We start from the raw sequence: 57,671 nt of genomic DNA on the forward strand, positions 1-57,671 counted from the left end.
TCATCCGGATACGCTTGTTGAAGTAGTTCAGGAAGATCACGCAGATAATGGCGATCGTCAGGCCGCACGCAGTAGCCGTGAGCGCGTGGCCGATGCCGCCCGTCACGCCGTTCGGATTCGCGGTGCCGCTCGTGCCGAGCACGTTGAACGACTCGACCATGCCGATGATCGTGCCGAGCAGGCCGAGCAACGGCCCGAGCGTCACCGCGGTGTCGAGAATCCACAGATTGCGGTCGAGGCGCGGCATCTGGAACATGATGGTTTCCTCCAGTTCGCGCTCCACCACCGCTTCGGGTTTGCCCTGCACCTTCAGCGCACTTTTGACCAGTTCGCCCTGCACGGTTGCTTTGTAGTGCTCGGCGACTTTCTGTGCGTCGGACAGATTGGCCGGCTCGACCATCTTCAGATCATGTTCGAGCGTCTTGCCCGCCTTGACCGCTCGCGAGAAGAACATGAAGCGCTCGACGATGATCGAGATGCCCAGCAGGAAGATGAAGGCCAGAACGGGAATCAGGCCCATCGATTGAACTGAATAGTTGATAAGGGTATTGAGCACGGGGAACTCCAGTTGCGTCTCTAACAAAGTTGGGCCGCTTCGGTCCCGAAGACGGGAGCCGAAGCAGCCGACCGACTAAACAGACTGCTTTTCAAAAACAGACATCGAGGACTTAGAAGCGGTACGTCGCGCCGACCTGGAAGAAGCGGCCGATGTTGGTGTAAAGCGACTGGTCGTAGCCGGTGATATCCGGTGTGGCCTGCCACTCGACGTCGAACGGCGGCTTGCGATCGAAGATGTTGTTGATGCCGCCGTAGATGGTCCAGTGCTTGAAGCCGCGATACGTGGCCATCAGGTTGAACTGGCTGTACGACGCCACCGACAACGTGCCGCCGTCGCCGAATTCGGACGCCACCGCATTCGTGTAAGGGCCCGTGTACTGCCACGTGAGCGTGGTCGTGAGCTTGCGATAGTCCCAGCTCAGGCTAGTGTTGCCCTTCCAGCGCGGGTTGCTCGCGCCGAACGGTTGCAGCAGCGCAAGGTTGTTACCCGCGAAGTCCTGCGTCGGTGCGCCGGGGCTGTTCAGCTTGAAGTGCCACACATAGGCCCAGTCGCCGGCGAGCGTGAACGTGCCGTACTTCGTGCCGACCGACTTGCGGAAGTTCATGTCGAAGCCGTCGGTGTCGAGCGAGCCGAGATTGACGAACTGCTCCTTGATGTAGGCGACCGTGCCGTCCGCATTGCGAATCACCGTCGACGGGTCGTTCGCGTTCATCACCGCATTCGGATCGTTGGTGCCGATCACGCCGTCGATGTGAATCTTGTAGAACGCTGCGCCGATATCGGTCGACGAATCCGGCGAGAGCTGGAAGCCGATGTTGTAGTTCTTCGTATGCTCGGGCTGCAGGTTCGGGTTGCCATTGACCTGTTCAGTCGTAAAGCGCTTGGTCGACGAACCGCTCGGATCGTTCGGATCGACCAGGTTCTGGTGCGCAAGATAGGTTGCCTGCGAGTTTTCGACGAGCGTCGGCGCACGGAAACCGCGGCTATACGACGCAAATGCCGTGAGCGCCTGCACCGGCTGGAAGCGCAGCGCAAAGCTCGGCGAGAACGCGCCGCCGAAGTCGCTGTAGTGGTCGTAACGGCCCGCCTGCGTGAACGTCAGATTGCGGATGATCGGAATGTCGACCTGGTAGTAGACAGCGGCCACGTTGCGCTCGCCGTCGACCGTCTGCACGTTGGCCGGCGCGGTGATGCCCTGCACAGTGTACGTGCGCGAATTGATCAGCGAACTCTCGTGGCGGAATTCCGTACCGAAGCCGACGCCGACCGGGCCGCCCGGCAGATTGAACAGATTGCCGGTCGAGGTTTTCGCCGTCACGCTGTCGAGCTTCGAGATAGCCTGTTCGTAGTCGTTCTGGAACACGCCGTTCAGCCCGTTAGGCGTGGCCGACGGATTCGCGAAATCGTATACGCCGTTCTGCAGAATGTTCTCGACACCCGCCACGTTCAACATGTTTCTGTAGGTCGTGTCCACGGTGCTTTGCGAATGACCGTAGTCCGCAGACCAGTCCCAGTCGCCGAACTTCTGCGTGGTGAACGAGCCCTTCACGCCGGTCATCGCGCGCCAGAAGGTGGACACCGTATCCGCTGAAATAGTGTTGGGGAACGTGTAGTTGATCTGCGCCGGTGCGCCGAACGGGTTGTACGGATTGGTCCCCGGAACGGTGCGCGACAGCGGCAGCGCGGAACCGGTGGCCGGATTGTAGGCGTTGGTTATGCTCGAAAGTGCCGCGGGGCCTTCGTTCTGCACGGTTTCGTTGCGGCTCACCCATAGATCCGCGTAGGCCTGCACGTCGTCATTGATCTTGAAGGTGCCGCGCACCTTTGCGTTCAAACGCGTTGTAGACGGAACCAGCGAGGTCGTGCTCGCGGGATTCGATTTACACTCCGCGCCGCCGTCCGCCGACACGCTGCCGGGAGGGCATGGGTTGAGCGCGGTCTTGGTGCCGTCAGGAGCCGTCCAGTACGACTGCTGGTTCGGCCCGAGCGGGCCTGCAAGGCCGCCGGGGAACTGGCTGAAGTCCTGGTTGGCCGTCATCGAACGATCGGCGAGCGAGGAACCGGTGTCGCGGTAATAGCTCGCCGCAGCCGTTACGTTGAAGCGGTCCGAATTCAGATCGCCGAAGCCGCCGAGCACGCCGAAGTTGCCCTGCGCGTCGCCCGGATGCTGCGCCTTGCCCAGTTGGCCGTCGAACTGCAAGCCCTGGAAGTTCTTCTTCGTGATGATGTTGACCACGCCGGCAATCGCGTCCGAGCCGTACACCGACACGGCGCCCGTCTTCACGATGTCGATGTGATCCACCATATTGAGCGGGATCGAGTTCACGTCGAAGAACGTGTCGGTGAAGTTCACCGCCTTGCCGTAATTGGCGACGCGCTGTCCGTCCACCAGAACCAGCGTGTACTTTTCGCTCAAGCCGCGCAACGCGATGCCCCCACCGCCTTGCGCCGAGCTGTTCATGGTCGTTTGGCCCCAACTGCTGCCAGAGTTGGCGGACGTGCCGCGCAGAAAATCAGCCACGGTCGTGTAACCGCTCTGCTCGATTTCCTTCGGCGTGATGGTTTGCACCTCGGTATTGCCGACCTTATCCGACGTGCGGATCAGCGAGCCGGTAACTTCCACGCGCTGCATCTTCGTTACGTTGCCCGAGTCCGTCGCTGTCGGAGTGGCTTCCGACGTCGTAGTGGCCGCGGTATTGCCGGTCGTCGCCGGCTGGCTTTGTGCAAACGCCGGTGCGGCCATAGCCGCCGACAAGGCGAGTTCTGCCCAAAGCATCCTTTTAATGGCCAACGCCAATGCCCTTTGTTTCATTTTCCCCTTCTCACTTGTCAGTAAGACCACACCTGTTGTGCAAAGAAAAGCCTTATGAACTTCCCTGCCCTTTTTACGACGACGGCGCACCACGCTTTACCGAATATGCCCAGCGTTAGTGCAAATAAGTCCAAAACGATTAAATTGCGTTTAATCCAATCACTTTGCGAAAGGCGATACGAATCCAATTCAATCGATTGAATTGGACTACTAATTTACTAACAGAAATGAAAGCTTTTCTATTTCGTGCAATGTTCATGTCGAGGTGAACCAGCCCGCTTTCACGGCGCGCCATTTTCGGCGCGGCTCGGCACATTCACTGAGACATAAACACTTTGGATGCCTAACTTTTCATCAACCCGCCAGCGTTCTGCCGAGGGCACTTCCGGTGCGAGCTTGCTTCTACCCGGCTGATCTGTCAGCGAGTTGAAAGATTCACTGACTGGGGAACACTATTGCTACAGAACCGCCTGCGCGCAAGGCTCAGCTCAAATTGCGCTGCATGTCATGCGGTGGCAGAAACATAGCAAGTCAGAATCACGTAGTCAAAATTTGTTTGATATAAGCAAATATTGTTTCGCGCACCACACTCACTGCTCGTCCGGCTGCTATGTCGCAAAGCTGGACCATGCCTCAGACGGTCGTGGCAAGCGATTACGCATTTCCAGCGCGAGCGGAAGCGGCGGCCGAATTACGGACGCGTGACTTTCAACCAGGCTGGAAAAGCGTGAAGAAGAGCCCGGTGCGCGTGTCCCGCCAACGCACCAAGCGTTATGAAACACTCAATGGACAGGGACAATAACAAATCAAAATCGGTCGTCAAACTTTTTTTGATGGCATTGTTTCAATCTGGCACTGCCCGGCCTTTAGACGGGACGTTCTAAAGTTTTTCGAATTTGCTCGTGTGCCAACCCGGCTTGCGATATACGACGATGTGACAGTGCACTAAACAAAACATTGTCTCGAACTAAACACGCTCTAGGGGAATGGAAAGGGCCCGCATCGCCTGGTCGGCAATGCGGGCCCTCTCTTTTGCTACGCGACTCGAAGTTTCCGCTACCCGTTGGTGCCTTCGCCCGCTTCGACTTGCGCAGCGCGAGCGCCGCCATGTGCAGTACGGTCGAGCACAGGCTTCAACGCTGCGCCGGTGTGGCTCGCGCGAATCTGCACGATTCCTTCGGGGTCCGTAGCAGCGACGACTGTCCCCCCACCCACACCGCCTTCGGGTCCGAGGTCGATGATCCAGTCTGCCTCGGCGATCACATCGAGGTCATGCTCGATCACCACGACGCTATGGCCGCCGTCGGCGAGACGATGCAGCACGCGAATCAACTTGGCGACGTCGGCCATATGCAGGCCAACCGTCGGCTCGTCGAGCACATACAACGTATGCGGCGATTTCTGACCGCGCCGCGTAATGTCGTCGCGCACCTTGCTCAACTCGGTGACGAGTTTGATGCGCTGCGCCTCGCCGCCCGACAAGGTAGGCGATGGCTGACCGAGCGTGAGGTAACCGAGCCCCACGTCTTTCATCAACTGCAGAGGATGGGCAATGTTCGAGATCGGCGCAAAGAACTCGACAGCCTCATCGATTTCCATGGTGAGCACGTCGCCGATATTCTTGCCCCGCCACGTCACTGCGAGCGTTTCAGGGTTGAAGCGCTGCCCGTGGCAGACATCGCACGGCACTTTCACATCCGGCAGGAAGCTCATGCCGATGGTGCGCACGCCTTGCCCTTCACAAGCTGGGCAGCGGCCCTCGCCTGTGTTGAACGAGAAGCGCGATGCCGTGTAGCCCCGCGCGCGAGCTTCGAGCGTGCCGGCAAACAGCTTGCGAATTGCGTCCCACACGCCGATGTACGTTGCGGGACACGAGCGCGGCGTCTTGCCGATTGGCGTCTGATCGACTTCCAGCACGCGGTCGATGCTTTCCCAACCCGTAATCGAGTCGCAGCCCTGCCACGCATGCGTGACGTTCAGCGGAGCACGCGGCGCGGTGCGCGCGAGCACGCTCGAACGGCGGTTCGCGGCGGGCTTCTCTTCTGCCGCCGCTCGCGCCCGACGCGTAGCCGGCGACGACAACACCGAGCGCCCAACTGCGTCGAGCAGGTTCGCCATGAGCACGTCACGCGCAAGCGTGGACTTGCCCGAGCCGCTGACACCCGTCACCGCGACGAGTCGCGACAGCGGAATGCCCACGGTGACGTTGCGCAGATTGTGCAGTTTGCCGCCGTGCACGGTCAGCCAGTTCTCGGGCACCGCCGCCGCGCGCTTACCCGGCGCGACGACTTTGCGACGCGGCTGCAGCGGATGCACGATGGGCGTTGCGAGAAACTGCCCCGTCAGCGATTCGGGCTGCGCGGACAGATCCGCCACGCTGCCCTGCGCGATCAGCGTGCCGCCGCGCTTGCCGGCGCCCGGCCCGATGTCGATGATGTGATCGGCCCGCCGGATCGTGTCTTCGTCGTGCTCGACGACCACGAGCGTATTGCCCTTGTCGCCAAGCTTGCGCAGCGCGTTCAGCAGGATCTGATTGTCGCGTGGATGCAGGCCGATGGTCGGCTCGTCCAGCACATAGCAGACGCCTTGCAGGTTGCTGCCCAGTTGCGCGGCGAGGCGAATGCGCTGCGCCTCGCCGCCCGACAGGCTCGGCGCTGCCCGGTCGAGGCTCAGATAACCGAGCCCAACCTCTTCGAGAAACTGCAAACGGCTGCCGATCTCGCTGACTACGTCGCGCGCAATCTCAGCGTCGCGGCCTGTCATGTGCAAACCGTCGATCCACGCGCGCGTGTCCGTCACGGTCCATTGCGCGACGTCGGTAATGGCTTGCGCGTCGAACGTGACGGCGCGCGCGGTGGGATTCAAACGCGTGCCCACGCAATCCGGACACGGTTCGTCGACGAGACCTTCGGGTTCCTGCTCTTCCGACGGCAAACTCTGTTCGCGGCCACGATTGTCGTCTACGACGATCGTGTCGTCGTACGCGGCGCGTTGCTCGCGTGTGAGCGCGAGCCCCGTGCCCACACAGGTCGTGCACCAGCCATGCTTGCTGTTATACGAGAACATGCGCGGATCGAGCTCGGGGTAGCTCGTGCCGCAAACCGGACACGCCCGCTTGGTGGAGAGCACCTTGACCGCGCCGAGCTTCGCAGTAGGCTGGCCACCGTTTATTGCGTCATGCAGACCGTCGAGCGGCGCGAGCAGATGCATCACACCCTTGCCGACTTCCAGCGTCTGATCGAGCGCGTGCCGCAGTTCCGCTTCGTTGTCCGCCGACACGATCAGGTCGGCGACCGGCAATTCAATAGTGTGCTCACGGAAGCGGTCGAGCTTCGGCCACGGGTCCACCGGCACGAATTCGCCGTCCACCCGCAGATGCGTATTGCCCCGAGCTTTTGCCCACTTCGCGAGATCGGTGTACACGCCTTTGCGGTTGACCACGAGCGGAGCGAGGAAGCCGACGTGCTGCCCCTTATGGTCACGCAGCAATTGCGCGGCGATGGACTCGACGCTTTGCGACGTAACCGGTGTGCCGTCATGAATGCAATGCTGCAAACCGAGCTTCACATACAGCAGGCGCAGGAAATGCCACACCTCGGACGTGGTCGCCACCGTACTCTTGCGGCCGCCGCGCGACAGACGCTGTTCGATCGCGACCGTCGGCGGGATGCCGTACACGGCGTCGACCTCAGGCCGGCCTGCGGGCTGCACGATGGAACGCGCGTACGCATTGAGCGATTCGAGGTAGCGGCGTTGCCCTTCGTGGAAAAGAATGTCGAACGCGAGCGTCGACTTGCCCGACCCCGACACACCGGTGATGACATTGAACTTGCCATGCGGGATGTCGACGTCCAGCGCTTTCAGATTGTGCTCGCGCGCGTTGACGATGCGTACCACGTCTTCACCTTCGATGGCACGGCGCGCGCGCGCCGCGCTCAGCGCCTTCTGCAACGGAATGCCTTGCGATGCCTCCTCGGCAGGCTGCGCAGCCGCGCTCATTGCGCGGTCGTAGTGCAACAGCGCTTCGCCGGTATGCGATTCGGGGCAGCCCTTGACGTCTTCCGGCGTGCCGGCGCACAGCACGCGGCCACCGCCGTCGCCGCCCTCGGGACCGAGGTCGATGATCCAGTCTGCCGCGCGAATCACGTCGAGATTGTGCTCGATCACGATCAGCGAATGACCGCTTGCCAGCAGCTTGCCGAACGCCTGCATCAGCTTGGCAATATCGTCGAAATGCAGGCCGGTGGTCGGCTCGTCGAACATGAAAAGGCGTTTGGCGACTGCCTGCTTCGCGCCGCGCGCGGTGCGCGCCTGCGCGGATTCAGCGAGAAAGCCCGCGAGTTTGAGCCGCTGCGCCTCGCCGCCCGATAAAGTGGGCACCGGCTGGCCGAGCTTCACGTATTCGAGGCCCACGTCGACGATAGGCTGCAGCACGCGCAATACTTCGGCGTCCTTCGAAAAATAGGCGGCGGCTTCGCTGACGGTCAGTTCGAGCACGTCTGCGATGCTCAACGCACGCGCGGGTTCGCCGCGCTCGATCTTCGCTTCGAGCAGTTCGGCGCGATAACGGCGGCCGTCGCAGTCCGGACAGCGCAAATACACGTCGCTCAAGAACTGCATTTCGATGTGTTCGAAGCCCGAACCGCCGCACGTCGGGCAGCGCCCGTCGCCGGAATTGAAGCTGAACATGCCCGGGCCATAGCCGCGTTGTTGCGCAAGCGGCGCCTTCGCGAACAGCTTGCGGATTTCGTCGAACGCGCCGACGTAGCTCGCGGGATTGGAGCGCGCGGTCTTGCCGATCGGCGACTGGTCGACGAACACGACGTCGGTGACCTGGTCCGCGCCGGTCAGGCTGCGAAATGCACCGGGTGACTCGGTGGCGAGACCGAAGTGCCGCGCCATGGCCGGGTACAGCACGTCTTGCAGCAACGTGGATTTGCCGGAGCCCGACACACCCGTTACGCAGACGAGCCGCTGCAGCGGAATCTCCACCGTCACGTCGCGCAAATTATGTTCGGTCGCGCCTTCGAGCACGATGCGAGGCGTGCTCGCGTCGACCGGGCGCTGCGACCAGTGCGCCGCGTCCGCCACGTGCCGGCGGCCGCCGAGATATTCGCCGGTGAGCGTGCCCGACGAGCGGATGGCCTCGGGCACACCGTCGTAAATGATCGAGCCGCCCCGCTCGCCCGGCCCCGGACCCATGTCGATCAGGCGATCGGCCGCCAGCATGACCGACGGATCGTGTTCGACAACCACCAGCGTATTGCCCGCGTCCCGCAGACGATGCATGGCTTCGACGATACGGTTCAAATCGCGCGGATGCAGGCCGATGCTCGGCTCGTCGAGCACGAACAGCGTTTTCGTGAGCGACGTGCCGAGCGCCGTGGTCAGATTGATCCGCTGCACTTCGCCGCCCGACAGCGTGCGGCTTTGGCGGTCGAGCGTCAGGTAGCCGAGCCCGACGTCGCACAGGTATTTGAGGCGTGTGCGCACTTCCGCGAGCAGCAGCTTGAGCGCGTCGTCGAGCAAAGCGCTCGGCAAACTGATTTCGTCGAAGAAGCGGCGGATGCGCTCGATCGGCATCAGCATCAGATCGTGCACGGTGAGACCGGGCAACGCTTCGAGCTGAGCGCGGTTCCATTCGACGCCGCGCGGCATGAAGCGCTGTGCGGGCGTCAGCACGTCGTCGGCGTTCTTCTTGCTGCCGAGGCGCCACAGCAGCGATTCCGTTTTCAGGCGCGCGCCGCCGCAGGTTTCGCATGGCGTGTAGCTGCGGTACTTCGACAGCAGCACGCGGATATGCATCTTGTACGCTTTCGATTCGAGATATTCGAAGAAGCGTTTGACGCCGTACCAATGGCTTTGCCACTTGCCGTTCCAGTCAGGCGAGCCGTTGATCACCCAGTCGCGCTCGGCGTCCGTGAGTTCGCCCCACGGCGTGCCGCGGCGTATGTCGGCCTTCGCCGCGTAGCGCATCAGATCGTCCTGACACTCCTTCCACGCCGGCGTTTGCATGGGCTTGATCGCGCCGTCGCGCAACGTCTTGCGCGCGTCTGGAATCACGAGACCCAGGTCGACGCCGATCACGCGGCCGAACCCACGGCAGACCTCGCACGCGCCGTACGCCGAGTTGAACGAGAACAGCGCCGGTTGCGGATCGGCGTAGCGCAGATCGCTCTCCGGGCTGTGCAGTCCCGTGGAGAAACGCCAGATTTGCGGCTCGGCTTGCTGTGCCTCAGGCGGCTGCTGGCCTTCGGAAGCCGGCGGCAGCACGTAGATATTCACGCGCCCGCCGCCGCGCTTGAGCGACGCCTCGATCGCCTCGACAACGCGCTGCTTGTCCGCCTGGCGCAGGCGGAAACGGTCCGCGACGACGTCCAGCAGTTTGCGTCTGCCGGTAGGCGACTCGACCTCGCGCTGCGCCTGCACGCGCGTGTAGCCGCTCGCCGACAGCCATTGCTCCACTTCCTGCTCGGACGCCGACTCCGGCAATTCGACCGGGAACGTGACGACCAGTCGCGGATCGTCCTTTTCCGTGCGTTCGAGCAGCTCGGCATAGATCGTTTCAGGCGTGTCGTGACGCACCTGATGCGCCGTCTTGCGGTCGAACAGTTCGGCCGCGCGCGCGTAGAGGAGCTTCAGATGGTCGTTGAGCTCCGTCATGGTGCCGACGGTGGAGCGCGAACTACGCACCGGATTGGTCTGGTCGATCGCGATGGCGGGCGGCACGCCGTCGACCCGGTCGACTTGCGGCCGGTCCATGCGATCAAGGAACTGCCGCGCGTACGCGCTAAACGTTTCGACGTAGCGCCGCTGCCCTTCCGCGTAAAGCGTGTCGAACACGAGGCTCGACTTGCCGGACCCGGACGGGCCGGTAACGACCGTCATTTCGCCGGTTTTCACGTCGAGATCGACGTTTTTGAGGTTGTGCTGGCGCGCGCCGCGAATCTTGATAATGCCGTTGGATGACAATTTTTCGACCGTCTGAATGAGTGGGCCACCTCTCACGGACGCCTCGCGACCGCGCAAGTTCAGTGCAAACGGGCGCTGAGGCGCTGAAGCCGCGCCCGCTTGCAGTTGAACACTATACTGTATATTTATACAGTTTTCCACGACGCGCACCGGCCAAGTTTGGCGCACTTCGTGTCATAACGCCCCGCTACACGGCCGGCGCCATCCCGCGCGCGGCGTCAGCCGTCAGGCGTCGCCGTCCTTGCGCCCTTCGTAGGCTGTCAGGAGCTTGTGAGCGACCATGTCGACGGCCGGTTTGACCAGGCCGTTCTTGTCGGTCCACACCTTGGGCGTGATTGCCCCGCTCAGCGCAACGCTGTCCGCGTCGCTCAACGCGAGCAGCGCCGTTTGCACGCCGTTATCGAACGCAATCACGTTGACGAAAATCGTGTCGCCGTCATTGGTGACCGCGCGCACCTTGCAGGTCACGAAGCGCGTACCGTTTTGCCCCGTGCGAAGCTGCGCCTCGCCATACAGGCGCCCGCTCACCAGTCCATCGATCATCTTGCTGCTCCCTTGATTGCAGGTTCCGCACCCGATGTGCGGCGCACATCATCCCACGATGACCTTACACGGCGGCGCTTACGCCGTGCCCGCCGCCTCGAAGATATCGCGCAGCCACGTTGCAAACACGCGCACCCGCGACGACAGTTGCCGATTCTGCGGATACAGCACGGACACCGACATCGGCGGCGGCGGAAAATTCGCGAGAATGATCTTAAGACGCCCGCTTGCCAGTTCATCCGACACGCGATAGCGCGGCACCTGAACCATGCCCAGCCCGGCCACCGCCGAACCCGTATAGAGTTCGACGCCCGTCACGGACACCGCGCCGGGCAACAGCATCGGCGTAATGCGGCCTTCGATGTCGAATTCGAGCGGCACCGGCTTGCCCGTTGCGCTAGACACATAGTTGACCGCGCGGTGCGATTCGAGCGCCGACGGATCGGCGGGCTCGCCATATTTCTCCAGATAAGCCGGGCTCGCCACCGTCACTTGCTGCAGTTGCGCGACACGCCGCCCGACCATCGACGAATCCTGCAGCGTGCCGGCCCGCAGCACGCAGTCGATGCCCTTGCGCACCAGGTCGACCAGACGGTCGTCTTCGCCGATTGTCAGTTCGATATCAGGGTAGCGTGCGAGGAACACCGGCAGCGTCGGCACGACGAAGTGCCGGGCAAGCGTGCCTTGCAGATTCACACGTAACAGGCCTTTGGGCGCCAGGTTAGAGAACGAGCCCTCCGCCTCTTCCATATCGGCGATCAACCGCACGCAGCGTCCGTAATACGCCTGCCCGTCTGGCGTCAGGCGAACCGTTCGCGTGGTGCGCTCCAGCAGCCGCGCGCCGAGCCGCTCCTCCAAACGTTTGATGAGGTTCGTGACCGTGGCGCGCGGTATCTGCAAGTCGTCGGACGCACGCGTGAAGCTTTGCCGCTCGGCGACCCGCACGAACACACGCATTTCTTCGAAACGGTCCATATGGGCGCTATTGTTAAAGAAGATCGAATGATGATGGCGAGTCTAACCTGATTATCTCGCAGCACAAAGCGTTCATCATTCACTCACCAACTTCATACCGAAAAGGAAACGCACCATGAACACGATCAGGAACGCACAAGTCGCTATCGTTACCGGCGCATCGCGAGGCATCGGCGCAGCCATTGCGCGACGCCTTTCGACCGACGGCTTTGCTGTCGTCGTCAACTACGCGTCCAGTTCCAGCGAGGCCGACGCGCTCGTCGCCGAACTCAACGGCGCGGGTGGCCGGGCGGTGGCGGTGAAGGCCGATGTGTCGAAGGCTGCCGACGTGCGCCGCATGTTCGAAACCGCCGAGCAGCAACTGGGCAAAGTGGACGTGCTGATCAACAACGCAGGCGTGATCAAGCCGACGCCGCTCGCCGACACGAGCGACGAGTTGTACGACCGCACATTCGACATCAACGTGCGCGGCACCTTCAATACGTTGCGCGAAGCGGCGGGCCGCATGAACGACGGTGGACGCATCATCAACTTTTCGAGCACGACCGTCGCGCTGAACATGCCTGGCTACGCGATCTACAGCGCGACCAAGGCCGCGGTGGAAACGTTCACGCACGTGTTCGCGAAGGAACTGCGCGGGCGCAACATCACGGTGAACGCGGTGGCGCCGGGCCCGGTCGCGACGGCGCTGTTCTTCGACGGCAAGACCGACGAGCAGATTCAACACTTTGCAAAGATGCCGCCGCTGGAGCGCCTCGGGCAACCGGAAGATATTGCGTCGGTGGTGGCCTTTCTTGCGAGCCCGGCGGCCGCGTGGGTCAACGGCCAAGTGCTGCGGGCAAACGGCGGATTGGCTTGAGGCGTGTCGGGCGCCGCTCCAGCAACCTGAAGCGGCTCAACGCAGTGGTCTAATCGAACTTGCAGCGCGCGTGAGTCCGGGCACTCGTGACAAGCCGCCCAACTCACGCGTTAGAACTCGCAGCGAACCGCCCGCTAAACCGCTTTGGGATTGCGCTCGGCGAATCCTTCCTGATGCCAGTACGGATAAGCCGGCCGCACGGCGCTTGCCGCATCGAGCCGCGCGACCTGCTCCGGCGTCAGGTTCCAGCCCACCGCGCCCAGGTTCTGCCGCAACTGCTCTTCATTGCGGGCGCCGATCAACACGGTCGACACCGTCGGACGTTGCAACAGCCAGTTCAGCGCGATCTGCGGCACGGTCTTGCCGGTTTCCATGGCGATCTCGTCGATCGCGTCGAGCACGCGGTACAAATACTCGTCCGGCACCGGCGGCCCCATGTCGGCGGTCTTGTGCAAACGGCTCGTATCGGGCAACGGCTGGCCGCGCTTGATCTTGCCGGTCAGACGTCCCCAGCCGAGCGGGCTCCACACCACCGCGCCCACGCCCTGATCGACGCCGAGCGGCATCAGTTCCCACTCGTAATCGCGCCCGACGAGCGAGTAGTACGTCTGGTTCGCGACATAACGCGGGTAGCCGTAGCGGTCCGCCGTGTCCAGCGACTTCATCAGATGCCAGCCGGAAAAGTTCGACACACCCGTGTAGCGGATCTTGCCTGCGCGCACCAGGTCGTCGAGCGTGGACAGCACTTCCGTGACCGGCGTTCTGGCGTCGAAACCATGCAACTGAAAAAGGTCGATGTAATCGGTTTGCAAGCGCTTGAGCGCTGCGTCCACTGCCTGAATCAGATGAAAGCGCGATGAGCCGACGTTGTTCGGACCGTCGTCGAAACGGAAGGTCGCCTTGGTCGAGATGATCACCTTATCGCGCTTGCCCTTCAGCGCTTCGCCGAGCACCGACTCCGACGCGCCGCGCGAATAGATGTCGGCAGTGTCGAACATCGTCACACCCGCATCGAGGCAAATGTCGATCAGACGCCGTGCTTCATCCACGTCCGTCGAGCCCCACGCCTGAAAAAAATCACCCTTGCCGCCGAACGTGCCCGTGCCGAAACTCAGCACCGGCACCTTGAAACCGGATGCACCCAGATGTCTGTATTCCATTGATGAATCTCCGTGGCATAGCCGTCATTTAAACGGACGTTCAGTCTACGCCGGTCCACGCGAGCGCGTGGTCGGCGAGCGCTGCGCGCACGGTTTCCATCACGCTGTCCCAATCGCCCAGCGACGGTTGCCTGAAGAGCCTTGCGCGTGGATACCAGGGCGTGTCGCTGCGCTCCAGCATCCAGCGCCAGCAGGTGTCGAAGCGGTTGAGAATCCATACCGGCCTGTTCAGCGCGCCGGCGAGATGCGCGGTGGATGTGTCGACGGAAATCACCAGATCCAGGTTCGCGACGAGCGCTGCAGTGTCGGCGAAATCGTGCAGTTCGCCGGTGTGGTCAACGATATGCGCGGCGCATTCGCCGACAGTCAATTGTTGCGCCGCCGGTCCTTTTTGCAGACTGAAGAACTGCACGTTGGGCACATCGAGAAGCGGCGCGAAGCGCGCGAATGTGAGCGAACGGCGCGCGTCGTTCTTGCGAAGCTCCGCCACGTGCGGACGGTTCCCACCGGCCCAGACGAGGCCGACCTTGAGGCGGCCTCGTGCGTCGGCGTCGATACGCTCGCCCCATGCGCGCGCCGCAGCGGGCTCGGCGGAAAGATAAGGCGTGGTCGACGGAATGCTGCCGGGCGACGTGCCGAGCGCGAGCGGCAAGCTCAACAGCGGACAGTGGCAATCGAACGGCGGCAGCGGTTCGCCCGCTTCGACGATCTGATCTGCGCCGTCGAGCGTGGACATCAGCCGCCGCAATTCAGGCTGCACTTCGAGTATGATCTTCGCGCCGAGCTTCGACACCATTGCCGCATAGCGGCAGAACTGCAGCGTGTCGCCCAGCCCTTGCTCGGCGTGCAACAGAATCGTCTTGCCGTCGAGCGAGAAGTCGCCGAGCCAAAGCGGTTGCGCGATGACGCGCCGGCTCGCCTTGATGCGGCTGCGCTCCCAGCGCCATTCATACTTCCGCCACCCCGCTTCGAGCTGTCCCAATTGCAGCAGACACAGCGCTTCGTTCCAGTGGGTCTCGGCGGCTTCGGGATTGAGCGCGAGCGCGCGCTGATAGCTGGCAAGCGCCTGCTCATGCCGGCCCTGATCGATCTGCGTAAGACCGAGGTTATTCCATGCGTCGACGAAGCCCGGCGCCAGTTCAAGCGCGCGCTGATAACTGCGCTCGGCTTCATGCGGCTCGTTCATATCGGAAAGCGCATTGCCGCGATTGCTCCATGCTTCGGCGTAACCCGGTTGCAGCGCGAGCGCGCGGTCGCAGCTGGCCAATGCGTCGGCGGGACGGCCCAGATCGCGCAGCACGCACGCGCGGTTGTTCCAGGCCTGCGCGAAATCCGGGGCGAGCGCGATCGCCCGGTCGAAGCTCGCCAGCGCGTCGAGCGGACGATCGAGGCCCGCCTGCGCGTTGCCGCGATTATTGAGCGCGTCGGGAAACTGCGGCTGCAAGGCGAGCGCGCGGTTCGCACTGGCCAACGCCTGATCGAAACGATGCAGCGCGTTCAACGCATACGCCAGGTTGGAATGAACCGCAGCCTGTTTCGGGTTGACCGCGAGCGCCCTCGCGAGCAGATCGACGCCCTCTTCGATGCGGCCGCTCTGCAACGCCAATGCGCCCAGCAGTTGCAGCGCGTCGAAATGGCGAGGCCTGAGCTCGAGAATCTCGCGATAAAGTTCCTGCGCCACGGCCAACGCGCCGTTCTGTTGAAGCGCGACCGCTTGCCTAAGCATATGGTCCAACTGTTGCGCCAGATTGGCAGGCTTCTTCATGCGATGAGTCCGGAAAAAACGCGCGCCGCGCCGCTTTGCTCCAGCGAGGCGGCACGCGTGCAGTGCTTTACTGCGCCGCCGTCAGATGCTTGCGTTTGGCCAGTTCCTGCGCCATCGCGTAATGCTCCTGAATGGTCGGCAGCGCCTTTTTCGCCGCATCCTTCAACTGCGGATCGCGGCCCGAAGCGATCTCGGCCTGGAACGCCGACAATGCCTTCTGCTCGCCGGCAAGCGCGACCTGCTCGATATATGCCTTGTCGAACTCGGCGCCACGCAGATTGTTGATGCTCGCGAGCACGGCAGTGTCAGGGTCGTTCTTCGGCACGTCGACGCCGCGCGGGCTCGCCGCGCGGAGCGCGTCCGAGATCTTAGCGTTATCAGTCGAGACGCGCTCGGCGAATGCCTTGACGTCGCGGTCCGTGGAACGCGAGGTGGCGATGCGCGCGGCATCGCGTTGAGTGGCGACGGCCTTGGTGCCGTCGGCAATGAACGTCTGGTCGGCAGCATGCAGACGGCCCGCGTCCGCTGCGGCGGGGGCCGGCGCCGTCTGGGCGCTGGCGGCCGTGGCGACGGTCAGCAGGCTCCCCATAGTGGCGCTGACGATAGTGGCGAGAGGCAAGCGGATCATACGTTCTCCTTGGATTGAAAGCGAAACGGCAACGGAGCACGGGGCGCCGCGCGGCACCGCCGTCCATCGCGGGAGATTCTAGAAGCGCGCCCCGGCGCGGTGTGATACGACGCTGTGGCTTGTGTAACGGCAGGTAACCTTCACACGAATGACGTTATCTCGTGAATGAGATCAGGTGGCTCACCCAGGGATTGCCAGCAGAAATCCGGCAAAGCGCTGAATTTTTCGGCAAGCGCGCCGATAACAGAAAGTAAGAGGCGCGACGGCATCAATCCATGCAAGCGCGCCACGCACCGCAATCCTGGAGAGATTCGATGGCAGCAGATAACCGCGCGCACGACGAACGCAGCAACCTGACGAGTTCCAACAAATTCGAACTGCTGCTGTATCGGCTGGGCTCCGTCCCCGGCAGTGACGCGCATGAGCTTTACGGCATCAACGTGTTCAAGGTCCGAGAAATTTCGACGATGCCGCCGGTCACGCCGATCGCCGGTTCGTCGCCGTTCGTGATGGGCGCCGTCGACATTCGCGGGCAGATCATTCCCGTGATCGACTTGCCGCGGCTCATGGGCTGCGAGCCCACGCGCGGCCTGAATATCCTGCTCGTCACGGAATTCGCGCGCTCCACCCAGGCGTTCGCGGTCGAGGAAGTGGACGACATCGTGCGACTCGAGTGGAATCAGGTGCTCTCCGCGGAAGGCGCGGCGGGCGGCAACCTGGTGACGAGCATTGCGCGGATCGACGGCAATACGGGCGATTCGCGGCTCGCGCAGGTGATCGACGTCGAGCAGGTGTTGCGCGACGTATTCCCTTCGCAGCACCCGAGCGTCGACCCGACGTCCGTGGGCGATGCACTCGGCATTCGCCCGGGCGCGAAGATTCTTGCCGCCGACGACTCCGGCTTCGCCCGCAAGCTGATCGAGCAGGCATTGACCGCGATTGGCGCCGAATACGTGATGACCAAGACCGGCGAAGAGGCGTGGCAGACATTGCAGCAAGTCGCCGACGAAGCACAGAGCAACGGCGCGCGCGTCAAGGACAGCATCGCGCTCGTTCTGACCGACCTCGAAATGCCCGAGATGGACGGCTTCATGCTGACTCGCCAGATCAAGGCCGACGAGCGCACCCGCGACATTCCGGTGATCATCCATTCGTCGTTGACCGGCGCGGCCAACGAGGCGCATGTGAAGAACGCCGGCGCGAACGGCTATGTCGCGAAGTTTCAGGCCAGTGAACTCGCCAGCGCGATACGCAGTGCACTGATGTCTGCCACAGAAGCCGCGGCCTGACGAAATCGCTTGAGTGCCGGGCGTTGCCCGGCACACGTCCTATCGGGACGCTTCGAGCGCAACCGAGAAGACCCGCCGGCCAGTGGCGACGCCCATGGTGTTGAGCATCCTGGGCGTATGGAAAGAGTCGAGCTTCGCGCGCTGTCCGGCGGTCCCGATGTCGAGTTGCGCCAGCACTTCGGCAACCACCGCGTACAGCACGCCGACATTGCCGTCCTCGATTTTTACGGCGATGCCGAGTGCACCTTGTGTGCCTTGTGCATCTTGTGCGCCCGCTTTCGACGTGTGCGCGGCAGTCCGATTCGATGCGCGCACGCCGATCCCGTAACTGCCGTCTGCACCGAGCTTGCCGACGAGCGCGCCGCCAAACGCGTTCATCAATATCGTGCAGAAGCGGCCCTCGCCCCCGACCAGTTCCGGATAAGCCGTCATCGCGCGATAGATGCGCGCGAGCGCCGCTGTCCGCGTGTTGGGCGCTGCACCGGACGACGAGACCTCGTCCTGCGCCGCGGCCAGCTTCGCAAAGAGACGTGCGAGACGATCAAGCGGAAAGGCCGGCGTGGGCAGATTGCAACCGTCAGTGGCCCATTGCACGCCGTCGTCCGGCAAGTCGCAAACGTCGGCCACCGTGTGCTTTACGCGGATCTGCAACGGATGCTCCGGCTGTTCGTAACCGCTCAGCGCCGCGCCGATCGAACGCGCGCCGGCCAGCATGCCCGCATGTTTGCCCGAACAATTGCTGCACACGGCACCCGGTTTGAAATCGCGCTTGATCCAGTCGACATATACCGCATCCGACAGCGGCGGATGACCGCCGCAGCGCAGGTCGGTTTCGCTCGCCTGCGCTTTGGCAAGCATCTGCCGCGCACGTTCGATATGACGCGGCTCGCTGCTGTGCGAGGCGCACATCAGCGCAAGGTCCGCATCGTCGAAACCGAAGCGCTCGAGCGCGCCCGTTTCCAGCACCGCCAGCGCTTGCGCGGGCTTGGCCGCGGAGCGGGCCAACGTCACGCGCGACGGGTCGCCGAACGAATACAGCAGGCGGCCATTCGAATCGACGACCGCAACATGCGCGCGGTGCGTGTTCTCTACCGAATCGCCGCGATAGACGGTCGCCGCAATCGGCCCGGCCGTGTGCAAAGTCATGCCCGTTCTCCTCGTGATCGCGCAAATCGTTGCGCTGGCAATCAAGCGTTGTGCGCCACGATTCTACGTAACGAGCGCACGGGCATCAATTGCACGCGATCAGTTCGGCATGACACGCTGTCTCAGCGCGAGACGACCGCGCCGCGCTCGCTCACAACTTCGCCGCGCTGAAACACATACGCGAGACGCTCGCCCTGCCCGGTCAGCGTGCCGATATCGTCGAGCGGATTGCCGTCGACCACCAGCACATCCGCCACCGCGCCCGCTTCGATTGCGCCCAGCTTGCCTTCTTGCGCAACGATCTCAGCGGCGATCGTGGTTGCTGAGCGCAGCGCTTCGAGATTGCCGAGCACTTCCGCGCGAATGCGCAGTTCGTCGCTCTGGAACGTGTGCATTTCGCCGAGCAGGTCGGAGCCGAAACCCATCGGCACGCCGGCGTTTGCGTAGATCTGCAGCGAATCGCGTCCTGCTTGCCGCACGGTTTCGACCTTCGCGATCGAATCGGGCGGCAACCCGTAGTCGGCGCCGTGCTTCGCAAGCGCGTCGTAGGTGACGAGCGTCGGCACGACGAACGCGCCATGTTCGCGCATCAGTTTCGCGGCGGCTTCGTCCACCAGATTGCCGTGCTCGATAGTGCGCACGCCGCAGCGAATCGCGCGCGAAATCGCGCGACCGGTGTATGCATGCGCCATCACATAGGTGTTTGCAGCTTGTGCTTCGGCGACGATCGCACGGATTTCGTCCTCGGAATACTGCGTGTTGCCGATTGGATCGGTTGGCGATGCCACGCCGCCCGATGCCATGATCTTGATCTGCGTTGCGCCCTTCTGGATTTCTTCGCGGACGGCGAGACGCACGGCATCCACGCCGTCCACTACGCGCGCAATCGCGCCAGCCCGAAAACAGCACGAACACGGCTCCAGCATATCGCCGCGCGGACGGAAATCGCCGTGGCCGCCCGTCTGCGAAAGCGCCTTGCCGGATGGGAAAATGCGCGGCCCCGGAACCAGGCCGTTTTCGAGCGCCTGCGTCAAACCCCAATCCGCGCCGCCCGCATCGCGCACGGTCGTGAAGCCGCGGCCGAGCATCGCCTTCAGGATCGGCAGCGCGCGGATCGCCGTCAGGATGTTGGGCTGCGTTGCGTTCGCTCCGAGGTTCGCGCGCGAAGCGAGCACATGTACGTGACAATCGATCAGACCGGGCATCACCGTCTTGCCGCGCGCGTCGATCACGCGTGCGTTCGGCAGATCGACGGGACGATCGGTGACTTCGACGATATGGCCGTCCTCGATCACGACATGATGATGTTCGAGCAGAATGCCCTGCTTGAGATCGAGTACATTGCCGCCATTGATTACCGTAATGCTCATGGGAATTGTCCTGACTTGCTGACTTGATGAGAAATCCGTGCGGCCGGAAGCGCGCCGCACGCGCTGCCCGATTCAGTGCCGCTGCGGATCGCGCACGAAGAACGTGCCCGTCAGGCTGATCGCGGCGGCGATCATCACGTAGAACGCGGGTGCCATGTTGCTGCCTGTCGACGCAATCAGCCACGTAATGAAGAACGGTGCGAAGCCGCCGAAGATCGTCACAGCGAAGTTGTAGGCGACCGACAGTCCCGTGGAGAGCACCTTGGTCGGAAACAGTTCGGAGAACGCCGCGAGAATGGGTCCGGTGTATGCAGCGATCAGCAGACCGAACACGCCTTGAAAAACCATCAGCGAAGCGAGGCCCGGCGCCCGGTTGATGTACGCGAACATCGGCCAGGCCAGCACGAGAATCAGCACGGCGGCTCCCGACAGGAAACGGCGGCGCCCGTAGCGGTCGGCGAGTTTGCCCACCACCGGAGCAAAACACATGATCATCGAGCCGCCGAACATGCCCGCGAGAAATCCCGTGGATTGCGGCAGATGCAACGTGCGGACCGAATACGTCGGCATGTAGAACAGCAGAACGTAGGTGCAAACGGTCCACAGAATCACCATCGAAAAGCTCGCGAAGGTTTCTCGCGGGAAGCGGCGGAACACTTCGGCGAGCGGCGAATCGTCTTTCGCTTCGTCGGCTACTGCGCTGAAGGCAGGCGTTTCGTCCATGCGGCTGCGAATGAAATAGCCGACGGGTCCGATCAGCATGCCGATCAGGAACGGCATTCTCCAACCCCACGAATGAAGCGCTTCGGTGCTCAGACTGCTGGTCACGAAGGTGCCGACCGCTGCGCCCAACAACACCGCAAAGCCGATGCTCGACTGAATCCAGCTCGAGTAGTACGCGCGCTTGTTAGCGGGCGCGTACTCGGTGAGAAACGCCGTCGCGCTGCCCATCTCGCCGCCCGCCGAAAACCCTTGCAGCAATCGCGCGATCACGATCAGCACCGGTGCCCACAGGCCGATCTGTTGATAAGTCGGCGCAATGCCGATGAGCGCCGTGCCGCCCGCCATCAGCAGAATGGTCAGCGACAGCGCGGCCTTGCGCCCGACCTTGTCCGCATACACGCCGAGCACGATGCCGCCCACCGGACGCATGAAAAAGCCCACGCCGAACGTGGCGACGGCAAGCAGAAGCGAGGTCAGGTCATTGCCGGTCGGAAAGAACAGCTTCGCGATAATGACCGCGAAAAAGCTGTAGACGGTGAAGTCGAACCATTCGAGCCCGTTGCCGAGCACGGTCGCGATAATGGCGTGCCGCCGCTGACGCGCGAGCGTATCCACCGAAAGCGGTACGTTGGATGAAAGCGTTCCTTGCATGGTCTCTTTCCTCATCTGGCTGCCTGTCAGGCAAAGTGTCGGCAACGCGCCACGCCGTCGTCGCGGCGCTTTTGCATGCATAACGCCGATCGTAGAGAGACCTGAATTGTTTTCGAAACGAAAGATTCGCATGCACGCATGCGTGCAGCGCATGCGAAGCCGTTCAGGCCGCCGCCCTGCCCGTCTGCGCTTCGGCCTGCTCGAAGAGCCACCGCGTGAACACGCGCGCGGCCTGGTTCTGTGAGCGGTCGTTCGGCGACACCACATAGTAGCCGCCGCCGTGACTTGCGGATGCGTGGGTGGCGCGCACCAGCAGCCCTTCTTCGAGACATCGGTCGATCATGTGCCGCCAGCCGAGCACGACGCCCTGACCGAGAATCGCCATTTGCACGAGTTGCGGATAGTGATTCACCATGACCGCCTGCGGCGCAACAGGCATTTGCACGCCGTTGATGCGAAACCATTCCGGCCACGACATCCATTGGCGCTGACCGTCTTCCTGAATCAGCAGCGTTTCCTGAGCTAGATCGGCGGGCTCGAGCACGCGGCCTGCGAGATAGGCGGGCGAACAGACCGGGTACACCTCCTCGTCGAAAATGCGGCGGGCGGTGTAATGCGGCTCGGCATGCTGGCGGATGTAGTAGAGACCCACATCGAATTCGGCGGGCGACATCGACGCGAGTCCGTCGCGCACGATCATTCTGATTTTCACGTTCGGGTAAGCGGCACGAAACGCGCCGAGCCGCGGCGTCAGCCACAACACGGCGACGCCCGACGAACACGCGATGGTCAGTTCCTGGTCGCCGTAACGCTTCATGACGTCGAGCGTCGCTTCGGAACAGTTCGCGAGCAGCCATTGCACGCGCTTTGCGTAACCCTCGCCGGCGATGGTCAGACGCAATGCGCGATGCTCACGGACGAACAGCGACCGGCCGAGGAATTCCTCGAGTTGCTGGATTTGCCGGCTGACCGCGCTTTGCGTCAGATGCAACTCCGCGGCGGCCTTGGTGAAGCTTGCGTGTCGCACGGCCGATTCGAACGCGACCAGACATTGGAGCGGTGGTAAGGGAGCAATGCGCATGATGAAAGGAGCCGAGTCGCGATCGCACCATGATAGCGGGTGCGGCTCAGGCTCAGATCACCGTCGGGCATCGTCTATCAAGCGCCAGAAGCAGCTGAAAGGCGCTTGAGTTCCGCTACTTGCGCTTCGAGATCCTTGATGCGCTCGTCACGCTCCTGCAACGCGGCGGCGACGTCCGCAGCCTCGAAACGCTGTGGAATGTGCTGAGGGCAATTGACGTCCCACGCATGCACGCTCATCACGATCACGCGTTCTCCGCGTGCCTTGTAACCTTGCGGCATGAGCTTCGCGAGCAGCGCGGGGTCGTCGTCGATCACACGCGCTTCGCCCCATACCTTGATGCGCCGGCGATGCGCATAGTCCACGAGAAAGAGATGCACTTTCGGGTTGTCGGCCAGATTGCCGGACGTAATGTACTGACGATTGCCGGCGAAGTCGGCGAACGCAATGGTGTGGTCGTCGAGCACGTGCAGAAAACCCGCAGGGCCGCCGCGATGCTGGATATAAGGTTGCCCTTCTGCGCTTGCAGTCGCGAAGAACACGCTGGTCTGCTGCTCGATGAAACGCGCGACGTCAGGCGTCAGCCGGGTTTGCCAGCCGTGCTCTTCTTCCATCCGCGCATACGCGTCGCGCGATCCGTTGCGGCTTTGCAATGCCTTGACGGTGGGCGTGAAAGCAATGTCGCTCGGATAGATGTTCGGTTGCGAGTCGAGGCGTGTCATGAAGCGGCTCCTTCGCGGGTCGTTCCGCAAGTAACACGTCAACCTTAACCGTTAAAGCTTTTCTGGAGAACCCGGCCGGATCGAGAACCGGGTTTCCATCAATTGAGAATAGCGCGCCGCTCAGTTGCTAGGCACCAGTTCTTCTTCGCGTTCGAGCGAACGCGTGTTCCTGAGTTCGGGGAAGAGCTTCATCCACAGCAAGGCAACCGTGATGGTTGCGATGCCGCCTACCAGTACAGCCGTTCGTGCGCCCCACCAGCCGGCCGTCACGCCGGACTCGAATTCGCCCAATTGATTCGACGTCCCGATGAAAAGCGAGTTGACGGCGCTCACGCGTCCGAGCATTTCATCCGGCGTGCGAAGCTGCACGAGCGACAGCCGCACGACCACGCTGATGGTGTCCGACGCGCCGAGCGCCATCAACGCAAGCAGCGAAACAATGAACTGATGCGACAGGCCGAACACGAGTGTCGCGATGCCGAACACGACCACGCCGCCGAACATGGCCGCGCCGGGCCGATTACGCAGCGGGAAATGTGCAAGCCAGATGGTTCCGGCGAGCGCGCCGATGGCCGTGCCCGAGCGCAACAGTCCGAGCCCGAGCGGCCCCGTATGCAGGAAGTCCCGCGCAAACACCGGAAGCAACGCCGTGGCACCGCCGAACAGCACCGCGAACAGATCGAGCGACAGCGCGCCCAATATGACCGGCTCCTTGCGAATGAACGCGATGCCGGAGAACACCGATTCGAGCGTGACAGGCGCGCGGCTTGCCGGCTTCGCGCGTAGCGGAATGCCCCACACGGCCGTCGCGGCGGCAGCGAACGACAGCATGCATGCGAGATAAGCGGCGCCCGGCCCGATGCCGTAAAGCAGACCGCCGAGCGCGGGACCGGCGATCTGCGCGGTCTGGTTCGCCGAAGTGGCCCATGCCGTCGCTTTCGGCAACTGCGGGCGCGGCACGACGCCCGGCAGCAGCGAAGCGACCGCCGGCGACTCGAACGCGCGCGCCGCGCCCACGCATGCGGCCAGCGCATAGATGACCGGCGCGCTGATCCATCCGCCAAAGGTGCCGCACGCGAACAGCAATGCGGCGACGCTTTCGAGACTCTGACAAATCGCCGCGATCCGCCGACGATCGTAGCGGTCCGCAAAATGGCCGACCACGAGCGTGAGCAGGAACATTGGCAGGAATTGCGCGAGACCGACGAGGCCGAGCGCGAACGCGCTGTGCGTCAGCGCATAGATGTGCCACCCCATCGCGACCGCGAGCATCTGGAACGACAGCGACGAAAGGATCCGCGTGCACCAGAAGCGTTGAAACGCCGGTTGCTTCGGCAGGCTGACACTCGAGAGATCGGTGGAGTCGTTGCGATCGTTGGAATCGGCGGGAACGGGAGGCATCGAGGTCGTCTTGTTTGATTGGGCTGGGCGCGGGCGGCAGCTAGTTTAGAGCGAGCATGCGGGTTCTGCTGACGCGGCGGTTACCGGCGCAACGCTAGCGAGGCCGAGCCAATGCGGCCGCCTCACCGCTCTCCGCCTACCTAAGATTTTCAATGTTTTCATTTGATAACAATTCTCATTTACATTATTCTCTCGCATCATTAATAAAAACTGACGCCGCCGGACATTCCCGACCGCTTTGGTGCGGGCGTGCCGCGTCGTCCGAACCATCCATGCGCTTCGTAAAAACTTCTGCACTACCCGGCCGCTATCGCCGGTTCGGCATCGGCTTGCCGCTTTCGATGATGATGTACATGGTGACCGCGCCAGCCGCGATGGCCGCCGCTTCCTCCGACGCCGCGAGCGCCCAGCCCGCCGCCTCAACGGAATTGCCGGCGGTCGCCGTGCAAGGCACAGCGCTCGCCGACCCGACCGTCGGTTATCGTCCGCGCACGAGCGAAACGGCGAGCGGCATCCCGACGAAGATCAGCGACATTCCGCAGTCCGTCGCGGTAGTGAGTTCGAGCGTGATGCAGGACCAGCAGGCGCGCACACTCGACGACGTACTGAGTAACGTAAGCGGGATCACGCAGACCAACACGCTTGGCGGCACGCGCGACGCGTTCATCAAACGCGGCTTCGGTTCGAACGACGACGGCTCGATCCTCGTCGACGGCATCCGCTCGCCGAGCTTGCACAACTATCTGGCGACGATCGACCGTGTCGAAGTTCTCAAAGGCCCCGCCTCGCTGCTCTATGGCATTCAGGAGCCGGGCGGCGTCATCAACCTGATCACGCGCAAACCGGAGGACACCTTCCACGGCTCCGTCTCGGCGAATTACACGAGCCATCGCGGCAGCGGTACGGGCTTCGACCTGACCGGGCCCATCGGCCAGCCGGGACAGGTCGCGGGCGGCACGCTCGCCTTTCGCCTGACCGGCGAATACAACACGGCGCGCTACTGGCGCAGCTTCGGACGTCAGCGCGATTCGTTGATCGCACCGTCGCTGTCATGGCATGACGCCAATACATCGATCGACGTGAGCTACCAGTACGTCGATTACACGACGCCCTTCGACCGGGGCACCGTGCTCGTCAACGGCCATCTCGACGATGCACTGCGCTACACGCGCTACGAGGAACCCTGGGCGCAAAGCTCGGGCGAGCAGGAAACGCTACGGGCGAAGATCGAACATCGCTTCTCGGACGAATGGCGCGTGCGCGCGACTTACGGATGGAGCCGCGACCGCTACGATCAGTACATCACGCGCGCGACGGCGTTCAACAGCAGGACCGGCATCATGAGCCGCACGTCGGATGCGAATCTGCAGCGCAACGACTCCGACGAGATCGCCACCGTGGGCGCGATCGGCAATCTGAATCTCGCAGGCATGCGTCACGAGGTCTATGTGGGCGGCGAATACGAACGGCAGCGCAGCTTTCGCGGCGACACGATTCGCGGCAAGGCAGTGTCCGGCTTCGATCTGTACGAGCCTGTCTATGGAAAGCTCGCTGCGGGCGGCACACCGAGCGCGGCGCAAAGCGATAGCTTGTCGAAAGTGCACACCTACTCGGTCGTCACGCAGGACACCGTTCATCTGACCGACAGGCTGATCGCGGTAGGCGGCGTGCGCTGGGAGAACTGGCAGCAACTGTCGGGCGTGGGCCGTCCGTTCGTGATCGCCGATCACTCGCATGGACAGGTTTGGTTGCCGCAATTCGGCCTCGTGTACCGGCTGACGCCGGCGCTTTCCGCGTATGCGAACTTCAGCAAGTCGTTCGTGCCGAACGTCGCCACACAAGTGAACGAGCCGCTCGCGCCGGAACATGGACGCGTGTTCGAAACCGGGCTGAAGTTCGACTCGCACGGTATCACCGGCACGCTCGCGGTCTATCAGATCGACAAGCAGAACGTCGCGGTAACCGTCGGCGATACGACTGAGACGGTGGGCAGCGCGAGGTCGCGCGGTGTCGAACTGGACGTTGCCGGACGGCTCACACAGCACGTCAGCGTGATCGGCAGCTATGCATATACGAACGCGACGGACCGCGACGACGGCACGCGTCTCGTGAATGCAGCACGTCACACGGGCAGTCTCTTCGCCGTCTACGACACGATGCTGCCCTGCCTGCCGGGACAATGGCGCTTTGGCGGCGGTGCGCGGCTCGTAAGCAAGCGGCCGGGCGATACGGCAAATAGCTTCACGCTGCCGGGCTATGTTGTCGCCGACCTGTTCGCCGCGTACGACACGAAGATCGGCAAGATTCCCACGCATGTGCAACTGAACGTGAAGAACGTGTTCGACAAAACTTACTATCCGTCGAGCAACAGCAATCTGATCATCGCCGTCGGCGAGTCGCGGCTCGTGATGCTCAATACGACGTTTTCGTTCTAAGGCGGCGTTCGACGCGATTCGCGAGGTCGCGCAGATCGCGCGCAGACGTCGCACAAAAAGTCAGGGGGCCATCGGCTCCCTGACTTCGTCCCCGCTTTCAGCAGGATCGGCCTAACTGGATCGATGCATCAACGACGCAACAGCCACATCAGATAAGGGCCGCCCAGAAGCGTCGCGATCACGCCCGCCGGCATCTGTTGCGGGAAGATCATGTTGCGCCCGAGCCAGTCCGACAGCACCATCAGCAAGCCGCCAATGAGCGCCGCGACGAGCATCTGCGAACGCGCGCGCGGAAAGCCGAGCAGCCGCGCGAGATGCGGCGCCATCAGGCCGACGAACGACATCGGGCCGATCACGACCGTTGCTCCCGCCGTGAGGATCGCGGCGACCGCGAGCAGCAGCAGCCGCGCGCGCTGTGCGCCGACGCCGAGCGCATCCGCCACGTTGGCGCCGAGCGGCAGGATTTCCAGCCAACGCGCGCCGAGATACGCGACGAGCACGGCGGCGACCGTACACACGCCAACGGCGATGGCCGTCGCGGGCACGATGAGATAGGTCGAACCGTACTGCAGCGGACGCAGCAGGTTCGCATAAGCACCGCCGCTCGCGGTCGCAAGCATGATGACTGCTTGCGCGAACGCGCTGATCGCGATGCCCGCGAGTAACACGTGCTCGGGCGCGAAACCGCTGCGGCGCCCAAGCGTGACGATCGTCAGCAGGCAAACGAGTGCACCGGCCGCCGATCCGGCGAGCAGCACAGGCGTCGACGGCTCCGTCGCGACGACCGCGGCCACCAGCATGCCGAGCATCGCGCCACCGCTGACGCCGAGCAAGTCGGGGCTCGCCATAGGATTGCCGGTCACGCGCTGCAGGATCGTGCCCGCGAGTGCGACCATCACGCCGGCCCCGAGCGAAGCGGTCAGCCGCGGCACGCGCCAGAACCAGACGTCGCTCCAATGTTGCGCGTCCGTCCACTGCCAGCCCTGCATCGTCACCGAAAAACACAGCGAGATGACAACCGCGGCAACGAGCAGCCCGCCAAGCAGCAGCACGGGCACGCGCAACGCGCGGCGCGGGGTTGCGTGTTCCGCCGACGCTGGACGCGGCGCCTCGACGTGCAGACGGCGCAGCATCCACAGCAGCAGCGGGCCGCCGCAGAGGGCCACCGCGGCGCCGGTCGGCAGCAATTCGCCGAGCACGCCTGGCAAGCTCTGCACGGCCTGGTCGGCGATTGCGAGCAACAGCGCGCCCACGAGCGGCGCCCACAGCAACTGGTCGCGCAGCCGACGCGCGCCCATCAGTCGCGCGAGCACCGGACCGCCGAGCCCGATGAAGCCGATCACGCCGACCGCGCTCGCGACGAACGCGCTCAGGATCACCGCGATGGCGAGCGCGACAGGCCGCGTCCATGCGAGCGACATACCGAGCTGACTCGCGCTGCCGTCGTCGAGAGAAAACAGCGTGAGCGGACGCACAAGTAGCGCCGCAGCCGCACCGCAGGCGAGCACGCGCGGCAGTAGCCAGACGACGCCCGCCCAGCCGTTCTGCACGAGCGAGCCGCCGCCCCAGATGAAAACGGACGTGAGCGAACGCTCGAAGACAATAGTTAGGAGGACGGACAGTGCACCGCAATACAGGTTCACGATCATTCCGGCCAGCACGATCGACACGGCGGCGAAACCTTTGCGCCAGGTCATCGCCATGGTTGCGAGCATTGCGAGTGCGGCGCCGGTCAGCGCGACCGTGAAACGCATGTCGGCGACGAGCGCGGGCGCGACGACCGCGGCGATCGTCAGGGCGAGATAGGCGCCCGCTGACACGCCGAGCGTGAGCGGTTCAGCAAGCGGATTGCGCAGTACCTGCTGGAACACGACACCGGCAAGCGACAACGCCGCACCGGCGATCAACGCAATGGCGACGCGCGGCAACCAGCCATAACGCACGACGAGTTGCTGCAGCGTTGCGTCGGCGCCGGACAGCACGACGCCTGGCCATTGCGCGACCGGCAGCCGCGCCGACAGCGTGTGATAAACGAGCCACGCGGCCAGCATCAGCAGCAACGCGGGCAGCCGCCAGGCGCGAGGGGCGGCGAAGGCGACGGTCGCCGTCGGGCGATTCATGTAGTGACTCCTTGCAGCGCGTTCGCGAGGCTATCGGCGAAACGCATCGATGCAACGACGCCGCCGAGTGCAGGCAACGGTCCGATGTGTTGCACGCGGTTTTGCCTCACGAACGGCAACGCGCTCCATAGCGGGCTTCGCGCAAGTTGCGCGGCAACGCCGGGCGGCACGCCGATCGTGACGACTTGCGCATCGGTGTGCGCCGCGAGCGCGCCGAGGTCCGCTTCGGTCATGCCTTGTGGATCGGCCATGCCCTGCCACGCATTGTCGATCCCGAGCGCGCCGAGCACGCCGCCGAACAGACTGTTCTTGCCGAATACGGTGATATGCCGGTCGTCGATCGGGCGTAGTAGATAGAGCGGGCGTCCGGTCGCGCGAAAGGCCGCGAGACGCGCGGACGCGTCGGCAAGCGCGGCGTCGGCGCGTGCGAACAGCGCATTGGCCGCGGCCTCGCGTCCTAGCGCGCCGGCCAGCTTGCGGGTCGCGGCATGAACCGCCGGATACACGTCGATGCCGGGTCCGAACAGTTGCACCGTCAACGTCGGCGCGATCCGTTCGAGCAACGCGCGCAGCGGCGCATGCCATGGCGTGATGACGATAAGCTCCGGTTTCAGCGACTCCAGCACCTCGAAATTGGGCTGATACAGCAAGCCCGTGTCGACGACGGATGACGGCAACGGTGGAACGCCGTCGAGCTTTGCATACCACGAGGGACGCGAAACGCCGGCCGGCACCACGCCGAGCGACAGCACGACTTCCGTCAGCGGCCAGTCGAGTACCACGACGCGCGGGTTCGAAGCGACAGCGGCGCCTGCAGTCGCATGCGCACCTGAACTCGCCGCATCCGGACGCGCGGCCGCCTCGCGGGCGAACGGAGCGCCCGATGCCGCGAGCGCCGCCGCGCCCAAACCAGCGAGCGCGAGGCGCCGCCTGCCGTTAAAGCGCAAGCGTTCCGTCATGACAACGCATGCGGTGAGCCATCGGCGCTACCCTTCGTCATGGCCATCACCATTGGTAGCGCGCCGTTCCGAGCACCGTACGGCTCGCGCCCCAGTAGCAAACCGACGCGGTCGTGCAGTACGAGATGTACTCGCGGTCGAACACGTTGTTAAGGTTCAGCGACAGACGCCAGTTCTGGATGTCGTAATGCGCACCCAGGTCGACGAGTACGCGCCCCGGCACCGTGAACGTGTTGGCTGCGTCGCCCGCCGAACTGCTCATATAGCGCACGCCCGAGCCGAGGCCGAAGTTGCGCAGCGGTCCACGGTGGAACGTGTAATCCGCCCACAGCGAAGCGGTGTTTCGAGGCGCGATCGTCGGGCGCTTGTTCAGGCTGCTAGCCGTCGTGGTGTTCGTCACTTCCTGATTCAGGTACGTGTACGACGCGATCACCTTCACGTCTGCGGTGACATTCGCGTGCGCTTCCAGTTCGACGCCGCGCGAGCGGATCTGACCGGTCTGTATCGCGCTGCCCAGATGGTTCGGGTCGCTTACCGACACGTTGTCCTGCGTGAGAGTGAACGCGGCGACCGAGAAGTAGCCGTCGAACCACTTCGGCTGATAACGCACGCCGGCTTCGACCTGCCGGCCCTTGGTCGGCGCGAACGGCGCGCCCGAGTAGGTCGCGCCGAGCACCGGCTGGAACGAACGCGAATAGCTGATGTACGGCGCAATGCCGTTTTCGAACTCGTACGCGAGACCGGCGCGCCAGGTGAACGCGTGATCGTTCGTGTGGTACGTCGTGCCGGTTCCGGTGGTAAGCAACGTGGTCTGCTGGTTGCCCCCTGTCCAGTCCTCACGAACGCCGAACGTCAGTACCCAGTTGCGCCAGCGCGCCTCGTCCTGCGCATAGACGCCGACCGTGCTCAACGAATAGTCGAGGCGCGTATTCGCTTGCTGTGTCGGCAGCGACGAGAAGTTCGGGTTGTACAGATCGACCGTGCCGAGGACGGAATTACCCTCGGTGTCGCCCAGCATCGAGCGCTGATAGTCGAGACCGAACAGCATCGTGTGCTGAACGGCGCCCGTCGTCACCTTGGCCTGCGCGTGCGTGTCGACCTCGAACTGCGTGTAGTGCTCGTTATCGACGTTGCCCCACATCGACACCGTACGCTGATTGCTTCCCAGCGCGCTCGTCACCGACGTCTGGTAGTAATGCTGGTCGATGTGCAGATAGCGCAGGCTCTGCGACACGCTGAGCTTGTCGTTGATCGCATGATCGAACTGATAACCGAACCAGTACTGCGTGCGGTGCATGCCGTCGCGATCCGGATCGCCGAAATATTTGTCCGGCCCAAGTTGACCGTTTGGATTACTGAACAATGTCGCGCCTGCCGGAACCGGATTGAACAGTCCACCGTTCGGGTCGCGCTGAAAACTGCCCTGCAGCGTGAACGTGGTGTCGCGGTTCGGGCGGATCGTGACCGACGGCGCGATGGCAAGCCGCTGGTCCTTGATCGCGCTGACTTGCGTCTCGGCGGTGCGGGCGACGCCTGTCAGCCGGTACAGCACGGTGCCATTCTTGTCGACGGGACCGCTAAAATTGAAACCCAACTGATAGTTGTTGTGGTTACCGATCTGCATCATGAGTTCGTGATACGGCTGCTCCGTCGGCAACTTGCTCACGTAGTTGACGAGACCACCCGGGCTGCCCTGCCCATAGAGCACTGAGGCCGGACCATGGAGCACGTCGATGCGCTCCATGAAATATGGGTCGATGCGCGGCGTCGCGAAGCGCGGCGACTGGTACAGATGCAGGCCGTCCAGATACGAGTCGAGCGCAAAACCCCGGCCGTAAAGCTGATCGGCACGAATATCGGTGCCGTCCTGCGAATACACGCCCGGTGTATAGCGCAACGCCTGATCGACGGTCTGCGCGCCCTGATCGTCCATCTGCTGACGCGTTACGACCGATACGCTCTGCGGATTCGTGAGCAACGCGGAATCCGTCTTGGTTCCCGTCATGGAACGTTTGGCCACGTAGCCGACGCCTGGCCCAAGCGGATCCTCAGCAGAACTGCGCACTTGGACCGCGGGCAATTCCTTCGAGGCCTCCGTGCCCGAGGCCGCGGCCGGCGACCCTTGCGCGTGCGCGCCGAACCCGGCAACGCCCAGCATCAGCGCCACGTATATCGGGCGCAGGTGCGGCAAGCCGCGCTCCCGTTTAGAACCGCTTTTCCCTGCCTGCTCTACCTTCATTCTTCTTGTTTCCCCATTCTTGTATCCCCGAGTCAGGGGCGGCGTCCCACGCCGCTCCTGGTGCCTGACGATTCTCTCAAGACAAGATGCTAATGTAAACAATAATCGTTCGCATTCAATGTGAATAAATCGTCGCGGCGAAGCGACAACAGCGCTTGTCGGAGAGTCCTGCAGGGCGTGCGGCGAGCCTTGCAGAACCCCTACTGCTCAGGCGCCGCCGTGTGAGGACGCTGATGGGTCTTCGTTTCGTGGAAGCGGCTGTCCGAACCACTGCGCAAGCTGCGCCGCGAGAAGCGGATGGTGGACGATGCTGGAATGAGTCGCGTCAATGTCGAACTCGTGCAGCCGGCCGCGCGTGCGGTCCGCCCATGCCATCCGGCGTCGCGGGTCGGCTACGCGCCGAGCGCGCCACACGTGCAGATCGCAAGCGACGCGCGGCAGCGCATGCCGGGACATCAAGTCCGCGTGCATGGAATCGACGGCAAGCGCTTTGCCGAGCAGCGACGGCTCCGCCCCGTCGAGCAACGCGAGTTCGGGCGCAGCCACGGAGCCTTCGTCGACGACGGGCGCAGCGCCGTCTACGCGATGCGTCGCCGTATCGACGATACCGACGAACGACACGCGCGCGCCGCGCCGCTCGAAGTGATCCGCGATGGCGATCGCAAGCCGCCCGCCGAACGACCATCCGAGCAACGCGTAGTCGCCGTGCGGCTGCAGCGTTTCGATGCGCTGTGCGTAGTGCGCGGCGAGCGCTTCGAAGCTGTCGCCTTCCCATGGCTCGCCACGCAGCGCCGGCGCCTGCATCGCGATCAGGGTCACGCGGCCATTGAGCGCTTGCGCAAGCGTGCGATATTCGCCGACCATGCCGTAGCCGGGATGCAGACAGAACAGCGTGGCCGGCGAACCGAGCGCGTTCAAGGGCACGGCCGGCGATGACACGGCGCGCGCCCGCGCGTTCGCGTCTTGCGGCCGACGTCGCGCGAACCAGCCAGCGAGCGCGTCGTCGGACGGCACCGGCAGACTGGCCTCATACACCGCACGCGCAGCCCAGCTCGCGGCGACGGCGTCGCGCCTTGCAAGCGCCTCGAGCGACTCGGGAACTGCTTTCAGGGAAGCGGACATCTGCGGCTGCGACGTGGCCGTGCGCAAATGAGCCAGCAGTTCGCCGAGAGCGGACTCGAACGACGCGAAGAGTTCTTCCGCAAGCTCATCGGACAAGAACTGCGGCGCGTAGCCCCAGTTGAACGTCAGCGAGTTGCCTGCAATCCAGCCATTGATATCGAGCGCGCGATCAGGAATCCGCGCATGCGGCGCGATGGCGTCGCCCGACGATTCAGGCGCGAAGCCAAAGCGGCTTTCGCCGTCGAACGTTTGATCGAAGCGGCCCAGGTAGTTAAAGCCGATTTCCGGTGATGGCAGCGCGCGCAGCGCTGACTGGCTGGCTGCGTCGGCGCAACAGGCCAGCAGGCCCCAGCCGAGGCCGCGCAGCGGTACCGCGGCAAGGCGCTCGCGCACGCGCAGCAGCGAGTCAGCGGAGTCCACGCCGCGCGGTAACGCGAGCGGGTATTGAGTGGTGAACCACCCAACCGTTCGGCTGAGGTCTGCGCCTTCAATCACGTCTTCGCGACCGTGGCCCTCCAGTTCGACCAGCACTTCGTCACGCGCAACGGTATCGCCGATAGCGCGAACGAGCGCGGCAAGCAGCACTTCATCGACACGCATTTTGTAGGCGCGCGGCGCTTCGCGCAGCAACTCGGCGGTCATGTCGGGCGATAGTTTTTTAAGCAGCGTCTTTTGCGGTTGGGGATGCGAAGAAAGCGGCGGGAACAGCGGGCCGGCGCGCAACGCCGGCGCGTCGAGTGACGTTTGCCACCACGCGAGTTCACTGACGCGCTCCGATGATTCGGCATACTGATTTATTGCGCGCACCCAGGCGCGCCATGACATCGACGGCGCCGGAAGTGCGATGGGTTCGTCGCGCTCGGCCTGTTCATAGGCGGTTTGCAGTTCTTCGAGGAGCACGCGCCAGGAGACGCCGTCCACCGCCAGGTGATGGATCGCGATCAGTACGCGCGTTTCGTCGGGCGTCTCGAAGTGGCCTATGCGCCAGACCGGACCGTGTTCGATGTTCAGGCTCGACTGGATGCGGTCGCAGGCCGCTGTCAGCCCGGCAAGCGAGGTGAGGTGGTCGTGGTGGACTACCGTTGTGCTAGCTGACTGTGATGGTTGTGAGGTCTGCAGCGGTTCTGATGTCCGCGATGCCTGTGCTTCCTCTGACGCGTCTGATGCGTTTGATACTTGCGAAGCATTCGGGGCTCGCTCTGCCTCTGACGTCCCCGCTGCTTTCACCGCCACCTGCTTCCACTCCCCCGCCTCCTTCACGAACCGCAGCCGCAACGCGTCATGCCGTGCCTCCAGCGCCGCCACCGCGCGCTCCAGCGCCGCCGGCACGAGTCGCCCTTTCACCTTCAGCAACACCGCCTGGTTCCAGTGCGATTCCCCTTGCGGATAGCGCTCGAAGAAGAGCCGCTGGATCGGCGTCAATGGCAGCGCGGCGCCGTCGTCGATCTCCTGTACTGCGCCCGCCTCCAGCCGCTGTGCGCGTTGCGCGAGGCCCGCGACCGTCGGATGCTCGAACACCTGCCGCGGCGTCAGCCGCCAGCCCGCCTCGCGTGCCCGCGCGATGATCTGCAGGCTCTGGATCGAGTCGCCGCCCGCTTCAAAGAAGTTGTCCGTCACGCCGAGATCATCGCGCCCGAGCACGGCCGCCCAGATCGACAGCAGCGCCGCTTCGACCTCGTTCGACGGCGCCACCCGTTCGATCGCCCCCGCCTGCGGCGCGGGCAGCGACGCCCGGTCGAGCTTGCCGTTGGGCATCCACGGCAACCGTGCGAGCACCGTTATCGACGACGGCACCATGTAGCCCGGCAACTTCCGCTCCAGTTCGCGTTGCAGACGTTGGGCGTCAACAGTCGGCAGGGACGCTGCGTCGGACTGCCCCGCCACATATGCCGCGAGCCGCTGCTTCTGCGCCGGGCCCACCACGATCACCGCGGCCTCGCGCACGCCCTCGCACTGGCGCAGCACCGCCTCGATCTCGCCCAGTTCGATGCGCTGCCCGCGCAGCTTCACCTGCTGGTCCAGCCGCCCGAGGAACTCCGCCGTGCCGTCCGCGCGCACCCGGCACAGGTCGCCGCTGCGATAGACGCGCGCCCCCGGCTCGCCGTATGGGTCCGGCACGAACCGCTCGGCCGTCAGCGCTGCCCTTCCCTGGTAGCCGCGCGCCACTGTCGGTCCGCCGATGCACAGCTCGCCGAGCCCGCCCACCGGCGCTTCATCGCCGAATGCGTCGAACACCCGCGCCGTACGCCCCGGATACGGATGCCCGATCGGCACCGTCACCTGCCGTGCGTCGTCGGCTCCGGTGCGGCGGTACAGCGCCGCCACCGTCGTCTCGGTCGGCCCGTACAGGTTGTCCAGCCGGATATCCGCGAGCGGCCCTTCGCGCCAGCGCGCGAGCGCGTCGCCCGGCAACGCCTCGCCGCCCACCGTCACCTGACGCAGCGCAAGTTGCGCGCGCGGCGGTGCATGACGCTGCCACTGCTGCCACAGCGCGGTCGGAATCCGCGCGAATGTCACGCGCCGCTTCACCAGCCGCTCGCTCAGGCTTTGCAGATCCCACGGCTGCGTCCCGCGCATCTCCACCGTCGCGCCGCGCAGCAGCGCCGGCAGCGTCTCGTGCAGCGCGACGTCGAAGTTGATCGTCGACGAGTGCAGCACGGTGTCCGTGCCGTCGATGCCGTAGGTCGCGAGAAAGTCCTGCAGGTGCGTCCACAGCGCGCCGTGGCTCACGCCGACGCCTTTGGGCCGGCCAGTCGAGCCCGATGTGTAGAGCACGTAGGCGAGCTGGTCGGGATGAAGGGGGGCGTCGAGGAAGTGAGGTGCAGCCGCTGTCGCTGTTTCCGCGCTTAAGACGGCATCGTGCTGAGTCGTCCTCACCTCAACCACCTCACACCCCGCCAGCACCGCCGCCACCTGCTTCGCGCTGGCGCTATCGGCCACCACCTCTACGATGCCCGCGTCGTCGATCATCTGCGCAAGGCGTGCCGGCGGATACTCAGGATCGAGCGGCACGAACGCCCCACCCGAGCGGATGATCCCAAGCAGTGCCGCAACCAACGCCGGGCCGCGCGCCACGCACAGCCCCACGCGCCGCTCGGCGCCAACGCCTCGCGCGACGAGCCGTGCAGCCAGCATCGCAGACCACGCATCCAGTTCCGCATAGGTGAGCGATTCATCCTCGCAGCGCAGCGCAATCGCATCCGGCGAGCGCTTCGCCTGCGCCGCGAGCGCCATCCCGAGCGACTCGAACGCATAACGCTGCAACGGCGCTGCTTCGTATCGCCCGGGCAGCGTCAACGATCCAACGCGCCGTGCGACGTCGTCGGTCATCTGATCCAAAATCGCTTCGTACTGCAATGCAATTCGTTCGACGGTCTCGCGATCGATCCGCTCGCCGTTCCACGCCCATTCGAGCGAAAGCGTCTTTCCGCGCGGAATGATCGCCAGCGCGAGCGGGTAATGCGTCGGATCGACGGAATCGATCGATTCCACCTTCAGGCTCGCGTCGCCATCGCGCGCGGCATCGACGGGATAGTTTTCGAACACCACTATGCTGTCAAACAGCGCGTCGCCGCTACGTCCGCTCCACTGCTGCACGCGCGCGAGCGGCGTGTGCTCGTAGTGGCGCAGTTCCATCAGTTCGCCTTGCAGCTTGTGCAGCCATGCGCCGAGGTCCGCGCTTGCGTCGACGTCGACCTGCACCGGCAGCGTATTGATGAACAGCCCCAACATGCGCTCGACGCCCGGCAGATGCGCCGGCCGTCCCGACAACGTAGTGCCGTATGAAACCTGTCGCCGATGTCCGTAGCGCGCGAGCAGCACCGCCCACGCGCCTTGCATCAGCGTATTGAGCGTGATTTCGTGGCGACGCGCCGTTGCATGCAAACGCGCGACGAGCGCTTCGTCCAGCGCGCAGCGCCGCGCATGGGCGCCCGGTTCTGCTGCGCGCGGCTCGCCGAGACTGGCGGTGAGCGTCGCAGGATCGTCGGCGCGCGCGGCCCATGCGCGCCACCATGCTTCGGTTGCGGGATCGTCGGCCGCTTCACGAATCCACTCGACGTACCCGCGATACGGCGGCGCCTGTTCGAACGTCGCGGCAGCGCCGCTCGTCCGCAGTCGATAGTCGCGCAAGATCTCCGCGAACAACAGCGAAACGCTCCAACCGTCGAGCAGAAGATGATGATGCGTCCACACGAGGTCTGCGGTGTGCGCGTCGCGAATGAAGAGCGCGATGCGCATGAGCGGCGCCTCATCTGGCGCGATGCCATCGGCGAGATCGCGCGCCCGCCAGTCGGCCAAGCGCGCGTCGTAATCGGGTGCGGCGGACCAGTCGTGCGTTTCGAACGGCAACGCGATGCTGCGATGGACAATCTGCATCACCGAGCCGCCGTGCTGCCACGCGAAACCCGTGCGCAAAATTGCGTGACGCGCGAGCGCGGCCTGCCACGCCGCGTGCATTGCGGCGACGTCGAGCGTGCCCGACAGAGTCGCTCGCATCTGGTTGAGATACGCGCCCTGTTGCGACTCCGCGAGCGTGTGATAAAGCAGACCGCTTTGCAGCGGCGTCGCCGGATAGACATCCTCGACGTGCTCAGGCGTGATGCCGAGCGCACGCCACAGATCGGACGACGCCGATGCACTAGTTACAGCCGATGGTTCTACGCCCGCGAGCGATGCGGATGCCGACGCCGGCACAGGTCCGGCCGCACGCGCAAGCTGTTGCACGGTCGGCGCTTCGAACACCATGCGCGGTGTCACGTGCAAGCCGGCATCGCGCGCTTTTGCCACGATTTGCAGGCTCAGGATCGAGTCGCCGCCTATCACGAAGAAATTGTCCGTCACGCCGATATCGTCGCGCCGCAACACAGCACGCCAGACGGCAAGCAACGCGGCCTCGGCGGGCGTCGATGCGGCGACGCCCTGCTTCGCGTTCGCCACCGCCTCCGGCGCGGGCAATGCACGGCGATCGAGTTTGCCGTTCGGCGTCAACGGAAAGCGCTCAAGCTCCACATACGACGACGGCACCATGTGGCCCGGCAGACGCGCGGCGAGCCACGTCTGCCAGCGTCCCGCATCGCCTGCATTGGGGCCGCCGCGCGGCACCACGTAGGCAATCAGGCGCCGGTTGTCGTTGGCGTTGTTGCCGTTGCCGTTGCCGTGGCCCGACGCCAGCACCGCGACATCGCGCACCTCCGGATGCGCCCGCAGCGCCGCCTGGATCTCACCCAGTTCTATCCGGAAGCCGCGAATCTTCACCTGGTCGTCGTTACGGCCCAGGTACTCGAGGTCGCCATCGGGCAAGCGTCGCGCGAGGTCGCCCGAACGGTACAGCCGCGCACCCGGCGCACCATACGGGTCCGGCACGAAGCGTTGCGCGCTCAGCGCGGCGCGGCCCAGATAGCCGCGCGCAAGACCCGCGCCGCCCACATACAGTTCGCCCACCGCCCCCAGCGGCACCCGGTTCAAATCCGCGTCGAGCACGTGCAGCGTGAGGTCATCGAGCGGTGCGCCAATCACGCTGCGCCCGTCGCGCAACGCCGCTTCGTCCAGTGTCCGGTGCGTCACGTGCACAGTCGTTTCCGTGATCCCGTACATGTTCACGAGCGCCGGCAATGTTCCCTTGCGGCGCGCGCCCTCCGCCCATCGCGCCAGCAAGGACGGCTCAAGACGCTCGCCGCCAAAGATCACCGCGCGCAGCGAGTCGAGCGTGTTGCCGTCATCGGTCTGGATCAGTTGCACGAAGGCCGACGGCGTCTGGTTCAGCACCGTCACCTGTTCCTTGCGCAAGAGCGCATGGAATGCCGCGGGTTCGCGAGCGCTCCAGTGCGGCACGATCACGAGCCGCGCGCCATGCACGAGCGCCCCGAACATCTCCCATACGGAGAAGTCGAATGCGTAGGAATGGAACAACGTCCACACGTCCTGTGCGTCGAATGCAAAGCGCGACTGCGTTGCATCGAACAGACGCGCGACGTTCTCATGCGTGACGCCAACGCCCTTCGGTACGCCCGTCGAGCCCGACGTATAGATCACGTAGGCCAGTTGTTGCGGATGCGGGTATGCACCGGCATCGTCCGTGGCATCGGCAGGCACCGCATCGCGCAGCGCCACCGCATCGACGGTGGGCCGCGAGCCGAACAGCGACGCATGCTGCGCGAGACTCGACGCATCGGTCACGATCAGCCGAAGCTGCGAGTCGTCAAGGATATGCGTGAGGCGCCCAACCGGGTACGACGGATCGAGCGGCACATACGCCGCGCCCGCGCGCAACACGCCGAGCAGCGACGCAACCAGCGCAGCAGAGCGCTGCATTGCGACGCCCACGCGCGTTTCCGCCGTCGCGCCGAGACGCCGCAACTCATGTGCGATTGCGCGCGACCACACATCGAGTTGCGCATACGTCACGTGCTCATCGCCATCGACCAGCGCGACCGCTTCGGGCCGCGCACGCGCCTGCGCAGCGATCCGTGTTGTCACCGGTTCGTAGGCGAACGTGGATGGCAGACGTGGCGACGGTTGATCACCGAGTTCAGGCAGTTCGAACGATGCAATCCGTGCATCGGGAGCCGCGCTCCACTGGTCGAGCAAGCCCGTGAAATTACGCGCTAACCGTTCGATGGTGGACGCGTCGAAGACGTCAGTCGCGTACGTGAACGCCAGATCGATCGCGCCGTCGGCGGCCTCGGCGATATTGAGCATCAGATCGAATTGCGCCTCGCCGTTGTCGACTTCCTGCACTGTCACGCGCAGTCCCTCGCCGAACGATGCAGCGAGATCATGGCGCTGTTGCTGATTGACGAGCACCTGAAAGAGCGGTGTCTGCGCCAGGTCGCGCTCCGGTTGCACCGCCTTGACGACGCTCGCAAACGGCACGTCCTGGTTCGCGTAAGCGCCGAGCAGCCGCTCACGCACATCGTCGATGAGTTGTGCCGCGCGCGTTTCGCCGCGCGGCGTGGTGCGAATCACGACAGTGTTGACGAAGAAGCCCGCGACGTCCGCGGCTCCCGGTAGATCGCGGCCTGCGAGCGGCACGCCGAGGCGAATGTCGGACTGGCCCGAGTATCGGTAAAGCAGCGCATCGACTGCGGCGAGTAGCGTCATGAAGAGCGTCGCTCGACGTGCGCTTGCGAGCGCGCGCAACGCATGCGCTGTGCCGGCGGGCACGCGCACGCGATGACGCGCACCGGGTGCGCAGCGCGAGCCGGAGCGCGTTCGATCGTATGGCAGCGCAAGCGTCGCGGGAGACTCGTCGTCGTTCGTGAGCGCTGCGCGCCACCAAGCGAGTTGTTGCAACTCGCGCTCGGGCGTCAGTCGAGCCGCGCGCGCCGATATCAGTTCACGATAAGCGGCGGCCGATGTGGCGGCGATGCGCTCATCGTCGGCGATAGACGCGACAGATGTCACGGACGCAGCAGGACCCGCTGCGCAGTAGTCGCGATACAGGCGCGAAAAATCGGCGAACAGGAGACCGAGCGACCAGTCGTCGCTAACGATGTGATGCAGCACCAGATGCAGCACGTGACAGTCGTCGGCCATGCGCACGAGCGTCGCGCGCACGGGCGGCTCGGCGCTCAGGTCGAACGGCGTGCGAACGAGCGCGCCGAGACACGCGGCCAGCGCTTCCTCGCTGGTGTCGTTGTGCGTGTTCGGCAAATCGAGCAGGCGGATCTCGCTGCGGCATGTGTCGTCGATGCGCTGGTACGGAACGCCTTCTATCTCGGCGAAACGCATCCGCAGTGCGGGATGCCGCTTGCCTAGCGAGACGAACGCTGCACGCAGCGCATCGACGTCGAGCTGGCCGTCGAAGCGGAGCGCACCGTTCACGTGATATGCCACGCTGTGAGGATCGAGCTTCCACAGGAACCACAAGCTTTGCTGCGACGGTGAAAGCGGCATTGGCGCGGTGACGTCGGCTTGACGGGCGACGTCGGCGGCGGTGACGGCGGCGGTGACAGAGAGCGCAGCAGCATCACCATCAGCAGCAACCGCAACGCCAGACGCCGACGTCAGCGCGCCGTCGTCGGCTCCAGCGGATTGCGCGGCGCTCAGCAGCGTCGCGAAGTCTTCGAGACGCGGATGTTCGAACACTGCCCGAAGCCCGGGCGCGTCGCCGAAGACGGTACGCACCGCAGACAGGACACGCACTGCCAGCAGTGAATGGCCGCCAAGGAGGAAGAAATCGTCGTGTGCGCCGACGCGCTCCACGCCGAGTACCTGTTGCCAGATCGCGGCAAGCTTTGTCTGTGTTTCGCCGTGCGGTGCGACATAAGTCGCGCGGCTTGAATTGGCCACCTCCGGCGCGGGCAATGCACGGCGATCGAGCTTGCCGTTCAGCGTCAGCGGAAAGCGCTCAAGCTCCACATACGACGACGGCACCATGTGCCCCGGCAGACGCGCGGCGAGCCACGTCTGCCAGCGTCCCGCGTCGCCAGCATTGGGTCCGCCGCGCGGCACCACGTAGGCAATCAGGCGCCGGTTGTCGTTGGCGTTGTTGCCGTTGCCGTGGCCCGACACCAGCACCGCGACATCGCGCACTTCTGGATGCGCCCGCAGCGCCGCCTGGATCTCACCCAGTTCGATACGGAAGCCACGAATCTTCACCTGATCGTCGTTACGGCCCAGATACTCGAGATCGCCATCGGGCAAGCGTCGCGCGAGGTCGCCCGAACTGTACAGCCGCGCACCCGGCGCACCATACGGGTCCGGCACGAAGCGTTGCGCGCTCAGCGCGGCGCGTCCCAGATAGCCGCGCGCTAGTCCCGCTCCGCCCACATACAGCTCGCCCACTGCGCCCAGCGGCACACGGTTCAGATCCGCGTCGAGCACGTGCAGCGTGAGGTCATCGAGCGGTGCGCCGATCACGCTGCGCCCGTCGCGCAACGCCGCTTCGTCCAGTGTCCGGTGCGTCACGTGCACGGTCGTTTCCGTGATCCCGTACATGTTCACGAGCGCCGGCAATACGCCCTTGCGCCGTGCGCCCTCCGCCCATCGCGCCAGCGAGGACGGCTCGAGACGCTCGCCGCCAAAAATCACCGCGCGCAGCGAGTCGAGCGTGTTGCCGTCATCGGCCTGGATCAGTTGCACGAAGGCCGACGGCGTCTGGTTCAGCACCGTCACCCGTTCCTTGCGCAAAAGCGCATGGAATGCCGCGGGTTCGCGTGCGCTCCAGTGCGGCACGATCACGAGCCGCGCGCCATGCACGAGCGCCCCGAAAATCTCCCACACGGAGAAGTCGAATGCGTAGGAATGGAACAGCGTCCACACGTCCTGCGCGTCGAATGCAAAGCGCGACTGCGTTGCATCGAACAGACGCGCGACGTTCTCATGCGTGACGCCAACGCCCTTCGGTACGCCCGTCGAGCCCGACGTATAGATCACGTAGGCAAGCTGTTGCGGATGCGGGTATGCACCGGCATCGGCCGTGTCATCGCCCGTAGCATCGGCAGGCACCGCATCGCGCAGCGCCACCGCATCGACGGTGGGCCGCGAGCCGAACAGCGACGCATGCTGCGCGAGACTCGACGCATCGGTCACGATCAGCCGAAGCTGCGCGTCGTCGACGATATGCGCGAGGCGTCCGACTGGATACGACGGATCGAGCGGCACATACGCGGCGCCCGCACGCAACACGCCGAGCAGCGACGCAACCAGCGCAGCGCCGCGCTGCATTGCGACGCCCACGCGCGTTTCCGCTGTTGCGCCGAGACGCCGCAACTCATCCGCGATCGCGCGCGACCACACATCGAGTTGCGCATACGTCACGTGCTCATCGCCATCGATTAGCGCGATCGCTTCGGGCCGCGCACGCGCCTGCGCGGCGATCCGCGCCGTCACCGGCTCGTAGGCGAACGTGGATGGCAGACGTGGCGACTTTGCAGATGGAGCGTCGTCGGTCGGCAGATCGCGCAGCCGCACGTGCGGGTCGTCGCCTTCAACGAGCGCGGTCGCGAGGCAGTCCAGCATGCGCTCGAAATACTTCGCGATGCGGGCAACCCCCTCCTCGGACACGGTGGCGGCATGCCTGTGCCACTCCAGTCTCAGCGCGTCGCCGCCTCCTACATGACGCGGCGCGACGACCAGCATCAGCGGAAAATGACTGCGGTTGTGTGCGTCGACAGCGCGTATGCGCGGCACGTCGCCAAGCGCATCGAGCGCGTCGTCGAGCGGATAATTTTCGAAGACGATCAGGCTATCGAACAGCGCATCGACGTTCGAGTTCGCCCATTGCTGCAAGCTCGCGAGCGGCGTGTGCTCGACGTCGCGCAACTCCGCGTTTTGCCGCTGCAGCGCGGCGAGCCAGGAGCGCACCGTCGCGTCGGATTTCACATCGACCCACAACGGCAAGCTGTTGATGAACAGACCGACTATCGATTGCGCATTCGGCAGATCGACCGGACGGCCAGACACCGTCATGCCGAACGTCACTTGCGTGCGCCCGGAGAAACGTGCGAGCGCGAGCGCCCACGCTGCCTGGACAAGCGTATTCAGCGTGACCTGTGCGCGACGCGCAGCGCGCGTCAACCGCGCGTGAGACGGGCCGTCGAGCTCGCGGATCAGCGCTTGTGCCGCTACGCCATCGGCGCTCTTCTCGGACGACGCACGCAAAGCACCGCCGAGCGCATCGGCTACGCGCGCCGGTTCATCGCGCGTCGCGAGCCGTGCGCGCCAGAACGGAGCTGTATCGGGTTGGCCGCGCAGCCAGTGGACGTAGTCCGCGTAAGGCGCCGCCGGCGACGTGTCGGGGACGCCGCCCGCGTCGAGCGCCGCATACGCGCGCGCGACTTCGCTGACGACCTGCGCGGTGCTCCAGCCATCGGTCAACGCGTGATGGTGAGTCCACAGCAGATCGTGCGCGCCGTCGGGGCGCTCGAAGACATCGACGCGCATCAGCGGCGCGACGTCCGGCTCGAAACCGCGCGTGGCAATCGCATCGCGTGCGGCTTCGTATGCGGCGTCGTACTGTTCTTCCGTCGATGCCGCCGCAGTGAGCGCGGCGATCGGAACCGGCACAACTAGCGCATCACGTGGATGCAATTCGAACGGCATGCGCACGCGCCGCTCGACGATCTGCAACGGCTCGCCACCGGCCGGCCACACGAAGCGCGTGCGCAAAACCGGGTGACGGGCGATCACAGCGTCCCACGCCGCGCGCATGGTGTCGATCTTCAAGCTGTCGATCGTGAGACGCAATTGCGATACGTACATGCCTGGCTCGCCATCGAGCATGCCGTGAAATAGCAGACCCTGCTGCATCGGCGTGGCTGGATAGACTGCGTCGACGGCGTCGCGCGAAACACCGGCTTCAGCGAACCAGCGATCGTCGTCGGCGGGCTGCGTAGTGTGCGGCGGTGTTGCGGCGGCATGTGCCGTTGCGTGACTCGCGCTGGCGTCGGCGCGGGTCCGCTCGCCTGTCTTGATGGGTGTCGTCGTGCTTGCCTGCTCAGTCGAGCCTGCGCTTGTCCGCTGCTTCGCCCCGCCGCCTTTCTCTCCAGCGCTCCGATGGTCGGACGCCACCTTCATCGGGACGGCGACGCGCGCCGCCGCCTCGATCGTCGGGTGGTCGAACATCTGTTTCGGCGTGAGCTTGAGTCCCGCGCCGCGCGCCTTGGCAATGATCTGCAGGCTGAGAATCGAATCCCCGCCGATTTCAAAGTAGTTGTCCGTTACGCCAATGTCATCGCGCTTGAGCACCAGCTTCCAGATTCCGATCAGCGTGCGTTCCGCGTCATTGCGCGGCTCGACACGCGCGGCGCCCGCCGTGTTTTCCTGCAGCGGCGCCGGCAACGCGGCACGGTCGATCTTGCCGTTCGGGGTCAGCGGCAACGCGGCCAGCACCTGAAGCGACGACGGCACCATGTAGTCCGGTAGTTCCGCGGCGAGACGGCTGCGGATCGCCTCGACGTCGAGCGATTCTGCGGCACTCAGGTACGCGACGAGGCGAGGCGCGGCGCCGTCGCTATCCGCGTAGGCGATCACCACTGCATCGCGCACGCCATGCTCGTTGCGCAGGCGCGCGGCGACCTCTTCCGGCTCCACACGAAAACCGCGGATCTTCAACTGGTCGTCGAGTCGGCCGAGAAACGCGTATTCGCCGTCCGGCAGACGGCGGCTTCTATCGCCCGTCCGGTAGAGCCGCGCGCCGTTACCGTCGGGATCGGGCACGAAGCGCTCCGCCGTCAGCGAAGGTCTGTTCAGATAGCCGTGCGCCACGCTCGCGCCGCCGATGCACAGCTCACCAGCTGCACCTTTGGGCACCGCATTACCGTCGGCATCCACGATGCGAGCCTTCACGTGCGCGAGCGGCTTGCCGAGCGGAAGCGTCCCCGCGCTAGTTTGCGCGCCCGCGCGCGTGAGTACGCCGACCGCGGTCTCGGTCGGCCCATAGTGGTTGATCAACTGGCATTCGGGCCGCAACGTCGCGATGCGCGCGGCCAGACGCGTCGGCGCCGGCTCGCCGCCCAGCACGAGACAGCGGCGCGGCAGCACCCATTCCGCCGATTGCGCTTGCAACAGCGCGTCGAGATGGCTCGGCACGATCTTGAGCAGGTCGACCGAATGCGTGTGCATGTAGGCGGCAAAGGCGTCCGGATCGGCGGCGACGTCGGCGTCGATCAGATGCAGAGTCCAGCCGTGCCACAGCGCGCCGAACAACGACGTGTGGCCAAGATCGGCGGCGGTGGTCGACAGATACGCTGCGCTTGCAATACCTTCGGGCAGCCGTTCGGAAAGACCCTGCAAATAAGCGGCGAGCGCCGCATGACTGAGCACGACACCCTTCGGCCGGCCGGTCGAGCCCGACGTGTAGATCACGTACGCAGGCCAGATCAGGACGCTGTCGTCGCTCGATGGACCAGACATCGCGTGGTGAAAGATTTCGCTGCTTGCGGCGTTAGTTGTGTCGAGCGCCTTGGCCGCAGCGTCGTCGGGGACGCGGAACGCTTGCGGGTCGAGTGTCGTCACGCCCTCGGGGAGCCAGCGCGGGCCGTCGGTTCTCATTGCGGCGTTGGTTGCATGAACTGCATCAGCGGCGACACCCTCCACCACCGCATCCAACGCCCCACTTGTCAGCGCAGCGCCCGTCATCACCACGCGCGCGCCGCAGTCCTCGGCCTGCCAGCGCAGCCGCGCTTCCGGAAGCGCCGGGTCGAGCGGCACATAGCATGCGCGCACCCGCCACACTGCGAGAATCGCTGCAACGAACGCCGTGCAGCGCGGTAATGCGAGCACCACGCGATCGCCGGGCCGCACACCTTCGGCGACGAGCGCCGCGGCGAGCCTGCCGGACCATTGCCACAGATCACGCCAGACCAGCGCTCCCGTGCTGTCGACAAGCGCAACGGCATCCGGCCGTTCGATGGCAAACCGCGCGACGCGAGCGGGCAAAAAGTCGGTGTCGAAAGAGATAGCTTGCATGGTGTCCGTGGTGTGATCCAGGTGTCTTGCACCCGCGCGGGCAAGCGCGGGCTCGATGCGTCGATGCGATGTCAGGACGGCGGCCGCATACTCAAAGCGAGTACGCCCCAGCGACTGGCGCAATGCCGTCGACCACTTCATCGTCGTCGAGATTGAATTCGCCGATCGCGCGCTCCGGCGTGTCGGCGATCTGTTCGAGCAGACCGACGTAGTGCCGCGCGAACTGCGCGATAAAGGCGTCGTCATAAAGCTCGGCGGCGTACGCAAAAACGCAGCGCAGTCCGCGCGCGCCCTCGCGAAACACGTCGAGCGCGATTTCGAACCGCGCGTCGCTCGCGTCGGCGTCGACCAGCGCGCAGCGCACGTCGCCGAGATCGAGCGCACGTTCGAACTCGTCGTGCAGCACGAACTTGATCTGCGCAAGCGGGCTGACGCCCGCACGCCGGCCGACCTGCAGCGCGGCCACGACGCGCTCGAACGGCACGTCGGCGTTCGTCTGCGCGTCGATGCTGTCGTCGCGCACCTCACGCAGCAGCGTCGTGAACGACTTCGCGCCTTTCACGGACGCGCGCATCGCGAGCGTGTTGATGAAGAAGCCGATCAGCTCCTCCGTTTCGATCCGGTCGCGGCCGGCGGCGGGCACCGCAATCGCCACGTCGTGCGCGCCGCTGTAGCGCGATAGCAGCGCGGCGAACGCAGCAAGCAGCACCATGAACAACGTGGCGTTGTGCTCGCGCGCGAGCACGTCCAAACGGCTCGCGAGCACGGCCGGTATATCGGCGCCGACACGCTCGGCACGAGGCTCATAGGGACGGCCGCGCTCATGCAAGGTCGGCAGATCGAGCAGCGCGTCGTAGCCCGCCAGACGGTTGCGCCAGTAATCGAGTTGCGCAGCGAGTTCCACGCCGCCGTCGCCGTCGTCGGAAAATCGCGCGCGTTGCCATGCGGCGTAATCCGCATATTGGACCGCCGGCGCCGGCAAAGCCGGCATGCCGCCGAGCCGCGCCGCGCGATAGGCGGCCGCAAAATCTCGCAGCAGCACATTGATCGACCAGCCATCGCAGACGATGTGGTGCATCACGATATGCAGCACATACTCCTCAGGACCGCGGACAAACAGCGCCGCGCGAAAGAGCGGGCCGAGCGTCAGGTCGAAGGGCTCGCGAGCGCGTCGGCGCAACTGCGCGTGGAAGTCGCCGGTGGTGAGTTCCAGCGCGTTCACGCACTCCCAGCGCCACGCATCGGTCGCGTCAGCCACGGGCCTGACCAGTTGACGCGCCACGCCGTCGACATCGGCAAAGCGCGTGCGGAGCATCTCGTGGCGGCGTACCACAGCGTCGAGCGCGGTTCTGGCGGCATCCGCATCGAGCGGACCGGTCAGCGAAAGTGCGGCCGAAATGTTGTACGCGGGGCTGTCCGGATCGAGTTGCCACAGCATCCATAAACGCTCCTGCGGCAGAGATAGCGGCGCCTCGCCGCGTTCGCTTTCGGCGCGGCGCGCGAGCGGCGCAACCGGAGCGAGCGCGTTCGACGGCGTTGCCCAGCGAGCATCGAGCGCCGCGGCAAGGTTCATGAGCGTCGGGTGGCTGAACAATAGACCGATTGGCACGTCGCGACCCAACCGTGCGCGCAGCCGCGACGCGACCTTCGCTGCCAGCAGCGAACGGCCGCCGAGCGCAAAGAAATCATCCGATGCACACGGCGTCGGCACGTCGAGAACCTCGCTCCATACTTGTGCAATAGCGTGCGCGGTGGGTGTCAGCATGTCGCCGCAACCGGCAACCGGAATTGCATCCGCCGGTGCTGTGTCCGCTTCGATGCGTTGCCGCCGCTCGGACCTGGCGTCGCGCACTGCGAACGGCACGAGCGCGCCGCTTTGCCACGCGGCAACACACGCGCTGCGCTGCAGTTTTCCGCTCGACGTACGCGGCAAATCGCCAGGTTCGAGTAACAGAATCAACGCTGCTTCATGTTGGAACGCGTCGCCGAGCGCGGCCGCGATCGCGGCGAAGATGGTCTCGGGCGCCACCTGCCGCGCCCTGCCGCGCGGCACTTCGGCGGCGACGCCGATTGCCTCGGCGCCGTCGACCGCTTCGACGGGGAACGCGGTGACGCGCCCGCGCCTAAGCCATTCGACGCGATCGGCCAGCATTGTTTCAAGATCCTGCGGATAGATGTTTTCGCCACGCAGCACGATCAGGTCCTTGCGGCGTCCGCAGAAGAAAAATTGACCGCGTTCGACGAAGCCGAGGTCGCCGGTGCGTAGCCAACGTCCCGGAAAACCCGGTGCGTCGTCGAGGAACACCGCAGCGCTCGCTTCGGGATTGCGCCAGTAACCGCGAGTGATGCTCGGGCCGCTGCACCACACCTCGCCGACGTGCCGATCCGGCAAACGCTCGCAGGTATTCGGGTCGACGATTGCGAGCGCATGGCCCAACGCGGTCACGCCGCAGCCGACCACGGCCTTAGTGTCGTCGTCGCTTGCGATATCTTTTTCGTCATGCTTTTCGCTGCCGTTTCCGCGGCCGGCCGGCAACGCGACCGGCACGCGCCGAGCAAGCGCCGATGCAGAGAAGCGCGTCTCGGGCGCGCCCGTGCCGACCTCGACGCCCGTGAAAAACAGTGTTGCCTCGGCGAGGCCGTAGCACGCATACATAGCGTGCGGATCGAGGCCGTGCGTACTGAAACGCGCGGCGAAACCGTCGAGGGTAGTCTGGCGAATAGGCTCCGAACCGCAAAACGCGACACGCAGCGAAGACAGGTCGAGCCCGGCCAGTTGCGCATCGCGCACGCGGTCGGTACACAGCCGATACGCGAAGTCCGGGCCGCCCGTCACCGTCGCGCGCTCACGTGCGATGCCCGCGAGCCAGCGCGCCGGGCGTTCCAGAAAATGCAACGGCGAAATCAGCGTGACCTGGAAGCCGCACAAGACCGGCATCAGCACGCTGCCGATCAAGCCCATGTCGTGATAGAGCGGCAGCCATGAGAACATCCGGTCGCCGGCACGGCAACCCATGCCTCGCGACATTGCGCTGACGTTCGCGCATATGTTCGCATGACTAACGATCACCCCTTTCGGCGACGACGTAGAGCCGGACGTGTATTGCAAAAACGACACTGCATCGGGCGCCGCGCTGTCGATGCAAAATCCGTTGCCACCGCTGTGAACATCCGTATCGACGGCGTCGGGCGACAACAACGTCGCGCCATGCAAAGAAAGCTCGTCGCTGATGCTGGCAAACGACTCATGCGATGTCCGATCTAGCACCGCAATGTGCGCCATGCAATCGCCGGCGATGCGCCGCAGCCGCGCGAGGTGTGCGCTTTGCGGCGCATCGGGCGGATATGCGGGAACCGCGATCATCCCTGCGTACTGGCACGCGAAGAACGACACGATGTAATCGAGCCCGCTTTGCAGCATCAGCAGCACGCGATCGTTCGGCGCGCCATGGCGGCGGAGCACGGCCGCGAGATGCCGCGCGCGCTCGTCGAGTGCCGCGTACGTGAGTTCGCGTGCGTCGGCGTCGCCGTCAGCGAGAAATCGCACCGCCAATTGATCGGGGCGCTGGCCGACGTGCAACTTCATCACCGAGACGAGGTCGTTTGCTGGCGCCGAGGCCCAATTCGCGGTGTGGGGCGCTGTGTTGGCCGTTACGGTTTCGGCCGTTGCGTTGGCCGTTGCGCTCGTTGCGCTACCGGACGCGGAATCGGCAGTCTTAATCGCCGCAACGTCACCTGTGCCACGATCCGCCCTATCTTCTGCCGCGTTCTCCGCGGTGGCCGCACCCGCTGCATGCAGGTTCACGCCATCCTGGCGCGGCGTATTGATAACAGACATCCTCGCCTCCCGAGATTTACCGCGCGCCGCGCGGTCGTCTTCGCCGTGCACCGCATCAGCGCGGCGCACGCAGACCGTCGCCGACGCATGCTTGCGTCGACAACCTGAATTCGTCATTGCGGGGAAAGCAAGGCGTCTCTTGGGAGCGCCGTTATCTGCTGTCGGTCATGCAATGCCGGCAGCGATGCATCGTGACGATGCGAGAGCCGGCATGCGCATGCCGTTCAATACGCGAAGCTGATTGGCATGCCGCCGCGCGGATGCGCGACCGTGCCCATCGGCACGCCGTAGATCGCGCCGAGCATCTTCTCCTCGATCAGCTCTGGCGCCGTGCCGCTTGCTAGCAGCCGGCCGTTTTTCAACGCGATCAGGTCGTCGCAGAAACGCGCGGCCATGTTGATGTCGTGCAACACGACGACCACGCCAAGACCGCGCTGCTGACTCAGCGTGCGCACGAGATCGAGCACTTCGATCTGATGCGCGATATCGAGCGCGGAGATCGGCTCGTCGAGCAGCAGGCACTGGCTATCCTGCGCGACCAGCATCGCGATCCATGCGCGTTGCCGCTCGCCGCCCGACAGGCTGTCCACTGCACGATCCCCGAACCGGGTAATGTCGGTCAGCTCCATCGCTTCATGAACCTTCTCAGCGTCCACGCCGGTAAAGCGGCCGAGCGCGCCGTGCCATGGATAACGGCCGAGCGCAACCAGTTCGCGCACCGTCATGCCGCTCGCGGCCGGCTGCTGCTGCGGCAAATAGGCCACCTGTCGCGCGAACTCGCGGTTCTCCCACTCGCGCAGTGGGCGGCCCGCGAAACGCAGCGTGCCCGCCTTGGGCGACTGCTGACGCGCGAGCAGTTTAAGCAGAGTCGATTTTCCGGAGCCGTTGTGACCGATCAGGCCGCACACGCGACCTCTCGGCAGCGTAAGCGCAAGCGGATGCAACAACACGCGCTCGCCGATGCGAAACGACACGTCATCGAGTTCGTACATCGGTTCGCCGTGCACGGCGCGCGCGGAATCAACGGTTAGATTGGCATTCATGTGCGGAGGCATCCTGATCAGTTATCAACGGACGTGAGGTTCGCCGCATGCGCGGCGCTCGGCCCGTCCTCGACGATCTGACCGAAATCGAGTTTGATAAAGCGCTCTGCAAGATGGAAGTAGCGGTCGTCATGTGTGATGACGAGCACGGTCTTGCCCTTCGTCTTGAGTTCGGGAAGCAGACGCTTATAGAACACGTCCTTGAAAAGCGGGTCCTGATCCGCCGCCCATTCGTCGAACACATAGAACGGCCGGTCCTCCAGATACGCGACGACAAGCGCGAGCCGCTTGCGCTGCCCTTGCGAGAGATCGAGCGTCGAAAATTTGCCGTCCTTCACGCTCACCTTGTGGTCGAGCTGCAGGTCCACCAGCAGTTGCTGCGCGAGCGCGTCGAGTCCTTCGGTATGCATGCCGAGCAGTGTGTCGAACAGGAAGAAGTCGCTGAACACGACCGAGAAATGCTGGCGGTACGCATCGCGCCGTGCTTCGTCGACAGGCTCGCCGTTCAGCAACACCCTGCCACTCTCCGGCACGTACAAGCCAACCAGCATCTTTGCGAGCGTGGTCTTGCCGCTGCCGTTGCCGCCGATCAGATAAACGAGCTCGCCGCGCCGGAACGTAAGATCGATCGGCCCGAGCGTGAACACCTCATTCTCCTTCTCGCGGAAGTAACGGTGCGTGGCGCCGTCGAGCGCGATGGTGTCGAACGATGCGGCGACGGGCGGTTCGAGCATGACTTCGCGCGGCAGTTCCGCGTTGACCTGCTCGATTCGTTCGAGCGCGACCCGCGCCGAACTAAGGCTCGGAATAGCAGAAAGCACGGCTTCTATCGGCATGATCATGTAGACGAACACGATCGCATAGCCGGACATGACATGCGGATCGACTTTGATGTAGCGCGCGAACACGAAGAGCGTAAGGCCGATGAACGCGAACAGAATGAAGTTGCCCCAACTGGACGCAGCCGCATACAGCATGTAGCCGCGCGTGCGCTGCACACGCACCTCCTCGACGTTGCTTGCGAGCGTATCCTCGACGAACGCACGTTTGCGGGCGCGGTGCAGCTTCAGTTCCTTTGCACCGTCGAAGAGTGCGCGGAAGTGCTTGACGAGATCGTCCTCGCGTTTGCGCGACGCGCGCAGATGGAACATTGCGCGGCTGTGCGCGTAGCGAAAGCCTGCCATGCCCAGCACGATAGTCACGATCGCGACCAGCAGAATCGGCCACGACATGTAGCCGAGATAGGCAAGACAACCGACTATCACTGCACTTTGCATCGCGAGCGAAGGCATGCTCACGAAAAACACCACGATGGTGTCGAGATCCTGCGTGAGCACCGCGAGCGATTTCGCCGCGCCCTGCTTCTCCAGCTGCGCGAACGCAGCGTCGCCGATACGACGAATGGTGCGCATGCGAAGCGTCGCCTTCGCCTGCTGGCCGAGCCACATGAAGAGCGACTGTGCGAGCGCGCGCATCGCCAGAACGCCGAGGCCGATCGCAAGGAACTGCCAGCCGAGGCGCGCGAGCCCCTGCGGCGTCGCGACCAGCGCCTGATTGATCAGGGCGAGCAGCGCCGCATTGCCGAGGCCGCCGAGCACACTTGCGATGAGTGCCGCAGCTATCATCCAGCGTGACTTGCTGACCAGTTGCAAAAGTACGGACATGAATCTCCTTTCGTTGCGGCATGAGAGCAGGAAGACGGCAGGTCGGCTCGCACTAGCGAATGCCGCAAGCGTCGTGCAGACGTCCTCGTGCACCGGCCGCGTCAGTTATCGGCGCCTCGCGCAGCGTCTTTTTGCGCGAAGCCTCTTTCGTGTTCATTGCGCGCGTCTTGCGGAGCCACCTGACGGCGGGCCTGCATGGACTGCACTTGCGCTGACGCTGCGTCGCGTGCCTGCGCGCGGCGTTTCAGAAACGGACAGCGCTCCTCGATAGGCGCGTTTGCATCGTCGAGAAAGTACTGCTTCCATTCGAGATTGCCCGGGTCGCCATAAAAGCCGAGATCGGGATGCGCGGGAATCTCGTCCCATGTTTCCAGACGCTTGCGCACCTGATTGCGTGCCTCGCGGCCAATGACCTTGTTCGTGATCGTATCGACAAACACCGAGCGCGGTTGAAACAGCAGCACCATGCCCGGCCCCAGGTTGCGGCTATGGCGCGCGCGAAACGACGGGCACGCGCACACCACGAACATCTGCACGCCCGCATATGAGAACTCCCACGCCTCGTCCATCGGGTCCGGCTGCTGGTCGGCCGCCGGATCCGGATCGCCGTCGTGCAGCTGCTGCAGGATGCTCCAGAACAATGTCCGGTACGCATCGTGCGTAAGCGGCTGCGGGTCCGGCTCGAAAAATACCGCGATATTGTTTCTCCTGTACTCCGGCTGCACGGCGAGCTCCGCGAACGTTTGCATCGTCGCGGGCAGGTCGCGCAAATCGCGCCCGTTGACGAACGAGTAGAACATCTCGCCGCGCCGCTCGGCCATCGTGCCGAAAAAGCACGGATACGCCGGATCGAGCACCTGCTCGCGCAGCGTGGCATACGAAGCGTCCAGCCACGCAGGCGCGGACACCGCCGCGCCCGTCGCCCTGCCGGCAATGATCCGGCTCTTCCAGTCGCTGACCTCGAACCGATCGGCCTCTGCGATAGCACTGTTGCCTGCTTGCATCGTTCGCTCTCTCTTCCTGACCCACTGTTGCGCGCGTCGAACGCGCGAGGCATCCCAGCCTGCGTGGCCGGAACGTCGATATTGCTGTCGTGGGGAAGAGGCGCATTTTTTGTCGATCTCCGCCGTTAGCGCCTGCATGGTGCCGCCGGCTCGTTGCTACCTTGTTACCAGCTTGTTGCCGATCGGTTACGGATGTACCGCGCGATCTGCTGCTGTCATGTCGAAGCCGCCGCCGGTTCGTCGAGCTCGGCCACGAGGGCCTCGACCCACTCGTTCGGAATGATCGGCTGGTGATACGTGCATTCGTTCGATACGACCGTCGAGCCGTGCAGCCTGCCATCCGGAATCAGCACCATGTCGCCTTTGTGCATCGAAAGCTGCATGCCGACGTTGCCCCAGAACAGCATGTCGCCCTCCTCGATCGTGACGAGGCGGTGATCGTTGTGCACGTGCGTCGTCGAGCACATTTCCTGAGGCTCGATGAACGTCTCGCGGTCGATGCCGGGACACTCCGCGTCGATGCGCGAGCTGATGCGATGCGCGAAGTTCACATACTCGCGAATCGACGACAGCCAGCGCAACTGTTCGCCAAGATCCCAACGCCCGCGTTCCGCGAGGCGCTCGCCTGCGACAACGCCTTGTACGCATTGAGCGCGCGCCAGGTCGCCGAAGCCTTGCGCAACACGCTCCAGCGCACGCGCGCAGCGCTGCTGCAGCGCGGCCCTCAGTGCGTTGGAATCGGCCTGGCCGCGGCCGGCCGGTTGCAGATGCGCGCAAGCCCGTTCGAGCGCGAGCCCGAACGCCAGCCACTCCGCCTCGGCTGCGAACGCCGCGCCGATGAGCCCGAACGCGCGGTCCGGACGGCGACCAAGCGCATAGAGCAGATTGCATTTCGCGACGCTCGTCGGCAGATAAAACTGCCAGTACGCATGTTGCCGGCGCGTAATGCAGCTTGCCTCGGCCACGCGCTCGAACAGTGCGTCGTCAGGCACCTGACGGTGAAGGCTCGGACGCTCGTCGGGCGCGAGCATGTCGAAGAAGCCGCTTGCGCCCGCTCGCGCGAGCGCGCGGCGCTTCGATACCGCGAGCGCCCAGCGCTGCACCATGATGAAACGCAGCCCTTGTTCGAGGTAGTCGTTGCTCATCAACCGCTCGAACGTAGCGCTCCAGAATGCGAGTTCGTCGTCGACGATGCGCGTCAGGCGCGCGCTCACGGCGCCGGTGTCTTCGCGGGTATCGACGTCCTTCGTCAGGTATTCGAACGCATACGCTTCCAGGAACGGCGCAATCTGCGCCCCGAGTTCGCGCGTATCTTCGCGATAGAAATCGGCAAAACGCTGCCAGTCGGCGGGCTCGCTGCCTACCGGCGGGCGCGCGACGTCGAGCTCGTAGATCGACATCAGCGTGCGCCCGGACGCAAGCGCCGGCAGACGACTGACGTTGTGCTCGCGCACGGGTTTCATGAACTTGAGGAAGTCGAAATCCTCTGGCCGCAGCGGGCGTCGATGGAAGTCGTCGTCGAGCAGCAGTTCGTCGACCGTCGCGCTGCGAAACGGCCCGGCCGCCGCAAACTGTTTGATGAGCGCCACATAGCGCTCGCTGTGCCCAACGAACGGCGAGAAATCGAAGATCGGCAGCGAAGCCTGGCTCATGGTCATTCGTTCCTTTTCCGGGTTGCCCCAATACTGCAATTAGTGATTACCGCGTGCGCGAGGTCAGCGATTCGCGCGAGCATTCCGCGCTAAGGGTTCGTCATGCCGCGACGTCTCGCACCGGTTGCGCCAGTTGCGCCCGTTGTCCATGCAGCAAGAGCGCTTTGGCCACGGCTGCGAGTACGGCGTCGCGAGCCGTGTCGATGAAGAAGTGCCCGCCGTCGAACCAGTGGACTGCGCATGGGCCGCGTGTCTCGTTTGCCCAGGCGTCTACATCCGCGCGGTTTGCCGTGGCGGGATCATCGCGGCCGATGAAGACGTCGATCGGACAGTCGAGCATGGCCGATGTGTTCGACGTTCCGGGCAGCATCGCGCGCCTCGCAATATGCGCCGGATGCACGCCGCACAGGTGGAAATCGGCGCGCAGCACCGGCAGCATGAAGTCGACGAACTCCGCGTCGTCGAGCAGCTCGGCGGGTGTGCCGCCGCGCTCCCGCAGGCAAGCAATCATTTCGCTCTGCGAACAGTTCAGCCAATGTGTTTCGTGCTTGCGACGCGCTGGCGAGATGGTTGCCGACGCACCGAACCAGACAGGAGCACGTGCTCCGCGCTCGCGCAGCACGTGCATCAATTCGAGTGCGACGAGCGAGCCCATGCTGTGTCCGAACAACGCAAACGGAGCGCCGCCGACCAGCGCGAGCAGTTCATCTGCGAGTTGCGCGATGAGCGCGGGCCATTCGGTATGCGGCGATACGGACCGGCGCATGCCGTGGCCGGGCAATTCGAGCATGCGCGCCTGTACGAACCACGGCAACCGTGGCTGCCAGTCCCGGTACAGCGCCACGCTGCCGCCCGCATGCGCGAGACACACGAGAATTAGCGGGTCCGACATACGCGGCAAACCATTCGACGAGGTCATCGGCTGGACGCCCGTTGATCACGCATTGGGTACGCTTTCGGCCGCAGCGCTCCCGGCCATGGCCTTGCGCAAGCTCAGCGGACGCATATCGGTCCAGACCTGGTCGATCCATTGCAGGCATTCGTCCTTCTTGCCCGACTTGCCGGCTTCACGCCAGCCGGCTGGAATCGCCTTGTAGTCAGGCCAGATCGAATACTGCTCTTCGTGATTTACAACGACAACGAAGTTGGTGTTTTCGTCACCCCAGCTCATCGCGGCTCCTGAATGAAGTTGTACGTCGGTTTGCGGCCAAACATGCCGGGCAGCCCTCGCAAAAGCGCGGCAGATTGCCCGGCAGGATTTGAATCACTACGCATTAAATGCGAATCATTTGCATTTAAATTTACTCGTTGCCCGTGACGCGTGTCAAGGTCCATCCCTCACCCTCTTTGTCTCTGGGCAATGACGACACAGCTTAAAACAAAATCATTCGTCAGACAAGCAAATAGGAATCATTTGCATTACCGTGAGTTTGTCGTCATCATCCATCCGACAGAAAACTCAATTACACCGCCATGGATACCTCTCAGATCCGTCAGATCGACGACACCGTTTCGCCGCGACAACA

29 protein-coding genes (2 of these 29 cut by a window edge) are annotated in these 57,671 nt (G+C 64.3%); 4 read left to right on the plus strand and 25 right to left on the minus strand.

The annotated features are described in order from the left end of the window. The 5 genes from H281_RS0125235 to H281_RS0125255 all read right to left on the minus strand — a co-directional run. On the minus strand, positions 1 to 556 hold the 5' portion of the coding sequence (locus tag H281_RS0125235) for a MotA/TolQ/ExbB proton channel family protein (protein WP_020069917.1). Its footprint begins 56 nt before the window's first position; only the first 556 of its 612 coding nucleotides appear in the window; it begins with the start codon at positions 554 to 556; the stop codon falls past the left edge of the window. Between the two features lie 112 nt (positions 557 to 668). Beyond that, positions 669 to 3,371, minus strand: coding sequence for a TonB-dependent receptor plug domain-containing protein (locus H281_RS0125240; RefSeq protein WP_027804935.1), 2,703 nt, complete (start codon positions 3,369 to 3,371; stop codon positions 669 to 671). A 1,056-nt stretch (positions 3,372 to 4,427) separates the two neighbouring features. After that, complete coding sequence (uvrA, locus tag H281_RS0125245) at positions 4,428 to 10,343, minus strand: excinuclease ABC subunit UvrA (RefSeq protein WP_033379677.1); 5,916 nt, start codon at positions 10,341 to 10,343, stop codon at positions 4,428 to 4,430. Between the two features lie 225 nt (positions 10,344 to 10,568). Further along, on the minus strand, positions 10,569 to 10,886 hold the full coding sequence (locus tag H281_RS0125250; RefSeq protein ID WP_020069920.1) for a single-stranded DNA-binding protein: 318 nt from the start codon (positions 10,884 to 10,886) through the stop codon (positions 10,569 to 10,571). Between the two features lie 78 nt (positions 10,887 to 10,964). Beyond that, positions 10,965 to 11,861, minus strand: a complete 897-nt coding sequence (locus H281_RS0125255; RefSeq protein WP_020069921.1) for a LysR family transcriptional regulator — start codon at positions 11,859 to 11,861, stop codon at positions 10,965 to 10,967. 115 nt (positions 11,862 to 11,976) lie between these two features. On the opposite strand from H281_RS0125255, the gene H281_RS0125260 reads away from it, so the two are divergent. Then, a complete protein-coding gene (locus H281_RS0125260) occupies positions 11,977 to 12,720 on the plus strand; it encodes an SDR family oxidoreductase (protein WP_020069922.1) in 744 nt (247 codons plus the stop codon). Between the two features lie 134 nt (positions 12,721 to 12,854). On the opposite strand, the gene H281_RS0125265 is transcribed toward H281_RS0125260, so the two are convergent. The 3 genes from H281_RS0125265 to H281_RS0125275 form a co-directional block, all read right to left on the minus strand. Continuing rightward, positions 12,855 to 13,880, minus strand: a complete 1,026-nt coding sequence (locus tag H281_RS0125265) for an aldo/keto reductase (protein ID WP_020069923.1) — start codon at positions 13,878 to 13,880, stop codon at positions 12,855 to 12,857. Between the two features lie 40 nt (positions 13,881 to 13,920). Next, on the minus strand, positions 13,921 to 15,645 hold the full coding sequence (locus H281_RS0125270; RefSeq protein WP_020069924.1) for a tetratricopeptide repeat protein: 1,725 nt from the start codon (positions 15,643 to 15,645) through the stop codon (positions 13,921 to 13,923). 67 nt (positions 15,646 to 15,712) lie between these two features. Next, complete coding sequence (locus H281_RS0125275) at positions 15,713 to 16,273, minus strand: DUF4142 domain-containing protein (protein WP_020069925.1); 561 nt, start codon at positions 16,271 to 16,273, stop codon at positions 15,713 to 15,715. A gap of 314 nt (positions 16,274 to 16,587) precedes the next feature. Between H281_RS0125275 and H281_RS0125280 the strand changes: the two genes are divergently transcribed. Beyond that, positions 16,588 to 17,562: a chemotaxis protein CheV gene (locus H281_RS0125280; protein ID WP_020069926.1), complete on the plus strand. Its 975-nt coding sequence runs from the start codon at positions 16,588 to 16,590 to the stop codon at positions 17,560 to 17,562. A gap of 39 nt (positions 17,563 to 17,601) precedes the next feature. On the opposite strand, the gene H281_RS0125285 is transcribed toward H281_RS0125280, so the two are convergent. From H281_RS0125285 to H281_RS0125310, 6 genes are all read right to left on the minus strand, one after another. Next, entirely contained in the window at positions 17,602 to 18,708 is a 1,107-nt protein-coding gene (locus tag H281_RS0125285; RefSeq protein ID WP_020069927.1) for an asparaginase, read from the minus strand. 122 nt (positions 18,709 to 18,830) lie between these two features. After that, the gene (locus tag H281_RS0125290) at positions 18,831 to 20,078 is read right to left on the minus strand and encodes a metal-dependent hydrolase family protein (RefSeq protein ID WP_020069928.1); all 1,248 of its coding nucleotides are present in this window, start codon (positions 20,076 to 20,078) and stop codon (positions 18,831 to 18,833) included. Between the two features lie 72 nt (positions 20,079 to 20,150). Next, a complete protein-coding gene (locus H281_RS0125295; RefSeq protein ID WP_020069929.1) occupies positions 20,151 to 21,452 on the minus strand; it encodes an MFS transporter in 1,302 nt (433 codons plus the stop codon). Positions 21,453 to 21,615: 163 nt separating this feature from the next. After that, positions 21,616 to 22,533, minus strand: a complete 918-nt coding sequence (locus tag H281_RS0125300; protein ID WP_020069930.1) for a LysR substrate-binding domain-containing protein — start codon at positions 22,531 to 22,533, stop codon at positions 21,616 to 21,618. A gap of 77 nt (positions 22,534 to 22,610) precedes the next feature. Continuing rightward, positions 22,611 to 23,255: a pyridoxamine 5'-phosphate oxidase family protein gene (locus H281_RS0125305; protein WP_020069931.1), complete on the minus strand. Its 645-nt coding sequence runs from the start codon at positions 23,253 to 23,255 to the stop codon at positions 22,611 to 22,613. Positions 23,256 to 23,375: 120 nt separating this feature from the next. Next, the gene (locus tag H281_RS0125310; RefSeq protein ID WP_020069932.1) at positions 23,376 to 24,656 is read right to left on the minus strand and encodes an MFS transporter; all 1,281 of its coding nucleotides are present in this window, start codon (positions 24,654 to 24,656) and stop codon (positions 23,376 to 23,378) included. A gap of 374 nt (positions 24,657 to 25,030) precedes the next feature. Between H281_RS0125310 and H281_RS0125315 the strand changes: the two genes are divergently transcribed. Then, positions 25,031 to 27,091 (plus strand): TonB-dependent siderophore receptor, encoded by a 2,061-nt coding sequence (locus tag H281_RS0125315; RefSeq protein WP_241077912.1) that lies wholly within the window; start codon positions 25,031 to 25,033, stop codon positions 27,089 to 27,091. Between the two features lie 128 nt (positions 27,092 to 27,219). Here H281_RS0125315 and fhuB read toward each other — a convergent pair whose 3' ends face one another. The 11 genes from fhuB to H281_RS0125370 all read right to left on the minus strand — a co-directional run bounded on the left by fhuB (position 27,220) and on the right by H281_RS0125370 (position 57,316). Continuing rightward, positions 27,220 to 29,211 carry a Fe(3+)-hydroxamate ABC transporter permease FhuB gene (gene fhuB / locus H281_RS0125320; RefSeq protein ID WP_020069934.1) on the minus strand — a complete coding sequence of 664 codons (1,992 nt, stop codon included), beginning with the start codon at positions 29,209 to 29,211 and terminating at the stop codon, positions 27,220 to 27,222. Next, positions 29,208 to 30,170 carry an ABC transporter substrate-binding protein gene (locus tag H281_RS0125325; RefSeq protein ID WP_020069935.1) on the minus strand — a complete coding sequence of 321 codons (963 nt, stop codon included), beginning with the start codon at positions 30,168 to 30,170 and terminating at the stop codon, positions 29,208 to 29,210. Before H281_RS0125325 ends, fhuB begins: the two co-directional genes overlap by 4 nt. Positions 30,171 to 30,216: 46 nt before the next feature. Beyond that, the gene (locus H281_RS0125330; protein ID WP_020069936.1) at positions 30,217 to 32,409 is read right to left on the minus strand and encodes a TonB-dependent siderophore receptor; all 2,193 of its coding nucleotides are present in this window, start codon (positions 32,407 to 32,409) and stop codon (positions 30,217 to 30,219) included. A gap of 207 nt (positions 32,410 to 32,616) precedes the next feature. Continuing rightward, on the minus strand, positions 32,617 to 46,944 hold the full coding sequence (locus H281_RS0125335) for a non-ribosomal peptide synthetase (RefSeq protein ID WP_123282706.1): 14,328 nt from the start codon (positions 46,942 to 46,944) through the stop codon (positions 32,617 to 32,619). A gap of 91 nt (positions 46,945 to 47,035) precedes the next feature. Beyond that, entirely contained in the window at positions 47,036 to 50,782 is a 3,747-nt protein-coding gene (locus H281_RS0125340) for a condensation domain-containing protein (RefSeq protein WP_027804938.1), read from the minus strand. A 224-nt stretch (positions 50,783 to 51,006) separates the two neighbouring features. Continuing rightward, on the minus strand, positions 51,007 to 51,825 hold the full coding sequence (locus H281_RS0125345; protein WP_027804939.1) for an ATP-binding cassette domain-containing protein: 819 nt from the start codon (positions 51,823 to 51,825) through the stop codon (positions 51,007 to 51,009). Between the two features lie 17 nt (positions 51,826 to 51,842). Further along, positions 51,843 to 53,489 carry a cyclic peptide export ABC transporter gene (locus H281_RS0125350; RefSeq protein ID WP_020069940.1) on the minus strand — a complete coding sequence of 549 codons (1,647 nt, stop codon included), beginning with the start codon at positions 53,487 to 53,489 and terminating at the stop codon, positions 51,843 to 51,845. Positions 53,490 to 53,590: 101 nt separating this feature from the next. Then, the gene (locus H281_RS0125355) at positions 53,591 to 54,493 is read right to left on the minus strand and encodes a YqcI/YcgG family protein (protein WP_020069941.1); all 903 of its coding nucleotides are present in this window, start codon (positions 54,491 to 54,493) and stop codon (positions 53,591 to 53,593) included. Positions 54,494 to 54,708: 215 nt separating this feature from the next. After that, positions 54,709 to 56,145 carry a cupin domain-containing protein gene (locus H281_RS0125360; protein ID WP_033379674.1) on the minus strand — a complete coding sequence of 479 codons (1,437 nt, stop codon included), beginning with the start codon at positions 56,143 to 56,145 and terminating at the stop codon, positions 54,709 to 54,711. Positions 56,146 to 56,245: 100 nt separating this feature from the next. After that, complete coding sequence (locus tag H281_RS0125365) at positions 56,246 to 57,064, minus strand: thioesterase II family protein (RefSeq protein ID WP_020069943.1); 819 nt, start codon at positions 57,062 to 57,064, stop codon at positions 56,246 to 56,248. A gap of 18 nt (positions 57,065 to 57,082) precedes the next feature. Further along, positions 57,083 to 57,316, minus strand: coding sequence for an MbtH family protein (locus H281_RS0125370; protein WP_020069944.1), 234 nt, complete (start codon positions 57,314 to 57,316; stop codon positions 57,083 to 57,085). Positions 57,317 to 57,618: 302 nt separating this feature from the next. On the opposite strand from H281_RS0125370, the gene H281_RS0125375 reads away from it, so the two are divergent. After that, positions 57,619 to 57,671, plus strand: the start of a protein-coding gene (locus H281_RS0125375) for a nitroreductase family protein (RefSeq protein WP_020069945.1). Its footprint extends 571 nt past the window's final position; 53 of the gene's 624 nt are visible here — the first part of the coding sequence; it begins with the start codon at positions 57,619 to 57,621; the stop codon falls past the right edge of the window.

Origin of the sequence: Paraburkholderia caledonica, assembly GCF_000383275.1 — a bacterium.
Taxonomy (GTDB): Bacteria; Pseudomonadota; Gammaproteobacteria; order Burkholderiales; family Burkholderiaceae; genus Paraburkholderia; species Paraburkholderia caledonica.

Coding starts and splice junctions, on each gene's coding strand:
- H281_RS0125285 (WP_020069927.1), bottom strand. CDS start 18,708: ATGACTTTGCACACGGCCGGGCCGATTGCGGCGACCGTCTATCGCGGC.
- H281_RS0125345 (WP_027804939.1), bottom strand. CDS start 51,825: ATGAATGCCAATCTAACCGTTGATTCCGCGCGCGCCGTGCACGGCGAA.
- H281_RS0125275 (WP_020069925.1), bottom strand. CDS start 16,273: ATGATCCGCTTGCCTCTCGCCACTATCGTCAGCGCCACTATGGGGAGC.
- H281_RS0125305 (WP_020069931.1), bottom strand. CDS start 23,255: ATGACACGCCTCGACTCGCAACCGAACATCTATCCGAGCGACATTGCT.
- H281_RS0125270 (WP_020069924.1), bottom strand. CDS start 15,645: ATGAAGAAGCCTGCCAATCTGGCGCAACAGTTGGACCATATGCTTAGG.
- H281_RS0125240 (WP_027804935.1), bottom strand. CDS start 3,371: ATGAAACAAAGGGCATTGGCGTTGGCCATTAAAAGGATGCTTTGGGCA.
- H281_RS0125310 (WP_020069932.1), bottom strand. CDS start 24,656: ATGCCTCCCGTTCCCGCCGATTCCAACGATCGCAACGACTCCACCGAT.
- H281_RS0125315 (WP_241077912.1), top strand. CDS start 25,031: ATGGCCGCCGCTTCCTCCGACGCCGCGAGCGCCCAGCCCGCCGCCTCA.
- H281_RS0125260 (WP_020069922.1), top strand. CDS start 11,977: ATGAACACGATCAGGAACGCACAAGTCGCTATCGTTACCGGCGCATCG.
- H281_RS0125255 (WP_020069921.1), bottom strand. CDS start 11,861: ATGGACCGTTTCGAAGAAATGCGTGTGTTCGTGCGGGTCGCCGAGCGG.
- H281_RS0125265 (WP_020069923.1), bottom strand. CDS start 13,880: ATGGAATACAGACATCTGGGTGCATCCGGTTTCAAGGTGCCGGTGCTG.
- fhuB (WP_020069934.1), bottom strand. CDS start 29,211: ATGAATCGCCCGACGGCGACCGTCGCCTTCGCCGCCCCTCGCGCCTGG.
- H281_RS0125325 (WP_020069935.1), bottom strand. CDS start 30,170: ATGACGGAACGCTTGCGCTTTAACGGCAGGCGGCGCCTCGCGCTCGCT.
- H281_RS0125335 (WP_123282706.1), bottom strand. CDS start 46,944: ATGCAAGCTATCTCTTTCGACACCGACTTTTTGCCCGCTCGCGTCGCG.
- H281_RS0125290 (WP_020069928.1), bottom strand. CDS start 20,078: ATGAGCATTACGGTAATCAATGGCGGCAATGTACTCGATCTCAAGCAG.
- H281_RS0125350 (WP_020069940.1), bottom strand. CDS start 53,489: ATGTCCGTACTTTTGCAACTGGTCAGCAAGTCACGCTGGATGATAGCT.
- H281_RS0125250 (WP_020069920.1), bottom strand. CDS start 10,886: ATGATCGATGGACTGGTGAGCGGGCGCCTGTATGGCGAGGCGCAGCTT.
- H281_RS0125295 (WP_020069929.1), bottom strand. CDS start 21,452: ATGCAAGGAACGCTTTCATCCAACGTACCGCTTTCGGTGGATACGCTC.
- H281_RS0125355 (WP_020069941.1), bottom strand. CDS start 54,493: ATGCAAGCAGGCAACAGTGCTATCGCAGAGGCCGATCGGTTCGAGGTC.
- H281_RS0125300 (WP_020069930.1), bottom strand. CDS start 22,533: ATGCGCATTGCTCCCTTACCACCGCTCCAATGTCTGGTCGCGTTCGAA.
- H281_RS0125370 (WP_020069944.1), bottom strand. CDS start 57,316: ATGAGCTGGGGTGACGAAAACACCAACTTCGTTGTCGTTGTAAATCAC.
- H281_RS0125280 (WP_020069926.1), top strand. CDS start 16,588: ATGGCAGCAGATAACCGCGCGCACGACGAACGCAGCAACCTGACGAGT.
- H281_RS0125330 (WP_020069936.1), bottom strand. CDS start 32,409: ATGAAGGTAGAGCAGGCAGGGAAAAGCGGTTCTAAACGGGAGCGCGGC.
- H281_RS0125360 (WP_033379674.1), bottom strand. CDS start 56,145: ATGAGCCAGGCTTCGCTGCCGATCTTCGATTTCTCGCCGTTCGTTGGG.
- H281_RS0125365 (WP_020069943.1), bottom strand. CDS start 57,064: ATGACCTCGTCGAATGGTTTGCCGCGTATGTCGGACCCGCTAATTCTC.
- H281_RS0125340 (WP_027804938.1), bottom strand. CDS start 50,782: ATGTCTGTTATCAATACGCCGCGCCAGGATGGCGTGAACCTGCATGCA.